The organism is Streptomyces spinoverrucosus, from assembly GCF_015712165.1.
Classification (GTDB): Bacteria; Actinomycetota; Actinomycetes; order Streptomycetales; family Streptomycetaceae; genus Streptomyces; species Streptomyces spinoverrucosus_A.
Genome location: NZ_JADPZX010000001.1, coordinates 3,960,788 through 4,018,458, shown reverse-complemented (window position 1 = coordinate 4,018,458; position 57,671 = coordinate 3,960,788). Strand labels below are relative to the sequence as shown.

Below are 57,671 nucleotides of genomic sequence, written 5' to 3'. Positions count from 1 at the left end.
CACGCGCCGATCAGACGCGCACAGCCAAGCCGAGGCAAGCGGTGTCAAGCATCAGGTGAAGCCGCAGTGTCAACCATCAACCGAGACAGGACACGCATCACAGAGGGCTCCTGAGTAACAACCTTCTTCACGGGTTCAAGGCCCGCGCACGGCGCGGGCGCACGCCGCCTCTGCGGCGCGGCCTGCCTCCTGTCTTCGCCCCGGCTGGCCGCGCCAGGCGGCGCGCTGCGTGCATGCGGGCGAGGAGGGAAACCCGCTGTGGCTGGGGCCGGTCGGCTCCACGGCTTTAGCCACCTCCCCGGTCCGGGTCCCGCGTCGAGCAAGACCAGGGGGCCACTCGTGCACATTGCGGGCAGGTCCAAAGCCTGCCCGAGTTGCCAACCAGCGTACGGCCCCCTGGTCATGCTCGACCCCAGACCGGGCAGGCCACCGGCCAAACCCGTTCCGCCGACCTCCGAGTATCGGAGGCGAACAGCTCATCGCGCCGGTAATCTAGCCCTCTCTTGGGGAGGCACACGTGAGTTCCGAAAAAAGCAACGCAAATAACCCCATCGATCTTGCACGGCAGCGCCTGCTACCCGACGACCCTCGGGTTTTGCTAGCGGATGACGCCGCCAAGTCCGGCATTCCGCATGATTGGTTCCTCCTTAAGGAAGAAGATCTGTACCTCACCCTAGAAATGCCCAACGGGAGGGAAAAAAGACGGAGGGTCCTAGACAAGAACAGTTGCCAAAGATTTCTAAATCACTCTTACGCCTCGGTTAAATACCTGGCTTCATGGGATGCTTGTTATTTCGACGATGAAAACAGGGTCGAGGCAGGGATCGTTGCCCTTTCCACCGAAGCAGGGCTACGGCGAGTGCAACAGCTCCCTGGAGTAAGGCTCGCATCCAGTGCCACCTTGGACATCAACGAGGAGGAGCTAGACGAAGTCGCCCTATTCCAAGTAGAGCGGAGCACGAGAAACGAAAATGCCTGGTTTCTAAGATTCCCGGACGATCTCTCGAATGGCTGCTCAATCGAGATCGGAACCGCTAGCGACCGGTTCGGCATCTTCTGCCGTAGCCCGCGAGGAGTCGGATCCATCACCCTGAACATTGCGAATGTTTCGATCAACCGACACGACGACCTTGTCCGTCTGCTTCAGAAGGTATCCGATTCAGTCTTCTTTGAACTGGACACGAGGTATGACATTGGCCTGCGTATCGCCGATTATGGACGCGGAATCAATCGCCGCCGCTTTCTCAACACCCGCTCAGCATCCCAGAGCCAACCAGCCGTTCGCACACCGAAGGCTCAGTACGACGAAAAGGCGATGAGCCTCTACTGGTACGGCAGATCATCCGCAAGACTCCCGCTTCTTGAGTATCTGGCCTATTATCAAGTGTTGGAGTTTTATTTTCCTGCATATAGCCGCCGAGACGCGCTGGACAGGCTTCGGCAAGAGCTAAGGGATCCACGTTTTGAGCCGGATGACGATGTCCAACTTGCCAGGATTCTTGCACTCGCCAGTCGATCCGGAAAGGGGTTCGGGACTGAGCGCGAGCAACTGAAAGCAGCGCTCCGTGCATGCGTGCCTGAGGACCACCTACGAGAATTCATTGAGTCTAACGAAAAACTTCATGCGCACGTGACAGATAAGAAGGCAATTCGAGATGTCGCATGCGTCCACCTAACGGACAAGAATAGTGACCTGATAAGCCAGGTGGCTAACCGGGTTTATGACATCCGATGCCGCATCGTTCACACGAAGGAGGAGATCGGCGAGACTACAAAGGACCTCTTGATGCCCTTCTCCAAGGAGGCCGAGCAACTCGTGTGGGACATTGAGCTCGTGAAGTACCTGGCACAGAAACTACTTGTTGCTGGCGCAACCAAAATGACTTGGTAGCTCACGATCGGGCTTCACGGCGGCCGAGGCGCCTAACTACTCCGACGCGGAGGCTAGTAGCCGTGCCGCGCGCGGGACCAGGGCCAAGTTAGTGGGTCCGTGTGACGCCGCTTAGGACACCCGCTGATCGAACTCCTAACGCGGATGTCGGCGCACTATGGACTATCTGTGGACAGGACCAACCCTGCCCCGCTCCCATAGGGCCCTGATCAGCTTCTTCACCTCGTACCGAAGCGCCCTCCGGAGCCGTTGTCTGCACGGCAGCGAGGAAGCCGGTGCCTACGACCAACGACGACCACCAGGCGCACCGCCCCTGGACAGGTGACGCGCAGGTCACCGAGATCCCCGGTAAACCCAAGGGCAAAAAGAAGCCGAGGCCAGAACAGTAATCAGGTGGCCAGGATGGCTCGTTGCTCTCACGATGGGCGTATGGACCGGTTGCAGCACAGCGCTTGGCGGTATGTGGCGGAGGTACTCCCACCCGAGGAGCTCCCGATGCTCGCTGCTCATGCGCTCGTCGACGGGCGTGATTCCCCCGCCCTGCGCGAACTGGCCGGCCTGCCACGCAGGAGCGACGAGACCGAGATCCGTGAACTGTACGTCCAAGCCCTGAACGAACTCGGCATACCCCTTCCCGACGAGGAGACAGCCGGCCGCTGGCTCCTCGTGAACCTCGCGTTCGGTCTCGCGAAAAGCGAGCTGGGCCCCATGGACGTAGCCAACCGGCTGTCGATGACGGTCGCAGCCCTCACACCGGAGGAGACACAGTTCCTCTCCGTCGCAGCGGACTACAGCGAATGGATGGAACCGGACGAACTCCCGGGATGGGAGAACGACCTCAGGGCCGCGGCCCACTCGTTGACCGCCTCCACCGATCTCGGATCCGTTATCGGCGTGCCGGGTTCGCGGCGCGACTGACCAACCCGCCTGAACGCGCCCCGTGCCAGACCCGTGCCAGATACTGCAGGGAACCACGGGGAACAGCGGTCACCACCCAGAGGCGCCCTCAGGTCATGACGCGGCTCGACAGCAGGTCAGCGGGGCTATCGAGCCCGTAGAACCCAAGCTTCCCAAGCTGAGAGCGCGAGTTCGATTCTCGTCACCCGCTCCATGATGAAACCCCAGGTCAGTGGCCTGGGGTTTGTTTTCCTGGGCCTGCCGACCCGGGATGCGCCACGGCAAAACCGAGCTCATCCGCCTTCCCGATATCCGCGTACGGCACGAGTGCCTGGTCACTATCAAGTAAGCGGACGGAACATCGTCATCACCTGGCGGTGATCGCGCCATCACCCGCCCCTCTGCGGAACCCCGTCTGAAAGAAGGGGCGTAACCGACTCCGGCTGCCGAGGTGCGGCGGCACGGGCTCAGGGGGCCATACCTCCGCCGCGCCCTACGTCCTTCCCCGCACTTGCGTGCCGCCTTCACCGGCGCACCGGCGCGCAGGCAGCCGACTGCAATCTTCCTGCGGTGAGTCGGGAACCTCCGGGCGCCCGACGGCGTTCGTGTCACTGATGGCCGGACGAGCCGAGCGTCGGCTCGCAGTGCCCAACTGCTGATTTGGTACGACGACTTGACCGGGGGCAAGAGGCGTGCAGCAGCACCGCGCACACCCCACGCGTCCGGCCACCGTCGTGCTCTCCGCGCTGCTCGCGGTCCTGACCTTCCTCCTGCCGGTGTCGGCCAAGTCGTCGTCCCGCCTGTCCTCGACGGGCACGGCCGCGACGGCGACCGCGCAGGCGTCCGCGACCGCCGACGTGCAGCGACCCGTCACCGTGGCGCACCCCGCGCCCGCCCACGCCCCCGCCGTGCCGTACCCGATCCACGGCTTCCTGGGCCCTGGCGCCGGGGAGGCAGCCCCGCACCGCGCTGTCGGCGGTCCTGCCGTGGCCGTGGTGGTCTCGGCCGCGGGAGCGGGCCGGGGCGGGCACGTGTGTCGGCCGCGCGGGCCGCCGTCGCGGTGGAGCACTGAAGTCCGTATCGACGCCTGACCGTTCGCCTCCGCGCCCGGCGCAGACGTCGGTTCCGTCTGCCTGCCCATCGTGGAGAACTCATGTCTCGCGCGCCCATGTGGCGGGCGATCGTCGCCCTAGGTGTGATCGCCGCCGCGCTCTTCTTCGCTCTCACTCAGTCCGCCCGCCTCGGCCTCGACCTGCGCGGCGGCACCCAGATCGTCCTGGAGACCAAGGACTCACCCATCGTCGAGGCCGATCCCGAATCGACCCAGCGGGCCCTGGAGGTGCTCCGCCAGCGGATCGACGCGCTCGGTGTGTCCGAGCCGAGCCTGTACCGGTCGGGACAGCAGCGGATCTTCGTCGAGCTGCCCGGCGTTCAGGACCCGCGCGAGGCCGCCGAAGTCATCGGCCGTACCGCGCAGTTGACCGTCCACCCGGTGCAGGGCGTGACGGACAAGCAGGACGAGAACAAGGGGAAGCCGGCCGGGGACGGCTCGCGCACCCTGGCCGACCCCGACCAGAAGGGGGCGTTCCTCAAGCTCGGGCCCACCGCCCTCACCGGCGAGGGCGTCAAGGACGCCGAGGCGGTGCTCGACCAGCAGACGATGTCGGGCTGGATGGTCAACCTCGCCTTCCACGGGCAGGCAGGCAAGGACTGGGCACGGATCACCGGGGCGGCTGCCTGTGCCCCGCAGGGCGCCCCCGAGCGGCGCGTCGCCATCGTCCTGGACGGCAAGGTCCTTTCGGCGCCCGGCGTCAACGCGGACGTTGCGTGCAAGGTCGGCATCTCCGGCGGCTCCACGCAGATCACCGGCGGCTTCGGCCGGGAAGAGGCTCGCGAGCTGGCAGCGCTCGTCAAGGGCGGTGCGCTGCCGGTGCCCGTAGAGGTCGTGGAGCAGCGCACCGTCGGCCCCACGCTCGGTGCCGACGCCATCGCCGCCAGCACCCAGGCCGCGATCATCGGGCTCGCCCTGACGGGGCTGTTCATCCTCGTCGTCTACCGGTTGCTCGGCGCCATGGCCACCATCGCGCTCGCGCTGTACTCGCTGATCTCCTACGCCGCACTGGTCGCCCTGGGCGCGACCCTGACACTGCCCGGACTCGCCGGTTTCGTCCTGGCGATCGGCATGGCAGTGGACGCGAACGTGCTGGTCTTCGAGCGTGCCCGCGAGGAGTATCTGGGAGTCCGCGCTCTGAAGTCGGCCTCGGCGCATCTGGACAAGTCGCTGCGCACCGGCTTCGGAAAGACCTGGAGCGCGGTCGTCGACTCGAATGTGACCACGCTGCTCGCGTCCGGGCTGCTCTTCTTCTTCGCGACCGGACCCGTCAAGGGTTTCGGCGTCACGCTCTCCATCGGTGTCCTGGTCTCGATGATCTCGGCCCTGGTGATCACCCGGGTCATCGCCGACTTCGCGATCCGGCGCCGCTTCGTGCGTAACCGGCCCGGTCTGACCGGGATCACCTCCACCGGCCGGGTGCGTGCCTGGCTCGCGCACCGCAAACCCCGCCTGGTGCACCACCGGCGCCGCTGGCTCGGCCTCAGCGCGCTGCTGATCGTGGTCGCCGTCGCCGGAATCGGCCTGCGCGGCCTGGACTTCGGGGTGGAGTTCACCGGCGGGCGCCTGGTGGAGTACAGCACCAGCAGGCCCGTCGACGTGGACACGGCACGGGCGGCGGTCACGGACGCCGGGTTCCCCCGCGCAGTGGTGCAGGAGTCGGGGAACGGGGACATCTCGGTACGCACCGGTGAGCTGAGCAACGACCAGCAGCACACGATCAGAACGGCGCTGGCGAATGAGGGCGGGGAGGTGACCGTCGAGCGGGACGAGCTGATCGGCCCGAGCCTCGGCGACGAACTGCGCCGGCACGCGCTCATCGCGCTCGGCATCGCCGTCGCGGCCCAGCTGATCTACCTCAGCGTGCGGTTCCGGTGGACGTTCGCCGCCGCGGCGGTCTCGGCCATGGTGCACGACGTGCTGCTTGTGGTGGGCCTGTTCGCCTGGCTCGGCAAGCCCGTCGACAGCGTCTTCCTGGCGGCCCTGCTCACGGTCATCGGGTACTCCGTCAATGACACCGTCGTCGTCTTCGACCGAGTGCGCGAGGCGCGCCACCGCGAACCGGCGGCGGACCTGGAAGCCACCGCGAACAAGGCCGTCATCCAGACTCTGCCGCGCACGGTGAACACCGGTATGGGCGCGCTGTTCATCCTGGCAGCCCTGGCCGTGCTCGGCGGTGACTCGCTCGCGGACTTCTCAGTGGCGCTGATCGCCGGCGTGGTGATCGGTATGGCGTCGACGGTCTTCACTGCCGTGCCGATCGCCGTGCAGCTCGAAGGCAGCCACCCGGCGCCGCCGGCGCGCCCCGGGCGCAGCGAGGACAACGGGGCGCGCAGTCCGCTGGAGCGACGCGGGCGGGCGCGGGATTCAGGCGCTGTGGTGTGAGGACGCGCGGAGGCTCGTGGGGATGACGCGGATGGCCGAGCGCATCCCCACCGGCCGCCTGGGCAACCCCCGCAGAGGCCGGATCAGGGAAGACGGTACTGGTGGAGCGCCTCCTGGTGGGTGACGCCTCGCGGAAGAGCCGGACCTGCGGGGTGGCTGGGAGACGGACGGCCGCGTGGGCACCGGGCAGATATCCTGCTGCGCTTCTGACTCCCGCAGGTCGGCCATGGCCCGCGTGGACCGCCCTTCTCCAGGAGTGCGAGGCTGCGCGACGGCGCGTGAAGGAATGGAAAGACCTCGGCGAAGCCGCGATCCGGTACCGCGCGGGGACGACCCGGGCTTGCCCTCAGCCCGGAGCACGTACTGCCGTGGATCCGTTTCCGACCGACCACCGACTCCGCGAGGAAGTACCGGCTCGCGGAACGGCTGAGCAGTGGGACCACCCGTCTCGCCGACGTCGGGCAGGCAATCACCGTCAGCCCGCCCGAAGTGCGTACCGCACACAGCGGCCGAGGCGACGACGCTCGATATAATCGGTAGCATCAATGATATCCATGGAGGTGCATTCATGAGTCGAACTGTGATCGACCTCGACGACCAGCTGGTCGCGGACGTGGCCAAGGCCCTCGGCACCAGCACCAAGAAGGAGACGGTGAACACCGCCCTGCGCGAGGTGCTGGAGAACCGGCGGCGAGCCCTGGCACTCACCCGCCTGCGGGCGTCGGCGGAAGAAGGCGCCTTCGACCTCGATCTCTTCGAGGACAAAGGAAACTACCGCCGGTGAACGCCGCGCAATACCTGATCGACACCAGCGCGCTCGCCCGTATGCTGCGCGGCGACGCCGAGCAGTTCGGATGGGACCAGGCGGCCGCTGCCGGGCTCATCGCCACCTGCCCCGTCACCGAGTTGGAATTCTTCTACAGCGCGCGTTCCGCCGCCGACCGGGCACAAGGCATCGAGGACATGCGCCTGCTCTTCGGGTGGGTGCCGGTCGACGACCGTGCCTACGACCGCGCCTGGCGGGTCCAGGAGGTCCTCACCCAGCGCGGACAGCACCGCAGTGCCGGAGCCGTCGATCTCGTGGTGGCCGCCACGGCCGAGTTGCAGGGACTGACGCTGCTGCACCGCGACCGGGACTTCGAGTGCATCGCCGCCGTCACCGGTCAGGCGCTCCAGTGGTACGGCCCCGAAGCCGGGAAATGAACCAACGGCCGGCGTCGACCGTTTCCGAGGAAGCGGTGACCGTCGGCCTTGCAACGTAAAACGGGCTTCACCCATCCCTGTGCACGTGCGAAGGCGTTATCCAACTGGACGTCCGACCGAGCCCCGTCCAACACAGCACCCCTCCGTGCACGCGCCCTGCCCACCGGTCTTCACGCCACGTGCCCATAGCGTGCCCGTAAGAGCGGACAACCACGGTCAATAGCGGTGTGATCAGGCCGCACGCAATGGTGCCAGCACGACGAATCAGCGCAGGTCAGCGGCCATCCGGCCGTGCAAGCGCCGTCGCTTCCCAAGCTGAGAGCGCGGGGTCTAGTCCAATTTGAGGGCTTCGCGTCCTCTGCGTGCCCTAAGTTGCGCGAAGGCACCCACGGGAGGGGCTCAGGAGGCCACTCCCTGGCGAGGTATCAGCCGATCGTCTCGAATAGTGAGACGCATTTCATGTGACCTGCGCCATCTCCTGTCCTGCCCGGCGCGAACTTCCCCGTCGACTGGCGGCTGTTCCTTCCCCCGGAGTGGACCGACGACCCCGAACTGCGCCGACGCGCCCGCATACCTCAGACGGAGAGCTTCCAGCCGCAGTGGAAGCACATGCTCGACCTGATGGACAGTATGGCCAGACGTACGTCCTCACCGGCCGTGCCCGTCGTGGCCGACATGAGCGACGCGACCGACTTCAGCGAGCTGACATCCCAATCGGGCAGCGTCCGGAGGGACTTCGTTGTCGCCGTCCACCCCCAACAGCTGTTTTCCGGCGCCGGGCGCGTACGGGAGCGGACATTCCCCGCCGGTGCTCGGATCGGGCAACGGGTGGGTGTCGGCGTCGCGACCGCCGGGTCTCCGGGCGCGCCCGGTACGCAGCCGAGGTGGAGCCGGCACACAGCCGCTGTGACGGGGGCCGACGGGAGGTTCCGGCAGGCGCAGACCCTGTCCACCCTCATGTGGCAGCAGACCGGTGGTGAGCAGCGGGCATACCGGCTGTTCACCGAGCTCGGCCCAGGGGGGCAGCCCAGCTCCCAGCTCTGGCTCACCAACCTCGTGCACCACCGGCTGGACGAACTTCTCGAGCTGACCCGCCTCCATATCAGCTCCACCGTCACCGCGGACTGCATGGACGGCAGCTACGGGCTGCTGGACTTCGCCGGGCGCTCCTTCCCCGCCTGGCACCACCACATGACCATGGCCTCGGCGGCGTACACCCACATGCGCCTCGCCCACGCCTGGCATCCGATGGCGCCTCTGCTCGCCGGACAGCGCAGCGCCTGAGCGGTGCCGCCACCGCCGAACCGCCGACACGGCAGTGGTTCAGCGCCGTACCGCTGTCGTGTCCTGCGCCACCGGAGCCGTCGCGATGCCCAGCAGCCGCAGTGCCGCTTCCGACGGCGAACCGGGCTCGGCGGTGTAGGCGATCAGACGTTGGCCCGAGGTGCCGGGGATGACGAGATTCTCGAAGCTGAGGTCCATCGCACCGACCAGCGGATGATGCAGGTGCTTCACTCCGGAGGTGCAGGTGCGCACCGGGTGCCGGGCCCAGCGGGAGGCGAACTCGCCACAGTTCATGGTCAGTTGACCGACGAGCTCGGCCAGGGAGCGGTCGTCGGGGTGGCGCCCGGCGACCAGGCGCAGGGAGGCTACGGCGAGTTGGGCCTCCTCGTTCCAGTTCGTGTACAACTCCCGGTACTGCTCGTCCAGGAAGAGCATCCGGGTCAGGTTGGGACGGGTGGCGGGTGTGTCGGGGCTCTCGGGCGCCAGATGTCCGGCGAGCAGCGCGTGGCCCAGTTGGTTCCATGCGAGGACGTCGTTGCGTCGGTCCAGGACGAGGGCCGGTACGTCGGTCATGGCCGCCAGCAGCTGCCGGGCCGAGGCGCTGGCGTGCTCCACCCGGGGCGGTGCGGGACGGGACGACGCGGTGGCGGGGCGGGCGAGATCTTTCAGGTGGGCCGTCTCGTCGTCGGTGAGGCGCAGGGTGCGCGCGATCGCCTCGAGCACGCCGTCGGAGGCGCTGGTGGCGCGGCCCTGTTCCAGGCGGGTGTAGTGGGTGATGCTGACGCCGGCGAGCATCGCCAACTCCTCGCGGCGCAGCCCGGTGACGCGGCGGCGGGTCGGGTGCGGCGTGATGCCGACGTCCTCGGGGCGCAGCGCGGCGCGGCGGGACTTGAGGAAGTCTCCCAACTCGGACGGGGCGTCCATCGATGCCTCCAGGTCGGCGGATTGCGACAGGCTGTGGCCACTGACTTCCCATGATGCCTGCCGGTCCCGGTGGCCGGGGGCCGTAAGGGTGGTCCTGTGATGACTACCCTCGCAGTGGCTGTGCGAGGCAGGGGTCTGGCTGGGAATCCGGGCGCCGACGAGCCTTTTCTCCGTACCGCGCGTGACGCGACCGAGCGCGCCGCGTGTCAGGAACCGTGAGGAAAAGGACTCGACGTATGTCTGTCACTGATTCAGAGGCGGCCGGTACCGCGTCCGGCACCGCCGTCGGCACGGCCCCGGCCGCGCTCACCCCCCGGCTCCGGCTGGTGCTGGTGCTGCTGCTCGCTGCGCAGTTCATGCTGGCCGTGGACTTCTCCATCCTGAACGTGGCGCTGCCGGTGATCGGTGAGGGCCTGGGCTTCTCGCTGGCCCACCTGCAGTGGATCGCCACCGCGTTCGCGCTGTGCGCGGCGGGGTTCACCCTGCTCTTCGGCCGCGTCGCGGACCTGTTCGGCCGGCGCAGGCTGTTCCTGGGCGGCCTCGTCGTGCTGGGTGTGTCCTCGCTGGTCGGCGGCTTGGCGCAGAACCCGGAGGTGCTGATTGCGGCCCGTGTCTTCCAGGGCCTGGCCACCGCCGCCGTGACCCCTGCCGGACTGTCGCTGCTGACGACGTCGTTCCCGGAGGGGCCACTGCGCGCGAAGGCGCTCGGCCTGAACGGGGCGCTGATGTCGGCCGGGTTCACCACCGGCGCCATCCTTGGCGGCCTGCTGACCGACCTGCTGTCGTGGCGCTGGGCGTTCTTCATCAATGTGCCCGTCGCCCTGGCTGTGCTGCTCATCGCCCCGACGGTCATCAAGGAGTCCCGGCCCGACGAACGCCCCAAGCTGGATGTGCCCGGCGCCGTCAGCGTCACGCTCGGCCTGCTGGCCATCGTCTTCGGGCTCACCCAGGCGGGAGAGAAGGGCTGGGGCTCCGCGCACGCCCTGTTGTCGCCGGCGGCGGGCGTGGTACTGCTGCTGGTGTTCTACGCCGTCGAGCGGAAGGTGTCCGCGCCGCTCGTGCCGATCGGCGTGCTCGGCAAGCGATCGGTGGCCTGGGGCAATGTCGCCGGCCTGATCGCGTTCCTCACCGAGACCTCCCTGGTCTTCCTGCTGACCCTCTACCTCCAGGAAGTGCTCGGCTTCTCCCCGCTCGCCGCCGGCCTGTCCTTCGGGGTGCTCGGCATCGGTACGGTCGTAGGTGGCTCCACTGCCCCGAAGGTCATCGGGAAGATCGGCAGCAAGCAGACCCTGATCGTCGGCGGCATCCTCCAGACCGTGTTCACCGCGGCCCTGCTCGGCCTCGGCGACGACCGCTCGTGGATGTGGCTGCTGCTGGTCGCCACCTTCGCCGGCGGCGTGGGCAACATGCTCGTCATCGTGGGCTTCATGGTCACCGCCACCTCGGGGCTCGCCGACCACGAACAGGGCCTGGCCACCGGCCTCGCCACCATGACCCAGCAGATCGGCATCACCATGGGAACGCCGATCATGAGCGCCATCGCCACCGCCGCCATGACCGGCACCGGAGCCTCGGCCATCCTCGGCGGTCTGAAGGTCGCGATCGCGGTGAACGCCGCGATCGTGCTCCTCGGCACCCTCACCAGCGCCCTGTTCCTGCGCGGTGCCCGGTCGAGTGCGCAGTAACGGCGGGCGGCATGAGCTGCCGGGCGCCGGTCGGCGGCCCTCAACCGCCAGGCGCTTCGACGACCGGCAGCGCGAGGAGGCCGGCTGGGAGCCCCGGCTGCTCGACGCCGGGACGCATCACATCCCCGTACGCATCTACCGGCCCGGCTCGGACCCGTACGGCTGGCTGGTGCGGGCCCACGGCGGCAGTTGGCAGGCGGGGTCCGTGGAGTACTGGCACGGGCCGGTCATGGACCCCGCCCGGGTGTCGGGCTGCACCGTGGTCAGCACCGGGTACCGCCTGGCACCCCGCCACCAGCACCCGGCGCAGCTCGACGACGTGCTGACCGTGCTGGGCCGAAGCCCAGGAGGCACTGCGAAGCCCTGCCATCCCGGTGCCCACACTGCGAAAGGTGCTGGATGTACTCGCCACCGGCTGACCCCATGGACCAGCAGCGTATGCGCCGCGCCTTCACGCAGTCCGCGCGAGAACTGGGCACCACGATCGCAGGCCCGGAAGTCTGGGGTTGGCACGGTCGGACCCTCAGCAGCCGAGTCCACCACCCGGACCGGGGATCCTGCCGGCTACGGCTGCTCTCCGCGCCGCAGGACAAGGCTTTCGGCAAGATCTGGGAAGGCAACCGCCAGGCAGCAGTGCTATTTGACGGACGCGTCCGCAAGCCGCTGCTCTACGACACCACGGAGTCCGTCGGCGACGGCTGTGCGTACCAGGCCGAGCTGCACCAGTACGTTGCCGAACCGGTCTGCTCCTCCAGTCCGGTCCTGAGCGACGAACTGGATCTACCGGCGCAGTGGTGGGAATCGCTTCGCGCGGACGTGGAAAGTGTGAGCAGCACGGCCACGGACCGTGTGGCCGCGCGGCAGGAGTGGGTGAACCGCACCGTCCCATCCTTCCTCGACATGCCCGGCCCCCGGATCACCGACTGGGCGACCGCCCACGGAGACCTGCACCCCGCCAACCTCACCATCCGAACCCCCTATGTCCTCGACTGGGAGGGATTCGGGATGGCACCGGCCGGTTACGACGCCGCCATGTTGCTCGCGTACTCCCTGTACGCCACCGGATTCGCCGACCGCGTCCGTGACACCTTTCCCGTCCTCGAGACGGAGCCCGGACGCGTCGCCCAGATCATCGTCATGACCGAACTGCTGCAGTCGGCTTCGCGCGGAGACCACCCGGAATTCGTTCCCGCGCTGCACGCCCTCGCCGCCGAGATGAGGAGTGCCTGACGCCTGGGGGGACGGCCTACGGGCGGGCGGCCGTCCACGAGCGGGGTTGTCATCAGGCCGCTTGCGGCTGCAGGAAGCGGGCCAGCAGGTCGTCCAGGCTCACCATGCCGGTGAGCCGGCCCGACGCGTCACGGACCACTGCGAGCGAGGCCCGGCGTCGGCGCAGCAGTTCGATCGCGTCGGCGACCGTGGCGTCCTCCGTCAGCTCAGGTACCGGGCGGGCCAGCGCGCGGGCGTCGGCGGGGCGTCCCTGGACGCGGGCGACCATGGCGTCGCGGGCGTGTACCGAGCCGACGACGGTGCCGTGATCGCGAACCAGGAGCCGCGTGCGGTCGCTGTCGGCGGCCAACCGCAGGATCTCGTCGGCGTCGGCGTCCGCGTCGACCGAGGAGATGTCGGCGTCCGGCACCTGGAGGTCGCGGACCGGAGTCTCGGGCTCGGTCAGTGAGCGGGTCAGCAGCTCCGAGTCCGTCTCGCTGATCAGGCCGAGCCGCTCGGACTCCTCGACCAGGTGGGCGAGCTGCTCGCGGTTGTGGACCGAGGCCAGCTCGTCGCGCGGGGTGACCCGGCACAGCCGTACCAGACCGTTGCTCAGCTTGTTGAGCACCCAGATCAGCGGACGCACCGCCTTCACCACGCCCCGGAAGGCCGGCGCGAGCAGCATCGCGGAACGCTCGGGATGGGCGATGGCCCAGGACTTGGGTGCCATCTCGCCGAGCACCATGTGCAGGAACACGACCACGATCATGGCGACGGCGAACGCGACGCCGTAGCTGAGGGCGCTGGGCAGGCCCAGGTCGTGCAGCAGCGGGTCGAGTTCGTGCGAGATCGCGGGCTTGGACACCGAGCCCAGGCCCAGGGTGCACACGGTGATACCGAGCTGGGCGCCGGCCAGCATCAGCGACAGCTCGCGCATGCCGGCCACGGCCGCCTTGGCGCCGCGCTGCCCCTCGGCGGCAGCCTTCTCCATGCGGTGTCGCTTCGCCGCGACCAGCGCGAACTCGGCGGCCACGAAGAACCCACTGCCGATCAGCAGCAGCACGGTGACGAAGAGCGCCATCGGGAAACTCATGCCTGCTCCTCCGTCTTACCGGCCACCAGCCGCTGGATCCGGACCCGCTCCGGCACGTGCCGGTCGAGGGTGCGTACGTCGATCACCGCGCTGTCGGCGTCGGACAGCGCGACCGTCAGCCGGTCGCCGATGGCCGGGAAGCGGCCGAGCCGGTCCACGATCAGGCCGGCCACGGTGTCGTAGTCCTCCTCCTCGGGCAGATCGATGCCGGTGGCCTCGGCCACCTCGTCGAGGCGGCGTCCGGCGTCCACCAGCCAGCCCTCGCCGTCCGCGACCGCGATCTCCGTGACGGTGTCGGACTCGTCGGCGATGTCACCGACGAGTTCCTCGGCGATGTCCTCGTAGGTGACGATGCCCGCCACACCGCCGTGCTCGTCCAGGACCACGGCGAACTCGTCGTCCCGCTCGCGCATCTGCTCCACAGCATCCGGCAGCGCCAGCGTGTCGGGCAGCAGCAGCGGGCGGCGGGCGGCCGAACCGGCCGTGGTGGCCGTCAGCAGGTCGGCGGAGAGGCCCATCAGCTCCCGAACGCCGAGCACACCCGCGATGTCGTCCGGGTGATCGCCGAGAACCGGGTAGTTGGAGTGCCCGTGCTTGGCGATCAGGTCGACCGCCTCGGCGGCCGTGGCGTCCTTGCGGACGAAGACCGCGTCGACGCGCGGCACCATCACCTCGTCCAGCGTGCGGTCGGAGAACTCCAGGGCATGGTCGAGCAGCTCGGCGGTCTCACGCGGCAGCCGCCCCTGTTCGTGGGACTCACCGATCAGATGGCCCAGCTCCTCCAGGGTCGCGCCGTGGTGCAGCTCCTCCACCGGCTCGATGCCGACTCGGCGCAGCAGCTTGTTCGCGGCGCCGTCGAAGATCCGCACCACCGGTCCGACGACCTTCAGGTACGCCAGCGTGGACGCGGCCAGCGACTTCGCCAGCCGCTCCGGCACGGCGATGGCGAGGTTCTTCGGCGCCAGCTCACCCAGCACCATCTGCACGACCGTGGCCAGCACGAAAGCGAGCACGACGGAGATGCCGGAGACCGCAGCGTCGGGGATGCCGAAGCCCGACAGGGCGGGCCTGAGCAGCGCCGACACCGACGGCTCGGCGATGAAGCCGACGACCAGACCGGTCACGGTGATGCCGAGCTGGGCGCCCGAGAGCATGAAGGACAGTCGCTCCAGCACCTTCAGGGCGCGAGCGGCCCTCTTGTCACCGGCCTCGGCCTCACGGGCCAGGGCGAGCCGGTCCGCAGAGACGTACGCGAATTCCTGGGCGACGAAATAGCCGGTGCCGGCGGTCAGGACGAAGACGGCCAGCAGGCCGAGTACGGCACTCACCGAACACCACCCCGCCGCGTGCCGTGCTCAGGAATGACCTGGCGGGATGGTCGGGGACTGTGCCCCGAGGGGTCCGTCGATCTGGCGGACACGTAGTGGCTCCTTGTCTTGCTGTTCTCCCGGTCAACGATTCTGGCCGAAGCAGTGTTCCCGGTCGCGTTCATGCGGTGGGGCAGCCGGGTCACGCGGCGGCCGGAGCCGGTCCCACCAGCTCCGAGAGGACGTCCTCCATCGTCACGAAGCCGATGACCTTGCCGCCCTCGCCGAGGACGCCCGCCAGATGGCTGCCCTCGGCCCGCAGGGCGGTGAGGGTGTCGTCGAGCGGGGTGTCGATGCGGACCCGGGTGACCGGATGCAGGGCAGTGGCCGGGAAGGGCCGGTCGCGGTCGGCGACGCCGAGGGTGTCCTTGATGTGCAGGTAGCCGAGGAGCGTGTCGTCGGGGCCGGTGACCGGGAAGCGGGAGTAGCCCGCGTCGGCGGCGACGCGTTCCAGCCGGGCCGGGGTGATGGTGTGGTCGACGGTGCGCATGCGCTGCGCCGGGACGAGGATCTCGCCCACCGGACGGGTGCCCAGCTCCAGCGCGTCCCGCAGCCGCTCGCCGTCGGCGGGGGTGAGCAGCCCGGCCTCGCCGGCCTCGACGACCATGCGGGCGAGCTGGTCATCGGTGAAGACGGCCTCGACCTCGTCCTTGGGCTCGACGCGGAGCAGCCTCAGTAGGGCGTTGGCGAAGGCATTGATCCCGAACACGAACGGCCGCAGGGCCCGGGTGAGGGCCACCAGGGGCGGGCCGAGCAGCAGGGCACTGGGGACCGGGGCGGCGAGCGCGATGTTCTTCGGCACCATCTCGCCGATCAGCATGTGCAGATACGTCGCCACGGTCAGCGCGATCACGAATGCGACCGGGTGGACCAGGGCGTGCGGCAGACGGGCCGCCTCGAAGCCGGGCTCCAGCAGGTGCGCGATGGCCGGTTCGGCGACCGCGCCGAGGACCAGCGAGGAGACGGTGATGCCGAGCTGGGCGGTGGCCATCATCGCGGAGAGGTGTTCCAGGGCCCACAGGGTCATCTTCGCCCGCTTGTGGCCCGCCTGGGCGCGGGGTTCGATCTGGCTGCGGCGCACGGAGACGAGGGCGAACTCGGCGCCGACGAAGAAGGCGTTGGTCAGCAGCGTCAGGGCGCCGATGGCGAGCTGCAGCGCGGTCATCGGGCGTCCTCCGCGAGCTGGGCCGGACGGGCGGTGGCCGGTTCGGTGATGCGGACCCGGTCGGCACGGTGGTGGTCGACCTCCAGGACCTCCAGCTGCCAGCCGTCGAGGTCGACGGTGTCGCCCTTGGACGGGATGCGGGCAAGCTCGGTGGCGATGAGGCCGGCCACGGTCTCGTACGGCCCCTCGGGTGCGGTGAGCCCCAGCTCGGCGGCGAGCTGGTCGAGGCGCACGCCGCCGTCCGCCTCCCAGACACCACGGCCGTCCCCGGTACGGGGAGCGGGCAGCAGGTCGGGGACCTCGACGGGGTCGTGCTCGTCGCGGACCTCGCCGACGACCTCCTCGACGATGTCCTCCATCGTCGCCACGCCCGCCGTGCCGCCGTACTCGTCGATGACGACGGCCATGGTGCGATGGGCCCGCAGGCGCTCCAGCAGCCGGTCGGCGGTGAGGCTGTCGGGGACCAGCAGGGGCTCGGTTGCCAGGTCGGTGACCGGGGTGACGAGCCGCTTCTCCGGTTCCAGGGCGAGGACGTCGCGGATGTGGACGGTGCCGATGACCTGGTCGAGGCTGTCGCGGTAGACCGGGAAGCGGGACAGACCGGTGGCGTGCGTGAGATTGGCCGCGTCGGCGGCCGTCGCGTGCGCTTCGAGTGCCTTGACGTCGACCCGCGGGGTCATCACGTTCTCCGCGGTCAGCTCGCTCAGATGCAGGGTACGCACGAACAGCTCGGCGGAGTCGGGCTCCAGGGCGCCCCGGGCCGCCGAGTGCCGGGCGAGCGCGACGAGCTCCTCGGGGCTGCGGACGGAGGCCAGCTCCTCGGCGGGCTCCAGGCCGAAGCGGCGTACGAAACGGTTCGCGGTGTCGTTGAGATGCCGAATGAACGGGCCGAAGGCGGCCGTGAAGCCGCGCTGCGGGCCGGCGACCACCTTCGCGACGGCCAGCGCCCGGGAGATCGCCCAGTTCTTCGGCACCAGCTCACCGACCACCATCAGTACGACGGTGGAGACGACCACGCCCAGCACGGTCGCCACGGGCGAGGCGGCACCGCCCAGGCCGACCGCCTGAAGCGGGCCCCGCAGCAGCGCGGCAAGCGACGGCTCGGCGAGCATGCCGATCACCAGGGAGGTGACGGTGATGCCGAGCTGGGCGCCGGAGAGCTGGAGGGTCAGCCGGCGTACGGCCTTCAGCGCGCCCTCGGCGCCGCGCTCGCCGGACTCGGCGGCGCGCTCCAGTTCACCGCGCTCGACGGTGGTCAGCGAGAACTCGGCCGCGACGAACACCGCGCAGGCCAGGGTGAGGAGGAGGGCCAGCAGGAGCAGCAGGACCTCGGTCACCGTGCCACCCCCGTTCCCTCATGCGCGTGGGACGACGTGCGGGGCATGGCACGGCTGGTACTGGGAGGCTCACCCATCGCGGGCTCGTGTCTCCTTCTCGCGTCGGTGGGTTTCGAGGGCGTCGGCACCCTCACCTCATGGTAAAGGGCAAGCAAAGCATCCCGGTCAAGTCCTCTGCAGCGGTCAAGTCGCGACCGTTTTCGGACTTTCCCGCACCGAGGGCCGCGACACCGGCTACGGCGGATCCAACCACCCTATGCTTCTACTCGCTTGTAGAGAACGACCCGGCACCCCCGGTTGTTCCCACGGATACGCACGTACGCACGTGAAGGAGTGAACGCCACGATGGTGTTCAAACGACTGCTCGGTTCGCTCGGCGTGGGCGGCCCCACGGTGGACACGGTCCTCGACCCGGGCCCGGTCCGTCCCGGCGGCGCACTCACCGGCCAGGTGCACCTCAAGGGCGGCACCGCCGACTTCGACATCGAGCACATCACTCTGGAGCTGGTGGCCCGGGTCGAGGCCGAGCACGACGAGGGTGAGAGCGAGGGCGCCGTCGCCTTCGACCGGTTCACCGTCGGCGGCGGCTTCCGGCTCACCGAGGGCGAGGAGCGCTCGGTGCCGTTCAGCGTGACACTGCCCTGGGAGACACCGATCACGGAGTTGTACGGCCAGCCGCTGGGCGTCGTCCTCGGTGTGCGCACCGAGTTGTCAGTGGCGGGCGCGAAGGACAAGGGCGACCTCGACCCGCTGACCGTTGGACCGCTGCCCGCCCAGGAGGCGGTCCTGGAGGCGTTCGGCCGGCTCGGCTTCGGTTTCCGGTCCGCCGACCTGGAGTACGGCCGCATTGGCGGCACCGGGCAGCAGCTGCCCTTTTACCAGGAGATCGAGATCACCCCGTCGCCGCAGTACGCGCACCAGGTGAACGAGATCGAGGTGAGCTTCCTCGCCGGCCCGGCCGGCATGGAGGTGGTCCTGGAGGCCGACAAGCGCGGCGGCCTCTTCTCCTCCGGCCACGACGCGCTCACCCGGTTCACCGTGGGCCACCACGACTCCCGCGACTGGAACGCCGAAGTCGAGGGCTGGATCCGGCAGTTGCTGGAGCACCGGGCGTCGCACGGCTCACACGCCCCGTACGGCCGCGAGGACCACCACGGGCACGGACACGGGCACGGGCACGACAAGCACCACCACGACGGACACCACTCCGGCCCGGGCATGGGCACGGCCGTCGCCGCGGGCGCGGCCGGGCTCGCGGTCGGTGTCGTCGGCGGCATGGTCGCGGCCGAAGTCGTGGACGAGATCGGTGACTTCTTCGAGGGCGAGGAGGAGGAAGAGGAGGGTTGACCTCACCCCTGGTAACTTCTACAGCACTGTAGAAGTAAGCAACGACCGTACTGGAGTCCTCATGGCCCTGTGGGACCGCCTCAAGGAGTCCGCATCGACGATGCAGACCCAGCTGATGGCGAAGAAGAACGACCTCAAGAGCGGCGCCTTCCGCGACGCGAGCATGGCGATGTGCGCGCTCGTCGCCGCTGCCGACGGCACCGTCGACCCCTCCGAGCGGCAGCGGGTGGCCCAACTGATCGCCACGAACGAGGTGTTGCAGAACTTCCCCGCCGACGACCTGCGCCGACGCTTCGAGGACAACCTGAACCGCCTCACCACCGACTTCGACTTCGGCAAGGTGAGCGTGATGCAGGAGATCGCAAAGGCGAAGAAGAAGCCGGCCGAGGCACGGGCAGTCATTCAGATCGGCATCGTCATCGGCGGCGCCGACGGCGACTTCGACAAGGATGAGCAGGCCGTGGTGCGGGAGGCGTGCTACGCGCTCGACCTGCCGCCGCACGAGTTCGACCTCTGACCGACGGCAGTCCGGTGCCGGGGTGGACGCGAGCAGCGTCCGCCCTGGCACAACTGCTCGGAGACGCTCTACGTTCAGAGAGGTGTCGCCGCGTGCAGGATGAGGACCATCGTCACCGCCGCGTTCGCGGACGACATGGCCGAGACGGCCGTCCCGGCGGCCGCACACCACGCCGCCAGGCCCACCGACGTGAACAGCGACGGCCAGCGGCGCACCATCGGAGCCGGCCCGAGCAGCGCGGCCACCCGGCGCGGCACCGGCCCCGGTGCGGCAAAGCCGGCCAGCGTCGCGACCGGAGTGCCTCGGGACACCAGAGCCGCCTTGCCGATCGCATGCGCCACCGTCCGACGGCTGCCGACCACTTGTGCCGCTTCCTCGTCGGCCCAGCGTTCCGCCGTGTACGAGACCGCTGTACGCAGCGGGCGCAGGAACGGGTTGGCGCGCGCGGCCAGTTGGACGGCGAGCAGGAAACGGTGGTGCCCGGCGGCGAGATGGGCGCGCTCGTGGGCGAACAGGGCCCGGCGTTCGGCGGGTTCGAGGTGGTCCAGGAGGCCGGTGGTGACGACCACGCGGTCGCGTCGGCCGCCGGGCAGCGCGTACGCGTACGGCAACGTGTCGGGGAGTACGGCGACGTCTGTCCCCGGCAGCCCGGCCAGCGCCCGGTGAGCGTGGCGGCGTACCCGACCGTGCCGCCACAGGGTGCGGGCGCAGGCCACGACCACCGCGCACAGCGCCGGGATCGCCGCCTTGCCGACGACCTCGTCGTACGGCACCGCCGCCCGCACTTCCGGGTCCGACCAGCCGTCGGGCAGCGGGTTGCCGGGGAGTTGGGCTGTGCCGACCACCATCACCAGGCCCAGGCACACCGTGCTGCACATCGCCATCACCGCCGTGACTCCGGTCAGCAGCCTCGTCGCGGTGCGGGGATGCAGGTGCTGCTCGGCCAGGCGCGCGATCGGCCATGCCGTGAGGGGCAGGACCAGCGGCAGAAAGACGAAGACGCCCATGAGGTGTCAGTCTTCCCCTTTCCGGGACTGACCCAGCAGCTCGCGCAGAAGCCGCTCGTCGTCGGGCCCGAGGCTCGTGACGAAGCTGGCGAGCACGGCCTCCCGGTCACTCTCGGCGTCCAGCACCTTGCGCATCCGGTGCGCGGCGAGGCCCGCCTCGTCCGACGCGGGCGTCCACGCGAAGGAACGGCCCGCGCGTTCCCGAGTCACGACCCCCTTGGCCAACAGCCGGGTCAGGATCGTGATCACCGTCGTATATGCGAGGTCCCCGCCGACCCGCTCCTGCACCCAGCCGGCCGTCGCCGGACCGTCCGCCTCCCGCAGCGCCGACAGGACCAGCGCCTCCAGCTCGCCCTGTCCCCGGCGCCGGGAACGCTGCCGGTCATCCGCCATGCCCTGTCTCCCTTCCGCTGGCCTGCACGTAATGTGCGATACATCGAGCGGTACATCGTAAGGAAAAGGAAAGCAGAGGCAACCTTTCCTCACTTCTACAGTGCTGTAGTTTTAAGGGCTCCCGCAACATGCGTGAACATGCCACCCACCTCTCCAGAAGGACAGGACCCTGATGTTCGGACTGAGCGAGCTCGCGATCATCCTCATCGTCGTCATAGCCGTCCTGTGCGCGAAGAAGCTTCCCGAACTGGCCCGCTCGGCGGGCAAGTCGGCCCGCATTCTCAAGGCGGAGGCCAGGGCGATGAAGGACGAGGACGATCCGTCGGTGCCCCGGGTGATCCAGGGGGAGACCGCCCCGGACGACTCAAAGCCCCAGGGAACGCAGCAGCATCGGCAGTGACCGGCACACTCCGGGGCCCAGTAGAGGTGAGCTGTGGCGCACGGCATCCCCCGCGTTCGCCCTACGAGTCGAGGCCGCGGGCCGGTCGCTGGTGTAACTCCGGGGACACGGCCCCCTGCCCTGGCCTGACGAATCTGGCCGAGGGGTGCGATGTCCTGCTCTGCGCGGCCGAGAGCGCCGAGGCCGCGAGTGCGGGGGAGCATGGATACCCCGTCATACACACGCTTCGGCGTGGCAGTGCACAAGCCCCTTGCGGGAGCGGGTACTTGACCGCCGAGGGTCCTGCGTCAGAGCGGGAGATCGTCGGGGAGTACCCGGAACGCCTTGTAGCGGCCCAACGGGCGTACGGCCCGGAAGTCCCGTCGGTCGAGGGTGAGAATCGCGTCCGTGTCGTACTCGGCGGCAAGCGCCACGTTCACCGCGTCGGCTAGGCCGAGGTCCAGCGCGCGGTAGCGGACACGGACAGACTGGGCGGCGCCCAGGTGGTCCTCCGTGATCTCCGGCATGACGACACGACCCCGGCTCATCCAGCGCCGCAGGTCGTCGACCGCACTGAGGGCAGCCTCCCTGCCGAGCTCACGCGTCGCCACATGATCCAGTTCGGCCAGCAGGAGCGGGGACATGACCAGCAGGCCCGCCGCCATGATCGCCTCGCTCGCCGCCGCGTGCTCCGGATGAGCCGAGTCCAGGGCCGCCAGGAGGCCGGACGTATCGGTGATGACAATGATCATGCGGTGGATCCGGAACCCGAGCCGGTCTCGCGCCGGACGGCCTCGGCGACCGTGTCCCGAACCTCCGACTTGGGCAGCGAGCGCCCCGGCCCCTCGAAGGTGCGTGAGAACAGCGGCTCGTCCCAGACCCGGTTCGCCATGGCTGCAAGGTGGATGCCCTGGCGGATGATCTCGGCCTCGCTTATACCTCGGCGCTTGGCGGCCTCTTTGATGATGGCCAGGTCCTCGGGGTCGGCGTAGACATTGGTGCGCTTCATGGACATGTACCAAGAGTAGTCCATGTGCCGGATTGATGTATCCGGCGCAGTTCCCCATGCCCCGTTGCCGAGGAGACGGAGGCGTTCGACGCGGTTGCCTAGGGGGCTCGCGCCGGGACGTACCCGTGCAGGCCGAAGCGAGCGCGAGCGGCGCGGACCAGGTCCTCGGCGGCCTCGCCTCCAGGGGCGTCGGTCTGTCGGAGGGCTGGGACAGGGCCGCCGTCGGCGTGACATCGAGGCTCGGCTCGGCGTAGCTCTTCAGACGCCGGCGGAGCTCCCGGTGGAGGAACGCGGGAAGAATCACAGTCCGGGTTCCGGCCTCGGACTTGGTGTCGTCCTGTAGGCGCCGCCCGTTCATCCGCTCCGGCTCGGCGAGGCGGACCCGGATGCGCAGGTTGTCGACGTCGACGTCCCGGCGGCGGAGGCCGGCCAGCTCCGGTGCTGGGTGATGCGTTCGGACAGGTCCTGGCCGACGGTGGGCCAGGCGACGTGGGACCAGGAGTCCGCTGGTTCGATCGGGCCGGCGGTGCCCGAGCGGTGAGCCCGGAGAGATACACGGTGTCGCCGGCCCGCAGACAGTTCGACCAGAGCTGCGGCCGGTCCGCCCCTGAGCTCGAAGCGGTGGCCCTCCAGGGCGAGTTCGGTGCCCGACCTCTGGCTCACCATTGGCCCTACGACGGCTCCGCCTTTGGTTCTTCGCGCGCTCGGCACGCGCCATCTCGTCGAGCCCGGCGGCCATCTCGTGCTGCCGCTCCTCAAACCCCTGACGTTCGCCACCGTGCCCCGGTCCGCACGCAGGCGGACGCATGTCCCGCGAATGAGAAACATGAGAACCGCACATTCATGACTTCCCCCTGACTTCCGCTGAGGTTCGTCCCGGCTGCCCAGCATGGCGAGCGTCGGCCTCCACCGGTCGGCCGAAGTCCGCTCACCACTCCGCTCGGGAGACGAGATGCCGCTGAACCGCAGGGAAATGCTGAGCCGATCGGCGCTGGCCGGCGCCGGGGTCATGCTCATCGGCAGTGTGGAGGCGCTGCTCACGGCGCCCGGCGCCGTGGCCGACACGGCCGCGACCGGTGGCGCTGTCGGCTACGGCCCGCTGGTCCCGGACCCCAAGGGCATCCTCGCCCTGCCCGAGGGCTTCTCCTACCGGATCCTGACCCGCACCGGTGTCACCACCCTGGAGTCCGGCCAGACCACCCCGAGCAACCACGACGGCACGGGCGCGTTCTCCGCCGGCGGAGACGACGATGACGACGACGCCGTGACCCTGCTGGTGAACAACCACGAGATCGACGACCCACTGAGCGAGGCCGACGACCCGGTGCCGCACCTGGACGGTCTGGTCTACGACCCGGCTGCGGCCGGCGGCTGCACGGTCGTCGAGGTGGCCGATGATTCCGTGCGCGAGTGGGTCGGCATCGCCGGCACCTCCACCAACTGCGCGGGCGGCGTCACCCCCTGGGGCACCTGGCTCACCTGCGAGGAGACCGAGGACAAGGCCGGCGAGGCCGGCATGACCAAGGACCACGGCTACGTCTTCGAGGTCGACCCCGAGCACGGTAGCGCAGCCAACCTCGACCCCAAGCCGATCAAGTGCCTCGGCCGCTACGCCCACGAGGCGGTCGTCGTCGACAAGAACCGCGGCCACCTCTACCTCACCGAGGACGCCTCCAAGCCCAACGGCCTCCTCTACCGCTGGACCCCGCCGGTCCGCTTCACCCACGGCCCCGGCAAGCTGCGCGCCCTGGCCGACAACGCGGGCGTGCTGGAGGCGTTCAAGTGCTTCGACGCCGGCGGCCAGTACGTCGACGACCTCTCGCGCGCCACGAAGGTCGGCACCGTCTACCGCGTGGACTGGGTCAAGGTGCCCGACCGTGACGCCGTCACCACTTCCGTGCGCAAGCAGTTCCTGGCCGGTGAGATCACCCGCTCCCGCAAGCTCGAGGGCATGTGGTGGGGCGACGGCGGCGCCTACTTCGTCTCCAGCTACGCGCGCACCGAGAGCCCCGGCGCCCCGCACGACGGCCAGGTGTGGTTCTACGACCCGCGCACCAGCACCATCACCCTCAAGGTCCTGCTGGCCGTCAACACCGACCCGTCGCAGGACGGCGCCTACGACGGCCCCGACAACATCACCGTCTCTCCTTTCGGCGGCCTGGTGATCGCCGAGGACGGCGAGGGCGTGTCCCACCTTTTCGGTGCCACCGCCGACGGCCGGACCTACCCCATCGCCCGCAACGAGCTGAACGTCGGCACCGCCGAGGCCCCGGAGTACAGCGAGTTCGCCGGCGTCACCTTCTCCGCCGACGGCAGGACGCTGTTCGCCAACATCCAGGACCCCGGCATCCTCCTCGCCATCACCGGCCCGTGGACGGGCGACGACGACGGCGACGACGACTAGTTCCGCCGGTTCCACTTCCCCTTGATTCCGCCCCCCACGGTTCCACCAGTTCGACGGCGGTGGCTCAACGGCGAGCCATTGCCGGTCCCTTGCCAGTGACACCTCTCCTCACGAGGAAACTGACATGCAAACCCTCATCGCACACGCACGCACCTTCGCCCACTCCCAGGGCGCCGAACTGGGCGAACTGGCCGCAGGGCAGTCGCCGTACGCACTCTTCATCACCTGCTCCGACTCCCGTGTCATCCCCTCACTCATCACCGGTGCCCGCCCCGGTGAGCTCTTCGAGCTGCGTACGGCGGGGAACATCGTCCCGCCGTACGACGTGGGTCCCACCTCCGAGGCCGCGACGATCGAGTACGCCGTCAAGGTGCTCGGTGTCACCGACATCGTGGTCTGCGGGCACTCGCACTGCGGCGCGGTCGGCGCGCTGGTGCGCGGCGACGATCTCTCGGCCGTTCCGGCGGTGCGCGAGTGGCTCGGTCACGCCGCCGCACTGCCGTCCGGCGCACCGGACGACCCACTGGTCGCCGAGGCGGTCCAGCACCACGTCTTGGGGCAGGTGGTCCGGCTGATGTCGTACCCGTGCGTCGAGACGCGCCTGAGGGACGAGCGGCTGCGGGTCCACGCCTGGTTCTACGAGGTCCACACCGGCGCCGTGCTGGCGTACCAGAACGAATCCGACTCCTTCCAGGCGCTGTGAGGCATCCGATGAACACCGCTTACTTCAAGCAGGACTTCGCTGCCTCCGTCGTCGTGTTCCTGGTCGCCCTGCCGCTGTGCGTGGGCGTGGCTGTCGCCTCGGGTGTGCCGGCCGAACTCGGCATCGTCACCGGTATCGTCGGCGGTCTCGTCACGGGCATGCTGCCGGGCAGCAGCCTTCAGGTGTCGGGCCCGGCCGCCGGAATGACCGTGCTGGTCTTCGAGGCCGTGCACACGCACGGGCTCGGCGCGCTCGGCGTGATCGTGCTGGCCACGGGGCTGCTGCAACTCGGCATGGGCGCGCTGCGCTGGGGCCGCTGGTTCCGGGCCATCTCCGTCGCCGTGGTCGAGGGCATGCTCGCCGGAATCGGCCTGGTGCTGATCGCCGGCCAGCTGTACGCGATGACGCAGAGCAAGGCACCGGCCTCCGGGATCGACAAGATCGCCGGACTGCCGGGCATGTTCGCCGACTCGCTGGGCTCCGCCCCGGCCGTGACCTCGCTGCTGCTGGGCGTGGGCACCATCGCCGTACTCGTGCTGTGGCCGAAGCTGCCGAAGAAGGTACGGGTCGTGCCGGGCCCGCTGGCGGCTGTCGCGCTCGCGACCGTCGCCTCGCTGGCGTTCAGCCTGCCCGTGACCAAGGTGACGGTCGAGGGGCTGGTGTCGGTGATCCAGCCGCCCGCGCCCTCCGCCTTCGCCGATCTGGTGGATGTCGGGGTGCTGAGCACAGTCCTGGCGTTCACGCTCATCGCCTCGGCGGAAAGCCTGTTCAGCGCGGCCGCTGTGGACCGGCTGCACGACGGTCCGCGCACCCACTACGACAAGGAGCTGATGGCCCAGGGCGTCGGCAACACGGTCTGCGGCCTGCTCGGCGCGCTGCCGATGACCGCGGTGATCGTGCGCAGCGCGGCCAACGTCCAGGCGGGGGCGCGGACCAAGGCGTCCCGGGTCATGCACGGAGCCTGGCTGCTGCTGTTCGCCGCCCTGCTCCCGGCCGCGCTGGGCGTCATCCCCATCCCGGCACTCGCGGCCGTCCTGGTGTACTCCGGCTTCAAGCTGATCCCGGTGAAGGGGCTCGCCATCCTGTGGCGTGGCCACCGCGGCGAGGCCGTGATCCTCGTCGTCACCGCGGTGTCGATCGTCGCGATCAGCATGTTCGAGGGCGTTCTGATCGGTCTCGCGCTCGCCGTGGTCAAGACGGCCTGGGAGGCGTCCCACGTCAAGCTGGAGATCGTCGACAAGGGGGCGGGTCCCGTGCAGGCCCACCTGAGCGGCAACGCGACCTTCCTGCGGCTGCCGAAGATCCTCGACGCCCTGGAGGCCATCCCGCAGGACCGCACCGTCGAGCTGAACCTCACCCGGGTGCACCACCTCGACCATGCCTGCCGTACCGCCCTGGAGAACTGGGCCGACCGGCACGGAGTGGCCGACTCCGCGTCGGCCAAGGTCATCACTGCCGTCTGAACGGAACGCGGGGGCGGCACCCCGTACGGACATCAACAGCGTCCGTGCGGGGTGCCGCCCCCGCACACAGTCCGCGCATCGCCCACACACAAAGTTCAAGAGCAGGCAATGCGTCCAGCAGGCCGCTGCCGGACCTCGCTGGTACCTCTTCGGGCTGGGTCCGATGACGCACCCCGCCCCAGCACCCCGAGGAGGTCGTACCCCCGTGACCCGCAGCCAGCGTCTCGCCGCTCTCGCGGTCGGCGCGCTTCTGCTCGTCGGAATCCCCGTCGCCGGTGCCCAGCAGGCACCGCCTCCGGATCTCGGTGAGCCCGTCGTCGTCGGCCGCACCGGCCCCGGTGCCACGAGTAGTTCCGTACCGGCCCCGGAGAGCCGGGCGTCGGAAGGGACCCGAACCCGGTCGCCGTCACCCGGCGCGACGACATGGACCCCCGACGAGTACGGCGACGAGGACACCGTCGCCCCCGCCACCACCGAGGCGGAGCAGCCTGAGGACACGGACCCCGACCGGACCCGTACGGCGCAGCCCGTGGCGCCGAAGCCCCCTGTGCCCGCAGGGAGGTCGGCCGATGACGATACGACGGCGTCGGCTCCGGCCACCTCGGCCACCCCGAGTCCGTCCGAGTCCGACGACGGAGACGATGACGGGGACGACTCCGGTGAGGACGGCTGAGCCCGAACCGCCGAAGCGGCCCGTCGGCACGGCCGGGCGCCACCCGCTCCGGTCGATCCGAGTGCGTCTGCTGGGGCGGATGCTGGTGCTCGTGGGGCTGACGCTGGCGAGCCTCACCGGCGCGGAATCGTTCATCCTCACGGCTCGCCTGAACGAACGCGTCGACCGCGAACTCGCCCACGACGTCGAGGCGTTCCGTTCCTTCGCGACCGCGACCGCGACCGCGACGTCGGGCGGTGCGGGGTCGGCTAACGGCGGCATCCGCGCACTCTTCGTCTCCTACCTGGAGGGCTACATACCGGAGCACGGCCAGACCCTGATCACCCTGGTCGACTCAGAGCCGTACCGCCGCTCCGCCGAGAAGCCACTGGCTCGCCTGGACACCGACCGCGCGCTCATGGCCAGGGCCGCCACGGTCCGCTCACCCTCCTACGGGGACGCGACGAGCGCTGCGGGCTCCGTGCGGTTCGTGGCCGTGCCCGTCACCGTGGTGGGCGACCCGGCGCGAGGCGTGCTCGTCATCGCCGTCTTCACCCATCAGGAACGCGACCACATCCGCGAGTCGATCCGCATCCAGATCTCTCTCGGTCTCGGCGCGATGCTGCTGTCCGCCTGCGTCGGCTGGATCTTCGCCAGCCGTATCGTCGCGCCGTTGCGGCTCCTGCGGGACACCGCCCGGTCGATCCACGAGTCGGACATCACCCGCCGTATCCCCGTCCAGGACCGGGACGAGATCGGCCAACTGGCAGGCACCTTCAACGACATGCTCGACCGCCTGGACGACGCGTTCACCACGAAACGGCAGTTCATGAACGACGTGGGCCACGAACTGCGCACCCCCATCACCATCGTGCTCAGCCGACTGGAGACACTCCCCGACGACGCGGCGGACCGCGCCCGGACGGTGGCGGTGGTCACCGACGAACTGCACCGCATGCACCGCATGGCGGAGGAACTCCTCATGCTGGCCAAGGCCCGCCGCCCGGACGCCCTGCGCCCCGAGGACCTCAGCCTCTCCGAACTGATCGAAGAGGTGTACGTCAAGGCCGCCGCGCTGGCCGAACGCCGCTGGCTCCTCGACTTCGCGGAGAACCCGAACCGCGACACCCTCCACGCCGACCGCCAGCTCCTCACCCAGGCCATGATCCAACTCGCCCAGAACGCCGCTCAGCACACCGAGCAGCACGGCCGTATCTGGATCGGCGGCCGGGCCGGAGCCGACCGGGTCGAACTGTGGGTCAAGGACAGCGGCCCCGGCATCCGGCAGGGCGACCAGCAACGCATCTTCGAGCGGTTCACGAGGGCGCAGGAGAGCCGGGGCAGAACCGGGGCCGGGCTCGGACTCGCCATCGTCAAGGCCATAGCCGAGGCGCACCACGGCGAGGTCCAGGTGGACAGCGCTCCGGGCCGCGGAGCGACCTTCACCCTGGGCATCCCCTACGTCACCCACGCCCTGAACGGCGGCACCCACGAACCATGAGCCATACCGGACGGCCCCGCCACCACCTCCTCATCGCCGAGGACGAGACCCACATAGCCTCCTACCTCTCGGAACGCTTCACCGCTCAGGGTTTTCGCACCACCGTCGTCACCGACGGCGAGGCAGCCCGGCGCGCGGCCATGTCGGGCACCTTCGACCTGATGGTCCTGGACATCGGCCTGCCCGGCGAGAACGGCTTCACCGTCATCGCCCGCCTGCGCACGGCGCACAGTGCCCTCCCGGTCATCATCCTCACCGCCCGGGACACCGTCGCCGACACGGTGCACGGCCTGGAGGGCGGAGCCGACGACTACATGACCAAACCCTTCAGCTTCGAGGAACTCCTCGCCAGGGTCCGCCTGCGCCTGCGGCTGCGCGAGAGCGACAGCTCCGTCCTGCGCCGCGCCGGAATCGCCCTGGAGACCCGAACCCGCCAGGCGTACGTCGACGGCCGGATCATCCCGCTCAGCGCCCGAGAGGCAGCCCTGCTGCAACACCTCATGCGCAACGCCGGCGAGGTGCTCAGCCGGGAGGACCTGCTCTCCGACGTCTGGGGGTACGAGGCGTCGGAAGGCTCCAACGTCGTCGATGTGTACGTCCGATACCTCCGCCGCAAGGTGGGGGCGTCCAGAATCACCACGGTGCGCGGACAGGGCTACCGTCTGGAGGGGGACGAACTCGCGTAACGCCCGCCGATCTTCACTACGACGTCCGGTCGAGGGCCCCGGAACCGTGACGCCGGACCTGCCGATCCCCCTCAGCCAATCTCACGCACACCTTCAACAACGGTGACCCGGAGGTCACGGTCCCCGCGGGCACCGACCACACCGCCGGCATCGACTGGCTGACGCATGAGCCCTGGGTAAACTCCAGGCAGATCCGATGGGCCGATGTGCCGATGGGGCGCCGACGTTGGGGGCCTGGTGAACCCGATAGCGTTGTATTACCCGCACATTCATGTGCGGGATGACACCTGGCTGAAGTACGCCGCGCTGTACTGGCCCAAGATGGGCAGGCTTTGCCCGCCGGACTACCCCCTCCTGGATTCCGTGGTGTCCACGCGGTTGCACGAGGAGCGGTGGCTGGTGGACATCGAGCCGCCGAAGTGGGCATGGGCCGAGGTGGGGCAGCCGTTCCTGACGTTGATCAACGATCACGCCCAGGCGCTGCGTGATCGCTTCGGGGTCCACCGGATCGACACCTGGGGCATTCCCGCCGACGAGGCCGGATTCGGGTACGCCGGAGACCTGCGTTCGACGGGGAGGACCGACGATCCGGCGGCGCGCGACGCGGTGACGTGGCTCAATCCCCGGTTCGGATTCGTGCACGCCAGCAAGATCGGACCCGAGGTCGTGGCCGCCTCTGTGGAGGCCGGGCTTGCGATCACCGGGCCGGGCAGAGGCGGGACCTGGGTGGGGATGCATCCGGAACTCGCGTCCGTCTACACCTGCGCGTTGACCGAACGCGTCGCCCTCGACAACCAGCTGCAGCCGGTCACCGATCAGGAGCTGTCCCACACCGCGTTGTCCGGTTGGACCCTCGACCGCCTGGTGCGCCTGCTGGTCGACCCTCCCGCGCCTCATGACGACCGGTCCCAGCCCGGTCCGGACCTGGTGGACGCGTTCGTGTTCCTGGCATTCGCGACCGTGGTGCCGGCGAACCTGGACGCCGTACCGGTCGAGAAGATCATCGAGGTCCGGTCGAAGTTCGGCGCCGAGTTGGACGCCTTCCGGACGTACGTCACCGAGCAGGTGCAAAGCTTTGCCGCACTGGAGCACGTACGCGACCTGGCCGTCTTTCAGGAGTACCTGCACAGCGAAGTCCAGCGGACCGTGTCCGCGCAGCTGGGCGAGTTGCGGGAGCGGCTGCGGAGTGTGGGCCTTGAGTCGGTTTGGGCCCTGGCCAACGTCAAGTCGGTGGCGTTGCCGCCGCTGGCCGCGCTGGCGGCCCAGACGGCCGGGGTACCCGCGGCGTTCACTGTGCCCGCCGCGGTGGCCGCCTGCGTGGTCAGCGCGCCCGTCCAGTGGCGCCGACAGCGCCGGGCGGCTCTCGAGGAGTCGCCCGTCAGCTACCTGTTCCAGCTCGAGCAGGAAATCAGTCCCCCCACCCTGATCGACCGGCTGCGAAGGGTCTGGCCGGCGTGACACCCGAAGGAGGCCCGCGTGGCGCGGGAACGGACGACACGTTCGCGGTCGTGCTGCGCGAAGTGTTCCAAGGGCTCGCTCAGCAGCACGCGTCGAACGTCGACCTGGCCCTGCTGATGGATCCGGCGCCGGATCCGGAAACGCAGGCGCGGGTGCACGCGCTCGAGGATCGCATCGTCCATGAACTCGCCGTCGACGCGCCGAAGGGCTGGCTGCGGCTCGACGCTGTGTTCGCGCTGACCGGACAGACCGAAAGAGCACGCCTGGTCTACGACATCGACGCCCGGTCACTGGACATCGGGCCCAGTGCCTCGGTGATGGACCTGGTACGCGCACACCGGGAACTGGCCGCGCTGATGCCCACCGGACCGTGGTGGCGCTTGGAGATCCGGTTGACGGCCGACGGCGTCCCCGAAGTCGACTACGACCACGGCGAAGCGCCGTTCCCGGACGAGTACCTGCTTCCGCCGGACGCGTACCGCGCCGACCTGGCACGCTTCGGGTTTCCGCACGAGAAGCTGCCTACCTGGCTCGCGGCCTACGTAGGCCATGAGGACCGGCAGTCGCGCAGCCCGCGGGTGGCCGCGGCACGGGCACGGGCCGACGCGGAGGCCGAGGTACGGGGGGTGGCGCTGGGCGACGCGATGCCCGAACTCCCGGTGGTGTGGGCGTGGTGGGCGACGCTGTCGGCCGCGTTCGTCGCGGCGGGATCCCTGAGGGGTCCCCGAGTGCGGCCCTCGCACGCCTGGTTCGAGAACTCCTCCCGAGGAGGTTCGACACTCCGGCTGCTCCCCGGGGAGCGCGCGGTGCTGTCGGGGGGCGTGCGGGATGCGCCCGAACTGGCTGCCGCATACCGGGGGGACGCGCCGTTCCCCGACCTGTTCGCCGGAGCGCCGGACTGGGTGACGGACGACGTCCTCGACGCACGCGGATCGAACGGCCTGATGTCCTTCTGTTACTGGTACGAGGGGCAACGCTGGTGCCGTGGCGAGTCGCAGGAGCCCGAGGACGTCGCCGTGGCCCTGCCGGGCATCCGGACGGCGGCCACCGTGAGCGACACCGTCGCGCGTCTGACCGGGCGGGGCGGGGAGCCGGCCGTGCGGAGGGCGGCGGCGCGGCTGGTGGCCGCGGCCGAGGCAGGAGCGGTCACCCGCGACATGGTGGTCCACCTGTTCGGTGGCGGGGACGCCGACATCGACGGTGCGTTCCAGCAACTGTGGATGGCCGACGTGGTGAGACGCACGGATTTGCCGCCGATCCCCGAAGACCGGGCGATCGCCATCGTGCGCGAGTACATGCTCGCCAACGGTCTGGAGGGCCCGGACTATTCGGTCCGTGATCTCACGGCGTCGCGGCTCGGCGTCGGCTGGATGGTCTACGTTCCCGTGCCCCGGGGAGAGACGAGGATCTGGCGGGCGATCTTCTACGTGGCCGATGACGGCGTGCTGGAACGGTCGTCGTCGGCCGAGGCACCCTCCCGCTACGAGGCCGGATTCGAGCAGCGGTTTCACGAGCGTCGCCGAAGCCGGTGAGCCGATCCCGCCTCACCCCACGTCCAGCTCCCAGTCGAGTGCCCACAGCCGGACGACGCCGTCGCTTCCCCCGGACACGACGAAGTGTCCGTCGCCCGTCAGCGCGACGGACTCGACGCCACCGGGGTGCGCCTCGACCGCGCGTACGCATCGGCCCGATGCGATGTCCCAGATCCGCAGTGTCGTGTCCTCGGCGCCGGAGACCACGTAGCGTCCGTCCGGGGTGAAGCGGATCCCCTTCGCGTTGCCGAGGTGTTCGTCGAGTACGGCGACGCAGTCGCCGGTGGCGACGTCCCAGACCCGGATGGTCCGGTCCTCGTAGCCGCCGGCGGACACGGCGAGACGACCGTCGCCGCTCAGTGCCGTCGCCATCGTCCAATGGGTGTGTCCGAGGAGGACGCGCGTGCAATGACCGGTGAAGAGGTCCCACAGCCGTACGGCCGCGTCCGCTCCCGCGGTGGCGGCCAGTCGTCCGTCGCTGCCGATCCACGCGGATTGCACGGGGCCCCGGTGCCCGGTCAGCGTCCGCAGGCAGGTTCCGCGTTCCAGGTCCCAGAGCCGAAACGATCGGTCGGCACCGCCGATCAGTGCGCGCCGTCCATCGGCACTGAACCGGGCCGATCTCGCCCCCCGGCTCATCGGTCCGATCATGCGCATCAGGGGATCACTGGTGTCGACCGCGATCAGGCGCTCCCCGTCCACGGAGTACAGCAGTTGTCCCGTGTCGACGGACCAGGCGTGCGCCGAACCGTCTCGGCCGGACGCCATGACGCGCGTTCCGTCCGCGCTCAGTTGCACCACGTCGACCGCGCGATGGGCGCCGGTCCGCTTCGGGTTGGCGATGGTCCGCAGGCAACGGCCGCTCTCCACGTCCCACAGACGCAGCGTCCCGTCGATCCCGCCCGAGACCGCGATCCGTCCGTCGGCGGTCACGTCGACCGACATGATCGCGGATTCGTGTCCTGCCAGGCTCCGTACGGTCCACACGGCACGCAGGCCGATGCGGGCGGCGGACCGGCTCAGTGAGCGCCAGGCCGCCATCACCTTCGGCGCCCGCTCATGGCCGGGGACCTTCCGGGCCTCACGGAGCCGCACGAGCGCGGTGGTGCGGTCCCCGGCCGCCGCCAGCCGCGCCGCCTCGTCGACCAGTGCCTCGACCTTCTCGTCCCGCTCGCTCAGCTCCCGGTGCTCACGGGGCCGGCTCAGCTGGGGCGGCGCGGTGTGGGCGCTGGGCGTCCGCCACAGCCGGATCGCGTTGTCCTGCCCGGCGGACAGGGCGTACTGGTCGTTCAGTCCCCATTGCACGTGGCATACGTCGCCGTCGTGGCCACGGAACGTTCGCAGGCACTGGCCGGTGTCCACGTCCCACAACCGCACGGTGCCGTCCACCGCTCCGGAAAGGAGCCGTTTGCCGTCCGAGGCCAGGGCCAGCGACTTGACGATGCGGGTGTGCCCGGTCAGCGTCCGGGTCTGGCGGCCGGTCGGCAGATGCCAGATGTCGATGGTCGAGTCCCAGTTCCCGATGGCCGCGACTCCCGCGTCGAGGTCGAAGCCGAGCGCCGACTGGTTGACACCATCGCTGCCGAAGACATGTCGGGACCGCCCGGTCCGCAGATCCCACACGCGAGCGACGCAGTCCTTGTATCCGGCGACGAGCACCCAGCGGCCGTCAGGACTGAGTTCGGCCCTGACGAACTGCTCGACCTCCTGGTCGAGCCGCCACCGCACCTGTCTGCTGCGCAGGTCCCAGACGACGAGAGCGGCACCCGGCCTCCCGTCGTGCCTCGTGTACTCCAGGCCGACCGCGACCCCCGTGCGGGCACTCAGCGCGGCCCACGCCAAGCTGCCCGCCGTCCGGATGGCGCGCAGGCACGTGCCGTCGGACAGGTCCCACAACCGCGCCGTGTTGTCGCCGCCGGTGGACGCCGCGTACCGACCGTCGGGGGTGATCCGGACGGAGTGGATTCCTTTGGAATGGCCTCCCAGGGTGTGCAGGCACCGCCCGGTGAGCACATCCCACACCCGGACCTCGTCGTCGACGCCACCGGTCACCGCGCGCCGCCCGTCGGCGGAGACATCGACTTTGAGCATCGGGTCGGCCCACCCGGGGCGAGTCCACACCCAGCGGATCTCCCGCATAGCAAGGCACTGGGCATCGACGACACCGGAATCAAGGGATTCCAGCGCCGCACGGACATCGGGTCGGCCGGACACCTCGGGGTCCGCGCGTTCGAGGAGCGGACGGGCGGCCCTGAGGTCACCGCGTTCCAGGTGGGCGAGGCCCAGCACATGCCGGGCCGACCAGGAGTCCTCGGTGTCGCGGCGGACGGCCTGAAGGTCGGTGATGACGTCCTCGTCGGTGATCTCGCCACGGCGCCAGCGCATCAGCCCGACGTTGTACGTGGCCTCCGCGTGCTGCGGATCGGCGGACAGCGCTGACGCGAACGCGGCCTCGGCGTCGTCCGGCCGAGCGAGGTCGAGGAACGACAGAGCCCGGTTGTTGAGTTCGTCGCCCCGCAGATCCGCTTCCTGCGGCTCCAGACGTGGATAGGTCCGGCCGGTCACCGACCGGTAGATGCCGGCGATCTCGGCGGCGACATCGGTCATCGACCCGGGCCGGGCCGAAGCGTCGATCGTTAAGCAGCGTTCCAGGAGATCCGCCAGGCGGGGCGGAATCGGGGGGAGGGTGGCGTCCGCGAAGGCGCCGGCCCGGTACCTCGCGAGGAACGAGCCCGCTTCGGGGCCGAGCCCCCAGCGCACCCCGCCGGCAAACATCTCCAGCACCGATGCCGCGAAGCTGAAGATGTCGGTGCGCCGGTCGAGGTGACGACGCGCCATCTGCTCGGGGGAGGCGTACGCCTTCGTCATCCCGCCGAACGACACCGTGTTGCTCGTCTCGGGCGACGCGTCCCCGGTCGCGGTACTCGGGTCGGCGACTCGACGGGCACGGGCCAGGCCGAAATCGGTGACCTTGGCGGTGACCATGCTGTCGTCGTGGTCGCCGAGCAGGACGTTCTCGGGCTTCACGTCCTGGTGGACCAGGTTCCTGCTGTGGGCATGGCCGAGCCCCCAGGCGATCTGGACGGCCACGTCGAGGACGCGTGCGACGGCCACATCCCGGTCATCCGCGTACAGGCGCCGATCGGCGATCCAGTCGTGCAGGCTGCCGCCGCTCACGTACTCCGCGAACACGCGCGGGACATCGTCGAACGAGCGCACATAGTGGCAGCCGCAGATGTTCGGGTGCAGCCCCAGCGAAACCCATGCCTCGGCCTCCGCGACGAACAGGGCTTTCTGAGCGTCGGTTTCGAACCAGTCGGCGTTCGGGCATTTCACCGCCAGGTCGATCTCCCACTGCTTGTGCCAGACCCGCAGCACCTGGCCCATCGTGCCCTTCCCGGCGACCTCCCGCACGTGATAGCGGCCGTCCACCGTCCGGCCGACCGTCCACTGCGTCGGAGCGCCCGCCGCGCTCTCGGCCCCACTCATCCGGTGCCCGCTTCTCGTCCGCGCCGCCCCGGGAAACGCGCTGCGCCTGAGATCATGCCTACGAACCGCGGTACGGCACCCACCCGACTCGGCCAGTCTCTACGAAGGATCCACACACCCGAGATGCGCGGCGCCACCGCACCGTTGCTCAACCGCCGGACGTGTGCTCCCGGCGCGGCATCTGGGGCGACTTCGCAGCCGCGGCCTCGGCCTCGGCCTTGGCGTCGCTCACCGCGGCGGCGGCCTGCTTCTCGGCCTCGTCGGCGGCCGCGGCCGCGTCGAGCGAGGCCGACCAGCCCGCATCGAGCTCCGGAGTCCGGCCTTCGTCCGACGTGTCGTCGGCGCCGGCGGTGGCCGCTTCCTCGGGTGGCGCGGTTTTGTGCGGACCCGGCGTCGACTGATCACCGAACGCACGGGTGACGGTCCGAACTGCCTCGGTCAGCTCCCCCGGGATCACCCAGAACGTGTTGTTGTCGCTGCTCGCCAGGTGCGGCAGCGTCTCGAGGTACTTGTAGGCCAGGATCTTCGGGTCGGCATTGTTGCGATGGACGGCCTGGAAGACGAGTTCCACCGCCTTCGCCTCGCCGTCCGCCCGCAGGATCATGGCCTGCTGCGTGCCCTGCGCCTCCAGGATGTCCTTCTGCTTCGTGCCTTCCGCGGTGAGGATCTTGGCCTGGCGCTCCCCTTCGGCGTGCAGGATGGCCGCGCGCTTGTCACGCTCGGCCCGCATCTGCTTCTCCATCGCTTCCTTGATGGTGTGCGGTGGATCGATGGCCTTGATCTCGACACGGTTGACCCGGATGCCCCACTTGCCGGTGGCGTCGTCGAGGACGGCGCGCAGCCGGGAGTTGATCTCCTCACGCGAGGTGAGCGTCTCCTCCAGGTCCATGCTGCCGATGACGTTCCGCAGCGTGGTCACGGTGAGCTGATCGATCGCCTGTAGGTAGTCGGCGACCTCGTAGGCCGCCGCCCGCGGGTCGGTGATCTGGTAGTAGAGCACGGTGTCGATGTTCACCACGAGGTTGTCCTCGGTGATCACCGGCCTGGGGTCGGACGAGTAGACCTGCTCGCGCACGTCGAGTTTGGTGTTGATGCGGTCCGCCACCGGCACGACCAGGTTCAGGCCGGGTTGCAGCGTCCGGTGGTATCGGCCGAACCGCTCGATGTTGTAGCGGCGCGCCTGCGGGACGATCCGCACAGTGGAGGCCACGAGGAAGACGACGACAATGGCCGCCACAAGAGTGAGGATGACAACCGGATCCACAGTGCCTCCGTTGCTGTGTGTTCAGCCGTTCAGCCGTTCAGCTGTGTGTTCAGCCGTTCATGGGAGGAGTTCGCGGGGGTAGACGATGGCCGTGGCGCCTTCGATCTCCATGACGTCCACCAGCGCTCCCACCGGGATCACCAGGCTCTCGTCGAAGGCGCGGGCGGACCACTCCTCGCCGGACAGTTTGATCAGGCCGCGGGTAGCGGTGACCTCCTGCACGACCTCGGCCCGCTTGCCGATCAGCGCATCACTGCCCTCCCGTGTGAGGGGTCGCTGTGCCATGTTCCGCAGCGCGATGGGACGGACGATGAAGAGGCCCGCTGCCGCTGCTGCCCCCAGGGCCAGGAGCTGGCCGAGAAGGCCGACACCCAGACCGGCGACTACGGCGGCAACCAACGCGGCGCCCGCCAGCAACCCGAAGACCAGCGTCAGGGTGAAGAACTCCGCAGCACCCAATGCCGCGGCGGCGAGCAGCCATACGAACCACGGCATCGAATCGCCCTCCTTCAGGGGCCTTGTCCACCAAGCTACCTCCCGGACCGCCGGGTAGAAACAGACACGGCAGCTGTGGTTCTTTGAGACGTCCACATGTGCCTGTACTTCGCGCTCACCCGACTTGCCGAGGCTGCGCCCCGGACGGGTCCGTCCACGGCTCGGTCCGCCGTCCGAACCAGTCGGAGAGAGCCGCGCCGCCCTGCAGCCCCAGGCTCAGGAACACCAGGTGGGGTGTGGTCGCGGACTGCAGGATGTCGGCGGCTTCGCTGGGCATGCCCGCCAAGTCGGCCACCGCCGGCACCAGGCCCCCCACGTACAGCACGAGTGCGGCGACCCCCTGCACCCGGATCCGCGCCCGGGACCACCGTGCGCGGGCCCTCTTCGGTGCCCAGCCGCGGAGCATGGCGATGCCGAGAGGCAGTAGTACCGCAGTGAACAGGCCGATCCAGCACCACAGGAAAACCGCCACGTCCCACTCCCTTTCCGTGCTTCCTCGGCGCGAAGTCTGCCCGCACGCACGGTCCGCCGTCACTGCCGGAATCCGGAACTCTCCAGGCGGCCGGATTGCGCGGGTACCGCAGCTCGGGGAGGTCTCGCGATGCGGTTCGATCGGTGCAGGGGGCGTGCGCACCCAGGGCCCGGCTGCCGGCGGCAGCCGGGCCCACAGCGTGCCCGTGAGACCGGACAAGCGCGGTCAAAGGCGGTGCCGGTTCAGCTCCCGTTGACCGCCGAGGCCCAGTCGAGGTTCACGCCCATGTCGGAGTACATCTTCGTGTAACCGACGAAACAGTCGAACTTCTCGACCTTGCCGTTGCGCAGGTACCAGAAGTCGGCGGTCGGGACGTCGATCTTCGAGCCGTTCGGCTTGAGGGTGCCCGCGGGCGTCTCCAGCGGCCCCTCGAACGTGCCCTGGATCGCCAGCTCGATGCTGACCACATCGCCGTTCACGGTGATGCGCTGAAGATCGCGGTGGACGTCCGGGAAGAGGCCGGCCATGTAGTTCGGAACGTCAACGAGCCCCTTGCCCGTGTAGCTGGCGCCGGCGACCTTGTCGTTGAAGACGCCGTCCTTGGTGAAGCTCTTGGCGAAGGCGTCGGCGTCCAGGGTCTTGCCCTCCGCCACGTAGTACGCCTTCAGGACGACCGCGAGGTTGGCTATCTCGTGCCTGGTCAGGTGGCGGTCCGTGAGGGGCAGTGCCGCCAGCTGGCGAGGCGTCAGGGCCGGGCGGGCCTCCGAGCTGCCGGCCGGCTGGACGTGAGCGGTGCCGGCGGCGGGGCTCGCGGCCTGCGTCGGCCCAGCCGCGATGGCGAGGCCGGCCAGGCTCGCTGCCGCGGCCGTGGCAGTGATCGTCTTCCATCCGAGCGACTTCATGTTCGTGTTCCTCCACGTTGGGGTTCCGGTGCGGCACGTTCAAATCAAACGATCGCTTGACTGTATGGAGAGCGGCTCGAACCTGTCAAGCGAATGATTGATTTAACTACCCGAGGGCGTCGCGCCTCGTCGGCTTGACAGCGAAATCAAGCAGCTGTTTGAGTTCTGTTCATGGCGACAGAACGGGCAGATCAGCGCCGCGAGGCCGGCCGGCGGACGCGGGACGGCCTGCTGGCCGCCGCGCAGGAGTTGCTCGCGCAACGCGGCCAGGAGGGTGTGACCCTCCGTGAGATCACAGGTCACGCCGGAGCCAACGTCTCCGCGGTGAGCTACCACTTCGGGTCGCTGAAGGCGCTGTGCGATTCAGCGATCGAGCAGGCGCTGGAGCGGTATCTGGACGCACAGATCGACGCGGTCGCCTCGCTCGACGCCACGTCCGGCGTCGAGGACCTGGCCGCGGCGTTCGCCCGGCCGATGATGCGCGCACTGGCCGCCGGCGGACCGGATCTGGCGGTCATGCGGACGGTGGCACGAGTCGGGATCGACCCCCCTGACGGCTGGGGCCGACTGACCCCGAAGTTCCAGCAGTCCCGGCAGGACATCGTCCGGGCGCTCTCGGCGAGCCTTCCCGGAGTCGACGAGCAGGAGTTGGACTTCCGCATACGCTGCGCGGCCGGCCTGCTGAACTGGCTCGCGTTGGCACCCATAGGCACCGAACTGGCCGGCAAACCCTCTGAGCAGATCGAGCGGTGGCTGGTCCCCGTGTTGGCCGGGGCGTTCCGCGGCTCCCCGAACGTCCGCTGAACCGGGCAGAGCGGACTCAAGGACTCGATCCCAGCCGCAGTCGGCGTTCTGCTGGCTAATCTTCGGGGGTGACCACCGAGTTGGCCCTGCTGTCCCGAGTCGCCTGTCGTGGGCGGGAGATCACCGCGCCCCGCTTGCGCGGGCTGTTGGCGTTGCTTGCCGAGGATCTGCGCACCGGCTGCAGCACCGGTCGGCTGGTGGAGGGGCTGTGGCGGGAGGAGTTGCCGGAGCGGCCGGCCAAGGCGGTGCAGATCCTGGTGTCGCGGCTCAGGTCCCAGCTGGGCGCCGATCTGATCGTGAGCACACCGACGGGCTATCGCATCGCGCTCGACGACGTGCAGGTCGACAGTTCCGCGGTGCTGATGTATGAGGCCGCGAGCGCCGAGCGTGCCAGGGCGGGGGATCACAAGGGCGCCTTGGAGCAGGCCGAGGCGGGCCTGGCTCTGTGGGACGGGAGCGTGGGCGCCGGCGCGGGCGAGGACCTGCATGATCCGGTGGTCGCACTGCGCGTCGATCGTGTCCGGGCGTTCCGTTCGCTGGTCCGGTCGCGGGCACTCGCGCTCGCCCGGCTGGGACGACGGGAGGAGGCCGCGGCGCCGCTGGCCGAGCTGGCCCGCGAACTGCCGCGCGACGAGGAGGTGCTGGCTCAGCTGCTGCGCTGCGAGGCCGCGGCGGCGGGGCGGGCCGCGGCGCTGACCCGGTACGACGCCTATCGCCGTCGACTGCGGGACGAGCTGGGCACCGACCCCGGTCCTGAACTGCGGTCCGTGTACCAGCAGTTGCTGAGCGCCGACGTGGCGCCGGTCCGGCACGGTGTGCCGCACGAGCCGAACCCGTTGCTGGGCCGGGACGCCGACGTCGCCGCCGTGGTGGGGCTGCTGCGCGACGTCCGCGTCGTCACCGTCGTGGGGCCCGGCGGGCTGGGCAAGACCCGCCTCGCTCATGCGGTGAGCCGTGCGGCCGAGCAACCGGTGGTCCATTTCGTCACCCTGGCCGGTGTCATCGCCGACGACGACGTGGCCGGTGAGGTGGCCTCGGCCGTCGGCGCGGGGGAAGGGCGGCAGTTCGCCGGCGGCGCGGATGCGGTGTCCGGCATCGTCGCAGCGCTGGGTTCGGGGCCCGTGCTGCTCGTGCTGGACAACTGCGAGCAGGTGATCCGGGGCGCGGCCGATCTCGTACAGGCGCTGGTGTCGCGGTCGAAGGGGCTGCGGATCCTGGCCACCAGCCGGGCCCCGCTGGGGCTGACCTCGGAGTCCGTGTACGCGCTGCCGGAGCTTTCCCTGGCGACCTCCGTCGAGCTCTTCGAGCAGCGGGCGCGGGCGGCGAGGCCCGGTGTGGAACTGCCCGCCGACCGGGTGGCCGAGATCTGCCGGCACCTGGACGGGCTGCCGCTGGCCGTGGAACTCGCCGCGGCCCGGGTGCGGGTGCTGTCCGTGGCCGACATCTCGCGTCGGCTCAAGAACCGCTTCACGCTGCTGCGGGGCGGCGCCCGCGACGCTCCCGAGCGGCATCGCACGCTGCGGGCGGTCGTCGAGTGGAGCTGGAATCTGCTGGAGCCCGACGGCAGGGCGGCCATGCGGGCGTTGTCGGTGTTCCCGGGCGGCTTCACCGAGGAGTCGGCACAGTACGTGCTCGGCGAGACCGGGGACGCGCTGACCCTGCTGGAGCAGCTGGCCGACCAGTCCCTGATCAAGGTGGACGACAGTCCGTCCGGGGTGCGCTTCCGCATGCTGGAGACGCTGCGGGAGTTCAGCGCCGATCAGCGGGCGGAGGCGGGCGAGGAGGAGGCGGTGACCGACCGTTTCCTCGCCTGGGCCCGCGATTTCGGCCGCGCCCACCACGATGTGCTGTTCAGCGGCGACCCGTTGTCCGCCTGGCGCCGGATGCGGGCCGAGCAGGACAACCTCGTCCTGGCGCTGCGGCACGCGCTGAACCGTGGCGACGCGCCGGCCATCGCCGCCGTCACCGCGGTGCTGTCCTCGCTGTGGGCCACCGACTCCAACTTCGCCCGGCTCGCCGCCCTCGCCGCCGAGACCGCCGGGCCGCTGTCCCATTTCCGCCCCGGACCCGAGAACCCCGAGGACGTGGAGCCGGCCCGCAGCGCGGCGGCCGTGTGCGCGGCCAGCCTGTTCATGGGCTTCGGCCCGCACGCCATACGTCAGCTCGTCACGCTGCGCCGGCTGCCGCCCGCCCGGCCGGACACCCTGTCGCGGGCGATGGCCGTCGTGCTGTGTGCCGTCCCGGACATACGCCCTCCGCAGTACGCGCGACTGCAGGAGCTCTGCGACGCCGACGAGCCCATGCTGGCGGGCGTCGCGGCCGGCGTCGCCAGCTACGTATGGGAGTCCGAGCACCAGCCGGAGCGTGCGCTGGAGTGCGCCCGGCGGATGGTCGACGCGCTGGAGCCGCTCGGCAATCCGGCCATGCGGCTGCTCGGTCACGGACGGGTCAGCGAGTTGTGCCTGCAGTCCGGGCGGGGCGCGGAGGCGTACGACCATCTGCGGGCCGCGCGGGACGAGCTCAGCGAGTTCGGCGACTGGTTCGACCTGGTCGGCGTCGGCTGGGGGCTGGTACTGGCCTGTCTGCACCGGGGGGAGATCGACGAGGCGGAGTACTGGCTGGGGCTCACGACCCTGGACCAGCAGCCGGAGGCCGCCCAGATCTACACGCCCGATCATCCGGCCCGGGCGGAGATCGCGCTGGCCCGGGGGCTGACCGAGGTCGGGCTCGGGCTGTGGCGGCAGGCCGTGGAGGGGATGCGGGAGGCCAGCCTGCTCTACGCCGACGATCCGTTCATGGAGCCGTGGTTGCTTCAGATGCAGTCGGCCGCGGTGGCGGCGCACGCCCAGCACGGCCGGCTGGAGCCGGTGGCGGGGCTGGCCGGGGAACTGCGGGAGCGGCTGCTTCAGATGCTGTCCGGCCCGTCGGGCTCCTCCGGTGACCGGGCTCCGGTGGAACTGCCGGTGTACGGCACGGTCCTGCTCGCCCTCGGTTTCGCCGGGCTCGCCCGGGGCGAGGCGTCGGCCGTGCGGCTGGTGGCGCTGGCGGAACGGATGCCGGTGGTACGGGAGTTCCCCACCCTCTCCCTGGCCCGGTCCCGGCAGGCGGCCGAGAAGGCCGACAGGGCGGCGTACGCCGACGCGGAGTCGGAGTACGCCGCCCTGGGACGGGACGAGCTGCGGGCAGCGGCGCTGCGCGAACTCAATTCCGCGGCTCGCGGTTGAACAGGGACCTGGACCACCAGTGGCCCAGCAGGCTCAGACCCAGGCACCAGGCCACGGTGAGGACGGCGTTGGTGGTGCCGATCCCGGTGCCCATGAGGAGGCCGCGCAGGGTCTCGATCGCGGGCGAGAAGGGCTGGTACTCGGCGAACCAGCGCAACCAGCCCGGCATGGCGTCCACCGGCACGAACGCGCTGCCCAGCAGCGGCAGGATCATCAGGGGCTGGGCGAGGTTGCTGGCGCCCTCGGCGTTGGGGGACGCCAGGCCCATGCCGACCGCGAGCCAGATCAGCGACACGCTGACCAGTGCCAGCAGCCCCGCCGCCGCGAGCCACTCCAGCGGTGTCGCGTTGGGCCGGAAGCCGATGGCCACACCGACGCCCAGCACCACGGCCAGGGCCATCAGTGACTGGATCACACTGCCGGCCACATGGCCGATCAGCACGGAGGTGCGGGAGATGGCCATGGTGCGGAACCGGGCGATGATGCCCTCGGTCATGTCCATGGCCACGGACACCGCGGTGCCGATCGCGATCCCGCCGATGGTCATCATCAGGATGCCGGGGACCAGGTAGGCGATGTACTCGGAGCGGTCCGCGGTGCCGCCGTTGAGGCCGGCGCTCATCACGTTGCCGAAGACGTACACGAACAGCAGCAGCAGGATGACCGGGGTGAGGAGGAGGTTGAGGGTGAGGGAGGGATAGCGGCGGGCGTGCAGGAGGTTGCGCCGCAGCATGGTGAGGTTGTCGCGGACGGCGTGGGTGGCGGCGCTCATCGGACGGTCTCCTTGGCGGTGGTCTGCGTGGACTGGGCGGGTACGGGGCTGCCGGTCAGGGCGAAGAACACGTCGTCGAGGTCGGGGGTGTGCACGGACAGCTCGTCGGCCTCGATGCCGGCGGCGTCGAGCCAGTCGAGGATGGCGCGCAGCTCGCGCTGACTTCCGCCGCTGGGGATCTGCAGGGTGAGCGTCTCGTCGTGGCGGGTCGTCTCGCGCAGTGCGGTGGTCGCCTGTTCGTACGCCGCCGGGTCGGAGAAGCGCAGCCGCACATGGCCGCCGGGGACGAGCCGCTTGAGCTCCTCGGCGCTGCCCTGCGCGACGAGCCTGCCGCCGTTGAGCACCGCGATGCGGTCGGCGAGCTGGTCGGCCTCCTCCAGGTACTGGGTGGTGAGGAAGACGGTGACGCCGCCCGTGACCAGCTCGCGGATGATCTGCCACATGTTGTGCCGGGAGCGCGGGTCGAGGCCGGTGGTCGGCTCGTCGAGGAAGATGATCCGCGGGTCGCCCACCAGGGTCATGGCGATGTCGAGGCGGCGCTTCATGCCGCCGGAGTAGGTGGACGCGGGCTTCTTCGCGGCCTCGACGAGATCGAAGCGCTCCAGCAGCTCGGCGGTGACCCGCCGTCCCTCGCGCTTGGAGAGATGGTGCAGGTCCGCCATGAGGAGCATGTTCTCCTCGCCGGTGATCAGACCGTCGACGGCGGAGAACTGGCCGGTGACGCCGATGGCGGCGCGTACCGACTGGGCCTCGGCGACGAGGTCGTGCCCGGCGATCCGGGCCTGCCCGCCGTCGGCGGAGATCAGCGTGGACAGGATGTTGACCGCCGTGGTCTTGCCGGCGCCGTTCGGGCCGAGGAGGGAGAAGACCGTGCCGGCGGGCACCTGGATGTCGATGCCGTCGAGGACGGTCTTGTCCCCGTAGGACTTGCGCAACCCGGTGGCCGCGATCGCGAGTTCGTGCTCTGTCGTCGTCATGCCGCAGAGCTTGCGGCCGCGGCGGTTCAGAACGGCCTCAACGCGGTTTCAGCTTCCGGCGAGGACGGAAACCGACGCCGGTCAGACGGTGCCGAGTGCCTTCCGCAGGACGTGAACGGCCTGCTCGACGGCTGCCGTTGATGCCGCGGAGGAGCGGACGGGGTTGAGCATCATGAAGTCGTGGATGATGCCGTTGTAGCGAACGCTCGTGGTCGGGACGCCTGCCTGAGTGAGCTTGGCGGCGTAGGCCTCGCCCTCGTCGCGGAGGACGTCGTTCTCGTCGACGATCACGAAGGCCGGGGGGAGACCCGCGAGGTCCTCAAGGGTGGCGCGGAGCGGCGACGCCGTGATCTCGTCGCGCTTCTCGGGGGCGTTCGGGATGTACGCGTCCCAGAACCAGGCCATGGAACGGGCCAGGAGGAACGGGCCGTCGGCGAACTCCCGATAGCTCTCGGTGTCCTGACCGGCGTCGGTGACCGGGTAGTAGAGCGATTGGTGCACGAAGTGCACGTCCCCGCGCTGTTTGGCCATGATCGCCACCGCCGCGGCCATGTTGCCGCCGACCGAGTCGCCCGCGACGGCCATCCGGCCGGCGTCGAGGCCCTCGCTGCTCCCGTTCTTGGTGACCCACTGAGCGGTCGCGTACGCCTGCTCGATGGCGGTGGGGTACTGCGCCTCCGGTGAGCGGTCGTACTCGACGAAGGCGAGGGCCGCCCGGGTGCCGTCGGCCAGCTCCCGAACGAGCCTGTCGTGCGTGCCGGAGTTGCCCAGGATCCACCCGCCGCCGTGGATGTAGAGGATCACCGGCAGTGGCCCGGTGGCGTCCACCGGCTTGATGAGCCGGACCCGCACGTCTCCGACCTGGGCCGGGACAGTGATCCACTTGTCCTCGCCGACCTCGGCCTTGTCGATGGGGGCTGCCTGGATGTCATCGAGCACCTTGCGGGCGCCCTCCGGACCGAGTTCGTAGAGGAAGGGAGGATTCGCGGTCGCGTCCGCGATTTCCTGCGCCTCCGGCTCGAGGACGTGGTTGACCACGAGTCGGCTCCTTTCGGTGGAGGAAGTCGATGCGAGTTCGGGGGATACCTCAACGCTAAGTCCGGGCGCACCGGTCGGCGACTCGTGGCGATGGAAGAGACCTGACGGCTCCGGTCAGGTGCCCGGACGGGGAGCTCGCAGGTGTTGACGTCGGGCCAGTTCTTCGTCGTCGACCAGGGTGAGCATGGGCTGACCCGGCGCGCACATCATGGTGACGACGAAGCGGCTCCAGGAGTCCGTCCGGTTGTTCCCGTCCTGGTAGTGGATGACGTCGCCGCCCGGTTCCCAGAAGGTCTCCCCGGCTTTGATCACCCGCTCGGGCTCGCCCTCCAGCTCGAAGAGCATCTCCCCCTCCAGCATGTAGCCGAAAGCGGGTCCCGCGTGCCGGTGCGGTGGGGCGCCGGGGTCGCCGGGAGGGTACTGGACGAGGACCGTCATCGCCTCCGCGCCCTCCGGGACGGACGGCGGTTTCACCGACTGCAGCACGGTGAACGCCGTCTTCCATGTTTCCGAGCGCGGTTGGCTCTCGGTGCGGTCCGCTGCCGGCTCGTCGTTCGCCATGGTGAGGCCTCCAGTGGTGGGCCGGCCGGTTCAGGAGAGCCAGTCGGTGTAGCGGGTGGGGGCGATGCGGGCGTCGCCCTTGGCGGTGAGGACGTCGCCCTCGACGACGGCGAACATGCCGGCGGTGTCGTCGGTGACGACGGTGCGGCCGTCGGGACGGGCGTCCAGGGTGATCCGGCCGAGTTCGTCGAGGGGGAAGACGTCGGGCCCGGCGATGTTGAGGGTCCCGTTCAGAGGGGGTCCGGCAGCGACTTCGGCGACGATGTCGGAGATGTCCTGGGCGGCGATCGGCTGGAGCGGGGTGGTGGGCAGGCGGACGGTGTCGCCCTCCGTGGTCCAGGACAGGATCGCGTCGACGAACTCCATGAACTGGGTGGCGCGGACGATCGAGTAGGGGATCGGCCCGGCCTTGAGGATGTCTTCCTGGAGGACCTTGGCCCGGTAGTAGTCGAGCTGGGCCACGTGTTCCACGCCGACGATCGAGAGGATGACGACGTGGCCCACCCCGCCCTCCCGGGCGGCGGCCAGGATGTTGTCCATCGAGGTCTGGAAGAACGCCAAGGACGCGTCGTCGAAGGTCGGGGAATTCGTCAGGTTGACAACCACCTCGGCGCCGGCCACGGCCTCCGCCACGCCCTGGCCCGTGATCACGTCGACACCTGTGGACAGCGAGTGCGGCACGGCCTCGTGCCCGGCCGCTTCCAGCTTCTTCACGACCTGCGACCCGATCAGGCCGGTACCGCCGATGACCGCGATATTCATAGGGCACCTTTCGTCGCGCATCGATGGGTCATACGTCCAGATTGCGACGGCCCGGTGCGCGGCGCACCCGGTCGCTGCTCACCCGGCGTCGGCCGTCACCGAGAGGGTGTCGCCGAGGTCGATCCGGGTGTAGAACCACTGGGCGTCCTTGGCGCCGAGGCCGATCCAGTCGCCTCTGACCCTGAAGTCGCTCAGGCCCTTGAGCCGAGGGGCGAAGAGGCCGACGTAGTGCGGTCCGCCCTCCTCGTCGCGCAGCTCGACCACATACGGGAAGCTCACCACGGCGGAGGCCTTGGAGGGCACGTCGATGGTCAGGTCCGTCGGGTTCTGTTTCGCGACCACCGTCAGCGAGCTCGTGGACCCGAGTGAGGCGTCGGATGCCGAGACGATCGGCAACGCGCGGCCGTCGAGCGTGAGGGTGCGTCCGGGCAGGTCGAGCGTGCCGGAGACGGGCACCGGGCTGGTCACGGACGGTGTGGCGTCATCGGGAGACGCCAAGGCCGGGGACCGGTGGCCGGGCGGCTGGTCCGGGTTCCCGGCCGGGAGCAGCGTCAGCGCGAGGCCCAGCAGCGCCAGCGCCGCGGTCCCCGCGCCGAGGGTGTACGCGGTACGGCGGCGGCGTCTGCGGCGCATCGCCCGGGCACGGATCCCGGGGCCGGGGACGACCGGTGGGGTCGCCCGGGTGGCGGCCAACTCATGGAGCGCGGCGGAGAGTTCATCGGGCATGGCCGCTCCCCTCCCGGACCGGCCAGTCGGCCTCGTCCTCCGCAAGACGCCGCGCCAGCGCCGCCCGCCCCCGCGACAGCCTCGCCTTGACCGTGCCCACGGGCGCACCGGTCTCGGAGGCTACCTGCTCGACGCTCAGGTCGCACAAATGGTGCAGGACGATCGCCATCCGCTGAGCCTCGGGCAGTTCGCGCAGGGCGGCCACGAGCGCGGTGTGCTCGGGGCCCGGCCCCGGGGTGGATTCCGGCGGCGGAGTGCGCCGCACCAGTTCCAGCCAGCGCTTCGCCCGCCGCCAGCGGCTCACCGCCAGCCGCATGGCCACCGTGCGGATCCACGCCTCGGGCGCGCTGTCCGCGAGGAACCGCTGTCGCCGGTCCCAGGCCCGTACGAACGCTTCCTGGACGACGTCCTGGGCCTCGCCGTGGTCTCCGGTGAAGGCGTAGAGCTGTCCGGTCAGCCGGGGGAACGCGGTCGCGTAGAAGGCGTCGAACTCGTCCTCGGTCATGCCTCCACCGGAATCCGTGCCCTTTCCTTGCAACCCGGCCACCTCCGCCGTGCGTACAGGTCCCGTGGGTCGCGCAGATCGCATCCAGCGACGCGCGACCCCACCGGGAAGACGGCGCACACGGGTTTTGGGCTCCCTCTTTCCTCAACGGTGTTGGCTCGTCGGCCGTTCAGCCTGTCTGCGCGCGGAATGAGCCCACCGACCGGGCCGGACGCCCACTTGTCCGGCCACGACCGAGTTCCCGAACCGAAGGACCGCCCCACGTGCCCCCCACCCACGAACCGCCCCCCGCCGGCCACGACTTCGCCACCTACGCCCGGACGCACTGGTCCCGGCTGGTCGTGACCGCGCGGCTGCTCACCGACGACCCCGGGGCGGCGGAGGAACTGGTGCGGAGAACGCTGGTGCGGATGTGCGCGCGGTGGCGCCGCGTTCCGCGCAACGACGTGGATTTCCACGTGCGGCGCTGTCTGGTGCGGGTCCACTTGCGCCGGCCGCGTGGACGGCGGGCCGCGCGGCGGCGGACCGTGCTGGTGCTGCGGGTCTGGGAGGGGTTGGCGGACGCGGAGATCGCCCAGTTGCTGGGCTGTTCGGTGGGCGCGGTACGTGCCCACGCCCGGCACGCACTGCGGGCGTCCGGCGCCGACACCGGGCGACTGCGCGAGGCGTACGCCCGTACCGTCGAGGACCTCACCCCGTCCGAGGTGCCACTGGCCGACCTCCAGGCCCGGGGCGGCGTACGGCGGCGGCGCCGTGTCGCCGTGGCCTCGGCCGTCTGCGCGGCGCTGCTCACGCCTGTCGCCCTGCTCGCCGCCGACCAACTCGGGGGCGGCGGGGAGCGGGACGGGACGTCGGGGGCCGGGGCGGAGGGCGGCGCCTGTTCGACGACGAGCCCGATCCGGGTCGTCGCTCCGGGCGAGCGGGTGACCGCCGGGCCGGGAGTGCGGGTGTGGCTCACGGCCGACGGAGGGCACTGGTCGGTGCCCGTGGCCGTCCCGAGGGACGACAGCCACCTCCCGCTCGACGAACCGGGCGTCTCCGTGCGGGCGGACACCGTGGAGGGCGGGTTCTTCCTGTCCGGCCTCTTCCGCGGCCTGCGCGGCGATCCGTGCCGCGTCGAGGTCGGAACCGGCGACGGCAGGGTCACCGCGAGGGTCCTCGTCCTGGCGGGCAGCCCGGGCTGGGGCCTCTGGTACGCGAGCGCGCCGCTGCCCAAGGAGGACGTGCGGACGCTCCTCTTCGGGGGCGGGGACGAGCGGATCGTCACCGTGTACGACGCGTCGGGCAAGGTCGCCGCACAGTCGGCCCGGGAGTGGTGGCGGATATGAACTGGCACAGGACGTACGGGCGGCTCCTCGCGCGCGCCACACGCCGGCTCAGGAAGCGGATCCCGGCGGCGGCGCCCCGGCACCGCGACCGCGCGCCGCTGCGGATCCGGTTCCGACGCACCCGGGCCCGGCGACTTCGCCGACTGCTCTACGCCTTCCTCACCCTGATCGCGATGCTGTGCGCGACGGCCGTCATGGCCTACCACTTGACGGCCATTCCGAAGCCGCACCCCGAGACCGTCACCCAGAGCACCGTGTTCCTCGACTCGGGCGGCGCCTATCTGGGCCGGCGCGGACCGGTCGACCGGCAGGACGTCCCGTTGTCCGCCGTTCCCCGGCATGTGCAGGACGCGGTGATCGCCGCGGAGAACCGCTCCTTCCGCACGGACAGCGGGATCTCGCCCCGGGCCATCGCGCGGGCCACGCTGGCGACGCTGACCGGCGGCGACCCGCAGGGCGGCTCCACCATCACCCAGCAGTACGTGAAGAACGCGCTGCTGACCCCGGAACGGTCGCTGTCCCGCAAGGCGCGCGAGGCACTCGTCGCGATCAAGCTCGACCGCACCCGCGGCAAGGACGAGATCCTTGAGGGCTATCTCAACACCGTGTACTTCGGCCGGGGCGCCGCCGGGATCCAGTCCGCCGCGCGCAACTACTTCGGCGTCGACGTGAAGAGCCTGACGGTCGCGCAGGGCGCCGCGCTGGCGTCCGTCATCAACATCCCCTCGTACTACGAGAAGGCGGGCTCCGATCCGAAGGTGACCGCGACCCTGGAGAACCGCTGGGAGTGGGTGCTCGACGCGATGGCGGCGAGCGGGAGCATCACGGCGCGGCAGCGGGCGGCGGCGCGTTTCCCGGCGTTCCGGTTCTATCCGCCGGGCGAGACCGAGGGGCAGCGGCAGTACCTGATCGACGTCGCCGCGAAGGAGGCCGCCGACCGGCTCGGCATCACCGAGGACCAGCTCGCGAGCGGCGGCTACACCGTGACGACCACCTTCGACCTGGCGCTGCAGGACAGGGCAACGCAACTGGTCCAGGGCCATCCCGGGGGTGCGGGCGTCCGGGTGCACACCGCTGTGGTGGGGATGGTGCCCGGCGACGGAGCGGTGCGGGTGCTGTACGGCGGGTCGGACTACGCGCGGCAGCCGTTCAACGACGCGGTGAGCGGGGCGGTGGAGGGGGGAACCGCCCTGGAGCCGTTCACCAAAGTGAGGGCGGACGAGCCGCTGCGCGGACTGCTGAGGACGGCGGCGCCGACCCCGCTGAACCTGGTGTCGGCGTACGCGACGGTGGCGGCACACGGCAGGTACGCCGCCCCGTACACCGTCGCCCGCATCGCACGAGAGGGCCGCACCGTCCACCAGGCGCGTCCCGACGTGCGGCGCGTGCTGGACGAGAAGGAGGCGTTCCTGGCGGGCGCGGGCGCGGGCGCGGGCGCGGGGACGGGGGCCGGGCCGGTGCCCGTCGGCGGCGGCTCGGCGGGGGCGAAGGTGTTCGCCACCGGCGGGGCGGGTGGCGGGACCACCCGGCGGACCGTGTGGACCACCGGGTACGACGACCGACTCGCCCTGACGGTCGCGCTGTTCGCCGACCGGCCGGGCGCCAAGAAGGGCACCACGGCGCCCGCACAGCTGCCGAACGAGCCGTCGCCGACCGAGTTCGCACAGAACGTGGCGGCGGGGATCTGGGAGGCGGCGACGAAGGGCGAGCCGGGAGATGCCGCGGAGGGCGGCGCCGAGTAAACGGCCGTGCCCATGAGTTCATGCCGTACGACGACCGGCCTCCGCCGAGCCCGGGGCCGCGTCGAACACCCTCAGCGTGCCCTCCGTCGGTTCCAGCACGTTCGCGGCGACACCCAGAGGGGGTGAGGGATCTTGTCAACGCGCCTCGGCTCAGGCCGTCGCCCCCGCCCGCGCCGGCTCGCGCAGCACGCGGCGGCGTCGGGTCGGCAGCCCGAGGGTCGGGTTGGCGACGCCCCAGGCCGCGCCCTTGCAGATCAGTTCCTTGTAGACGGCGGCGAGTCGGCCGGTCAGGGCCGCGTCGACAGCGCGGTCGTCGGCGGTGACGTACTGGATCAGGCCTTCCCTGCGGCCCAGCGAGATGCACTGGTTGAAGTAGCGCAGCGGCACGTTCGGGAGTTTGCCGCCGGTCAGGCGCGCCGCGATGGCGTCGGCGGCCTGCCACGCGGTGGGGGTGCCCGAGGCGCACGACATCCGCAGCGGCTTGTCGCCGGGGCCCCTCACCATGGCCGCGTCGCCGACGGCGTACACGTCCGGGTGGGAGAGCGAGCGCATCGTCCCGTCGACCACGATCTGGCCGGTGTCGGTGACCTCCAGGGTGGTGGCCCTCGCGATCGGGTGGACGGCGAAGCCGGTGGTCCACACGGTGACCGCGGCGGGGATCGTCCTGCCGTCGGCGGTGGTGACACGGTCGGCCTCGACCGCGGTGACGGCGGTGTGCTCGTGCACGGTGACGCCGAGCCTGCCGAGGACCTGCCGGAGATGGCGGCGGCCCTTGGGGGAGAGCCAGTCGCCGAGTCCGGCGCGGGCCGCGAGGGTGACGTCGAGGTCCGGGCGGGCCTCGGCGATCTCGGTCACGGCCTCCAGGCCGGTGAGGCCGCCGCCGACCACGACCACGGGCCGTCCCGCGTCCAGGCCGGCCAGGCGCTCGCGCAGCCGCAGCGCGCCGGGGCGACTGGCGATCTCGTGGGCGTGCTCGGCGGTGCCGGGGACGCCCTGGTCGTTCCAGCCGCTGCCGAGGGCGTAGACGAGGGTGTCGTACGCCACCCGCTCCTCGGTGCCGTTCGCGTCGACGACGCCCACGGTGCCGCGGTCGACGTCGACGCCGGTGACCTCCGCGAGCCTCAGCTCGACGCCGCTGCCCGCGAACATCTCGTGCAAGGGCCTGGGCCTGAGGTCCTGGCCGGTCGCGAGCTGGTGCATCCGGACGCGCTCGACGAAGTCGGGCTCGGCGTTCACAAGGGTGATGGCGGCGTCTTCGCGGCGCAGCCGCCTGGCGAGGCGTCCGGCGGCGGCGGCTCCGGTGTATCCGGCTCCGAGGACGACGATGCGGTGCTGCATGTCCGTACTCCTGTCCTGAGCGGGGCTTGCGGGTTCGCCCCTTGAACCGGGCGCCCCGCCGATTCCTGACAGGTGTGCGGTGTGAAGCAGCTCACATCATGATCAGAAGGCGATGAGCAGGGGTTCTCCGTGGTCGGCGGCCGCCCACCGCCGGGTCGCGCGTTCGAGCTTGTCGGGGTTGGCCTGGCTGCGGAACGCGGCGATGCCCCCGGCGGTGACCTCCAGGCACATGACGCCGACGACCCGGCCGTCGACGACCGCCACGACGGCGGGGTCGCCGTTGGCGGTCGTGGCGTAGATCTCGGCGGAGCCGCCGATCAGGTCGCGCTTGGCCTTGCCGGGCTTGAACAGGCCCCGCATGAACTTCGCGACCGCGAGGGCGCCCTCGAACGCCTTGGCGCGGGCCGGGACCTTCCCGCCGCCGTCGCCGATCGCGACGGCGTCCTGGGTGAGCAGCCGTACGAGCGGCTCGGTCCGGCCACTGGTGGCGGCCGCGAGGAACTCCTCGACGACCCGCCGGGCGGCGGCCTCGTCGATCTCGGTGCGGGCCTTGCCGGCCGCGACGCGCTTCTTGGCGCGGTGGAAGATCTGCTGGCTGGCGGCCTCGGTGAGGTCGAGGATCTCGGCGATCTCCCGGTGCGGGTAGGCGAAGGCCTCCCGCAGCACGTACACCGCCCGCTCGCCCGGGGACAGCCGCTCCAGTACGGCGAGGACCGCGTACGAGACCGACTCGCGCTGCTCGGCGGTGTCGGCCGGGCCGAGCATCGGGTCCCCGGCGAGCAGCGGCTCGGGGAGCCACTGGCCCACATAGGTCTCGCGCCGGGCGCGGGCCGAGGTGAGCTGGTTGAGGCACAGGTTGGTGAGAACCTTCGTCAGCCAGGCCTCGGGCACCTCGATGCGGTCGACGTCGGCGGCCTGCCAGCGCAGGAACGTCTCCTGCACGGCGTCCTCGGCCTCGCTCGTCGAGCCGAGGAGGCGGTAGGCGATGGCCTCCAGACGGGGCCTGGAGGCTTCGAACCGGTCCACGTCCTGCGCGGTGAGGGCCATGGCCCGGATCCTAGCCCGCGCGGCATGCGACACGGCTGTGGAATGCCACCCCCTCAATGCGGGCGTATCGTCCGTTTAAGGGTGCCTGGGACTTACGCAGGGCGCCCGGGTGCGTGCCCGTGGACCGGCAGGGGGTGAGGGTGTGCGTGACGTCGCCCGCGCCGCGGCCGGGACGGGCTTCGGTTCGGACCTGCTGGCGGCCGCCCTGGTGCAGGGCATGCGGGACACCGGTGCCTGCGTGGGCGCCGTGTATCTGCCGGAACCGGGCGAGCAGGTGCTGCGGATGGCGGTGGTGAGCGGAGTCCCCCGGGAGATCTCCGCGCCCTGGGAGCGGGCCGCTCTCGGCGCTCCGACCCCGGTGGCCGACGCCGTCCGGGGACAGCGCCTGGTGTGGGTCGGCGGTCAGGAGGAGCTGGCGCGTCGTTACCCCCAGCTGGCCATGGTGTTGCCGTATCCCTTCGCGCTGGCCGCCGCCCCGATCACCACTGACGACGCCGAGTGGGGCGGACTTGTGCTCCAGTGGCCCGGCTCGCACTCCGCACAGCTGTGTCCGCGGGAACGCGATGCGATCGGCGACCTCTGCGACCGCCTGGGCCTGCTGCTGCGGGCGGCCGCCGACAGTGGCCACTCCGTGGTGCACGGCACCGAACCGCGCCTCGTGCCCGGGCCGGGAACCGGCACGTCCGGGCCGCCCGAGGCCCAGTCCGCGGTGGCCTTCGCCGAGCGCCTTCCCGGTGGGTCCTGCGCACTGGACATGGACGGCCGGATCGCCTTCGTCACCACCACCGCCCTCGACCTCCTCGGCGCCTGCCTGCCCGATCTGCTGGGGGCCCGGCCGTGGGAGGCACTGCCGTGGCTGAACGACCCCGTCGCCCAGGACCGCTACCGGGCCGCGGTGCTCAGCCGCCGGCCGACGGCCTTCACCGCCCTGCGCCCACCGGACCGTTGGCTGTCCTTCCGCCTCTACCCGGACGCTTCGGGCATCAGCGTGCGCATCACCCCCGCCTCGGCGGCGCGAGCCCCGGACCGTCCGCCCGCGCTCCACGCCCTGCCTTCCTCCGCCACGGGCCGGACCGCCGCGCTGTACCACCTGATGCATCTGGCGGCGACCCTCACGCAGGCCGCGGGAGTGCAGGACGTGGTCGACCGGGTCGCCGACCTGGTGCTGCCCGCCACCAAAGCCCGGGCCCTCGCCCTGATGACCGCGGAAGAGGGCAGGCTGCGGATCATCGGCTACCGCGGCTACACCGCCGAACTGATGAGCCGTTTCGACGCCGCGCCCCTGACCTCCGACACCCCCGCCGTGCGCTGCCTGACCACCGGCGTCCCCAGCTTCTTCAGCACCTTCTCCGACCTGAAACGCGCCTATCCGCCGGCGGTCCTCCAGGACGACATGGCCGCCTGGGCCTTCCTGCCCCTGATCACCTCCGGGCGCCCGGTGGGCTCACTGGTCCTCGCCTACGACCGGCCCCACCCCTTCGTCCCCGAGGAGCGGGCCGTCCTCACCTCCCTCGCCGGGCTGATCGCGCAGGCCCTGGACCGCGCGCGCCTCTACGACGCCAAGCGCCGGCTCGCCCACAGCCTGCAGGCCGCCCTGCTGCCCCACGCCCTGCCGCGCGTGCCCGGGCTCGACGTCGCCGCCCGCTACCTCCCCGCCGCCCACGGCATGGGCATCGGCGGCGACTTCTACGACCTCATCCGCCTCGACGACACGACCGCCGCCGCGGCCATCGGCGACGTTCAGGGCCACAACGTCCAGGCCGCCGCTCTGATGGGCCAGGTCCGCACCGCGGTCCACGCCACGGCCGGCTCAAGCCCCGGCGAGGTCCTCGCGCGTACCAACCGCCTGCTCACCGACCTGGACCCCGGCCTGTTCACCAGCTGCCTCTACGCCCATCTCGACCTCGCCCGCCACCGCGCGTGCCTGGCCACCGCCGGTCACCCGCCGCCCGTCCTGCGCCACCCCGACGGACGTACCGAGGTCCTGCGCCTGTCGGCCGGCCTCCTGCTGGGCATCGACGCGACCGCCACCTACCCGGCCACCGAGATCGCCCTGCCGCCGGGCTCCGTGCTCGTGCTGTACACCGACGGCCTGGTCGAAGTCCCCGGCGTCGATCTCGACGAGGTCACCGACGCCTTCGCCGACCGGCTCGCCCGGGCCGGCGATCCGACGGTGGAAGCCCTCGCCGACACCCTCGTCCATGACGCCCAGGAGTGCGCGCATCGCAGCGATGACGTCGCCCTGCTCCTGGTCCGGCCGCGACAGCTCACCCGCCCCCCTCCCGCGAGGCCGGCCTGATGTTCTGGTTGGCGTGGAAGACGTTGTCCGGGTCGTAGGTCCGCTTGACCTGCGCGAGACGGTCGTAGTGGTCGCGGTACGTGGCCCGGACCCGCCCCGGGGCCTCGTCCTGGCCGAGGAAGTTCACATAGGAGCCGCCCATGGAGTACGGGTGCATCTCCTCGTGGTAGTCGACACACCACCGCCTGATGGTCCCGGCCTGCGCGGGATCGGGGTCGACCCCGGCGAAGACGCCGGACCAGACGGCGTCCCGGTACCCCCAGGCGGTGTCCTCGGGAGCCACCCGGTGGGCGGCGGCGTCCACCGGATACAGGTGCATCAGCGACAGCGGGGTCGGCAGGTTCTCGCCGTACTTGAGATGCACGTCGACGGCGGCGTCCGGGATGCTGTCGAAGAAGTCGCCGCGCCAGTACCACTGGTACCCGGTGGGGATCAGTTCGTCGAAGGCGCCCTGCACCATCGGATACGGCATCGGTGACGTGAAGTGGAAGACGGGCGGGCCCGGCTCCCGCACGGCCTCGAAGTCCCGCTCGAAGCCGTCTAGGTCACCGGTGTGACACCACACGACGCCGCACACCTTCCGGCCGTGGATCTCCTCCGGGAACGGCGGGCCCGGCGGGATGGTGAACAGGGTGAAGAAGCCGTAGACCTCCTCCGGCGCCCGCGGAAGGAAGTCCCGGTACCACGTCAGCACCTCGCGGGTACGGTCGACCGGCCACACCGTGACCCCGAACCCGACCGTGTCCACCGGGTGGAGGCGATAGGTGAACGAGGTCACGACCCCGAAGTTGCCGCCGCCACCGCGCAGGGCCCAGAACAGGTCCGGGTGTTCGTTCTCGTTCGCGGTGACGAAGCTGCCGTCGGCCAGCACGACGTCCGCCGCGAGCAGGTTGTCCACCGTCAGGCCGTACTTGCGCGTGAGGTAGCCGTGGCCGCCGCCCAGCGTCAGGCCCCCGACGCCGGTCATCGAGATGATGCCCGAGGGCGTCGCGAGTCCGAAGGCGTGGGTGGCGTGATCGAGGTCGCCGAGCTGGCTGCCACCGCCGACCTGGGCGGTCCCGGCGGCGGGGTCGACCCGCACCCACCGCATCGGGGACAGGTCGACGGTGACCCCACCGTCCACCAGACACAGACCGGGGCCGCTGTGCCCCCCGCCCCGCACGGCCAGGTCCAGCCCCTGCTCGCGGACGAGGCGGATGGCGGCCATGACGTCCCCGGCGTCGACACAGCGGGCGATGGCGGCGGGACGCTTGTCGATCATCGCGTTGTAGATCTTGCGGGCCTGGTCGTAATCGGGGTCCTGGGGCCCGGTGACCGGCCCGCG

Annotated in this window: 50 protein-coding genes and 1 pseudogene (1 of these 51 cut by a window edge); 27 read left to right on the top strand and 24 right to left on the bottom strand. The window is 70.4% G+C overall.

The genetic code is table 11. The annotated features are described in order from the left end of the window. Positions 1-517 precede the first annotated feature (517 nt). The 7 genes from I2W78_RS18055 (at position 518) to I2W78_RS18025 (ending at position 8,771) form a co-directional block, all read left to right on the top strand. Positions 518-1,891: a hypothetical protein gene (locus I2W78_RS18055; RefSeq protein WP_196461261.1), complete on the top strand. Its 1,374-nt coding sequence runs from the start codon at positions 518-520 to the stop codon at positions 1,889-1,891. Between the two features lie 429 nt (positions 1,892-2,320). Next, positions 2,321-2,809 (top strand): hypothetical protein, encoded by a 489-nt coding sequence (locus I2W78_RS18050; protein WP_196461259.1) that lies wholly within the window; start codon positions 2,321-2,323, stop codon positions 2,807-2,809. Positions 2,810-3,480: 671 nt separating this feature from the next. After that, positions 3,481-3,879: a hypothetical protein gene (locus tag I2W78_RS18045; protein ID WP_196461257.1), complete on the top strand. Its 399-nt coding sequence runs from the start codon at positions 3,481-3,483 to the stop codon at positions 3,877-3,879. 62 nt (positions 3,880-3,941) lie between these two features. Continuing rightward, positions 3,942-6,284, top strand: coding sequence for a protein translocase subunit SecD (gene secD / locus I2W78_RS18040; RefSeq protein WP_196461255.1), 2,343 nt, complete (start codon positions 3,942-3,944; stop codon positions 6,282-6,284). A gap of 568 nt (positions 6,285-6,852) precedes the next feature. Then, on the top strand, positions 6,853-7,068 hold the full coding sequence (locus I2W78_RS18035) for a type II toxin-antitoxin system VapB family antitoxin (protein ID WP_020113663.1): 216 nt from the start codon (positions 6,853-6,855) through the stop codon (positions 7,066-7,068). After that, positions 7,065-7,487 (top strand): PIN domain nuclease, encoded by a 423-nt coding sequence (locus I2W78_RS18030; RefSeq protein ID WP_196461253.1) that lies wholly within the window; start codon positions 7,065-7,067, stop codon positions 7,485-7,487. Before I2W78_RS18035 ends, I2W78_RS18030 begins: the two co-directional genes overlap by 4 nt. A 483-nt stretch (positions 7,488-7,970) precedes the next feature. After that, positions 7,971-8,771 carry a transposase gene (locus I2W78_RS18025; RefSeq protein WP_196464606.1) on the top strand — a complete coding sequence of 267 codons (801 nt, stop codon included), beginning with the start codon at positions 7,971-7,973 and terminating at the stop codon, positions 8,769-8,771. Positions 8,772-8,810: 39 nt separating this feature from the next. Here I2W78_RS18025 and I2W78_RS18020 read toward each other — a convergent pair whose 3' ends face one another. Continuing rightward, a complete protein-coding gene (locus tag I2W78_RS18020) occupies positions 8,811-9,695 on the bottom strand; it encodes a helix-turn-helix transcriptional regulator (RefSeq protein ID WP_196461251.1) in 885 nt (294 codons plus the stop codon). Between the two features lie 236 nt (positions 9,696-9,931). Here I2W78_RS18020 and I2W78_RS18015 point away from each other — a divergent pair, with 236 nt between their 5' ends. The 3 genes and pseudogenes from I2W78_RS18015 (at position 9,932) to I2W78_RS40520 (ending at position 12,610) form a co-directional block, all read left to right on the top strand. Then, positions 9,932-11,380 (top strand): MFS transporter, encoded by a 1,449-nt coding sequence (locus tag I2W78_RS18015; protein WP_196461249.1) that lies wholly within the window; start codon positions 9,932-9,934, stop codon positions 11,378-11,380. Beyond that, positions 11,358-11,702: pseudogene (locus I2W78_RS41415) on the top strand (alpha/beta hydrolase); the annotation flags it as partial. The gene I2W78_RS18015 and the pseudogene I2W78_RS41415, both read left to right, overlap by 23 nt. 101 nt (positions 11,703-11,803) lie before the next feature. After that, positions 11,804-12,610: a phosphotransferase gene (locus tag I2W78_RS40520; protein ID WP_230885494.1), complete on the top strand. Its 807-nt coding sequence runs from the start codon at positions 11,804-11,806 to the stop codon at positions 12,608-12,610. 52 nt (positions 12,611-12,662) lie between these two features. Here the strand turns inward: I2W78_RS40520 and I2W78_RS18005 are convergent, their stop codons facing one another. From I2W78_RS18005 to I2W78_RS17990, 4 genes are all read right to left on the bottom strand, one after another. Continuing rightward, a complete protein-coding gene (locus I2W78_RS18005) occupies positions 12,663-13,682 on the bottom strand; it encodes a hemolysin family protein (protein ID WP_196461245.1) in 1,020 nt (339 codons plus the stop codon). Further along, complete coding sequence (locus tag I2W78_RS18000; protein WP_196461243.1) at positions 13,679-15,010, bottom strand: hemolysin family protein; 1,332 nt, start codon at positions 15,008-15,010, stop codon at positions 13,679-13,681. Before I2W78_RS18000 ends, I2W78_RS18005 begins: the two co-directional genes overlap by 4 nt. A 181-nt stretch (positions 15,011-15,191) precedes the next feature. Further along, positions 15,192-16,214 carry a hemolysin family protein gene (locus I2W78_RS17995; RefSeq protein WP_196461240.1) on the bottom strand — a complete coding sequence of 341 codons (1,023 nt, stop codon included), beginning with the start codon at positions 16,212-16,214 and terminating at the stop codon, positions 15,192-15,194. Continuing rightward, positions 16,211-17,551, bottom strand: a complete 1,341-nt coding sequence (locus tag I2W78_RS17990; RefSeq protein ID WP_196461238.1) for a hemolysin family protein — start codon at positions 17,549-17,551, stop codon at positions 16,211-16,213. Before I2W78_RS17990 ends, I2W78_RS17995 begins: the two co-directional genes overlap by 4 nt. Before the next feature lie 345 nt (positions 17,552-17,896). Here I2W78_RS17990 and I2W78_RS17985 point away from each other — a divergent pair, with 345 nt between their 5' ends. Both I2W78_RS17985 and I2W78_RS17980 read left to right on the top strand, forming a co-directional pair. After that, positions 17,897-18,898: a sporulation protein gene (locus tag I2W78_RS17985; protein WP_196461236.1), complete on the top strand. Its 1,002-nt coding sequence runs from the start codon at positions 17,897-17,899 to the stop codon at positions 18,896-18,898. 61 nt (positions 18,899-18,959) lie between these two features. Further along, complete coding sequence (locus I2W78_RS17980; RefSeq protein ID WP_196461234.1) at positions 18,960-19,415, top strand: tellurite resistance TerB family protein; 456 nt, start codon at positions 18,960-18,962, stop codon at positions 19,413-19,415. Between the two features lie 74 nt (positions 19,416-19,489). Here the strand turns inward: I2W78_RS17980 and I2W78_RS17975 are convergent, their stop codons facing one another. Then, complete coding sequence (locus I2W78_RS17975; RefSeq protein ID WP_196461232.1) at positions 19,490-20,422, bottom strand: M56 family metallopeptidase; 933 nt, start codon at positions 20,420-20,422, stop codon at positions 19,490-19,492. 6 nt (positions 20,423-20,428) lie between these two features. Next, positions 20,429-20,815 (bottom strand): BlaI/MecI/CopY family transcriptional regulator, encoded by a 387-nt coding sequence (locus tag I2W78_RS17970; protein ID WP_196461230.1) that lies wholly within the window; start codon positions 20,813-20,815, stop codon positions 20,429-20,431. Positions 20,816-20,987: 172 nt separating this feature from the next. On the opposite strand from I2W78_RS17970, the gene I2W78_RS17965 reads away from it, so the two are divergent. Then, positions 20,988-21,215 carry a twin-arginine translocase TatA/TatE family subunit gene (locus I2W78_RS17965; RefSeq protein ID WP_196461228.1) on the top strand — a complete coding sequence of 76 codons (228 nt, stop codon included), beginning with the start codon at positions 20,988-20,990 and terminating at the stop codon, positions 21,213-21,215. Between the two features lie 287 nt (positions 21,216-21,502). Here the strand turns inward: I2W78_RS17965 and I2W78_RS17960 are convergent, their stop codons facing one another. Further along, entirely contained in the window at positions 21,503-21,946 is a 444-nt protein-coding gene (locus I2W78_RS17960) for a PIN domain-containing protein (RefSeq protein WP_196461226.1), read from the bottom strand. Continuing rightward, positions 21,943-22,209 carry a ribbon-helix-helix domain-containing protein gene (locus I2W78_RS17955; RefSeq protein WP_196461224.1) on the bottom strand — a complete coding sequence of 89 codons (267 nt, stop codon included), beginning with the start codon at positions 22,207-22,209 and terminating at the stop codon, positions 21,943-21,945. Before I2W78_RS17955 ends, I2W78_RS17960 begins: the two co-directional genes overlap by 4 nt. A gap of 119 nt (positions 22,210-22,328) precedes the next feature. Here I2W78_RS17955 and I2W78_RS41155 point away from each other — a divergent pair, with 119 nt between their 5' ends. From I2W78_RS41155 to I2W78_RS17915, 9 genes are all read left to right on the top strand, one after another. After that, positions 22,329-22,457, top strand: coding sequence for a hypothetical protein (locus tag I2W78_RS41155; RefSeq protein WP_269066525.1), 129 nt, complete (start codon positions 22,329-22,331; stop codon positions 22,455-22,457). A 698-nt stretch (positions 22,458-23,155) separates the two neighbouring features. Continuing rightward, entirely contained in the window at positions 23,156-24,607 is a 1,452-nt protein-coding gene (locus I2W78_RS17950) for an alkaline phosphatase PhoX (RefSeq protein ID WP_196461223.1), read from the top strand. Positions 24,608-24,731: 124 nt separating this feature from the next. Then, positions 24,732-25,310 carry a carbonic anhydrase gene (locus I2W78_RS17945; protein ID WP_196461221.1) on the top strand — a complete coding sequence of 193 codons (579 nt, stop codon included), beginning with the start codon at positions 24,732-24,734 and terminating at the stop codon, positions 25,308-25,310. A gap of 8 nt (positions 25,311-25,318) precedes the next feature. After that, complete coding sequence (locus I2W78_RS17940; protein ID WP_196461219.1) at positions 25,319-26,773, top strand: SulP family inorganic anion transporter; 1,455 nt, start codon at positions 25,319-25,321, stop codon at positions 26,771-26,773. Between the two features lie 205 nt (positions 26,774-26,978). Next, the gene (locus tag I2W78_RS17935; protein WP_196461217.1) at positions 26,979-27,446 is read left to right on the top strand and encodes a hypothetical protein; all 468 of its coding nucleotides are present in this window, start codon (positions 26,979-26,981) and stop codon (positions 27,444-27,446) included. Beyond that, complete coding sequence (locus I2W78_RS41410) at positions 27,433-28,926, top strand: sensor histidine kinase (RefSeq protein WP_196461216.1); 1,494 nt, start codon at positions 27,433-27,435, stop codon at positions 28,924-28,926. The genes I2W78_RS17935 and I2W78_RS41410 overlap by 14 nt, the downstream gene beginning before the upstream one ends. Further along, the gene (locus tag I2W78_RS17925) at positions 28,923-29,612 is read left to right on the top strand and encodes a response regulator transcription factor (RefSeq protein WP_196461214.1); all 690 of its coding nucleotides are present in this window, start codon (positions 28,923-28,925) and stop codon (positions 29,610-29,612) included. The genes I2W78_RS41410 and I2W78_RS17925 overlap by 4 nt, the downstream gene beginning before the upstream one ends. 273 nt (positions 29,613-29,885) lie before the next feature. Continuing rightward, the gene (locus I2W78_RS17920) at positions 29,886-31,070 is read left to right on the top strand and encodes a DUF6236 family protein (RefSeq protein ID WP_196461212.1); all 1,185 of its coding nucleotides are present in this window, start codon (positions 29,886-29,888) and stop codon (positions 31,068-31,070) included. After that, positions 31,067-32,602, top strand: a complete 1,536-nt coding sequence (locus tag I2W78_RS17915; RefSeq protein ID WP_196461210.1) for a hypothetical protein — start codon at positions 31,067-31,069, stop codon at positions 32,600-32,602. The genes I2W78_RS17920 and I2W78_RS17915 overlap by 4 nt, the downstream gene beginning before the upstream one ends. Positions 32,603-32,614: 12 nt before the next feature. Here I2W78_RS17915 and I2W78_RS17910 read toward each other — a convergent pair whose 3' ends face one another. The 5 genes from I2W78_RS17910 to I2W78_RS17890 form a co-directional block, all read right to left on the bottom strand. Further along, a complete protein-coding gene (locus I2W78_RS17910) occupies positions 32,615-36,091 on the bottom strand; it encodes a WD40 repeat domain-containing serine/threonine protein kinase (RefSeq protein ID WP_196461208.1) in 3,477 nt (1,158 codons plus the stop codon). Between the two features lie 148 nt (positions 36,092-36,239). Beyond that, complete coding sequence (locus tag I2W78_RS17905; RefSeq protein ID WP_196461206.1) at positions 36,240-37,355, bottom strand: SPFH domain-containing protein; 1,116 nt, start codon at positions 37,353-37,355, stop codon at positions 36,240-36,242. Between the two features lie 57 nt (positions 37,356-37,412). Next, a complete protein-coding gene (locus I2W78_RS17900) occupies positions 37,413-37,850 on the bottom strand; it encodes an NfeD family protein (RefSeq protein WP_196461185.1) in 438 nt (145 codons plus the stop codon). Between the two features lie 115 nt (positions 37,851-37,965). Next, the gene (locus tag I2W78_RS17895; RefSeq protein ID WP_196461183.1) at positions 37,966-38,322 is read right to left on the bottom strand and encodes a hypothetical protein; all 357 of its coding nucleotides are present in this window, start codon (positions 38,320-38,322) and stop codon (positions 37,966-37,968) included. A 242-nt stretch (positions 38,323-38,564) separates the two neighbouring features. After that, positions 38,565-39,224 carry a nuclear transport factor 2 family protein gene (locus I2W78_RS17890; RefSeq protein WP_196461181.1) on the bottom strand — a complete coding sequence of 220 codons (660 nt, stop codon included), beginning with the start codon at positions 39,222-39,224 and terminating at the stop codon, positions 38,565-38,567. A gap of 171 nt (positions 39,225-39,395) precedes the next feature. On the opposite strand from I2W78_RS17890, the gene I2W78_RS17885 reads away from it, so the two are divergent. Beyond that, entirely contained in the window at positions 39,396-40,028 is a 633-nt protein-coding gene (locus I2W78_RS17885; RefSeq protein ID WP_196461179.1) for a TetR/AcrR family transcriptional regulator, read from the top strand. Between the two features lie 68 nt (positions 40,029-40,096). Beyond that, positions 40,097-43,252 carry an ATP-binding protein gene (locus tag I2W78_RS17880; RefSeq protein WP_196461177.1) on the top strand — a complete coding sequence of 1,052 codons (3,156 nt, stop codon included), beginning with the start codon at positions 40,097-40,099 and terminating at the stop codon, positions 43,250-43,252. Here the strand turns inward: I2W78_RS17880 and I2W78_RS17875 are convergent. The 7 genes from I2W78_RS17875 to I2W78_RS17845 all read right to left on the bottom strand — a co-directional run bounded on the left by I2W78_RS17875 (position 43,230) and on the right by I2W78_RS17845 (position 48,593). Continuing rightward, positions 43,230-44,024 carry an ABC transporter permease gene (locus I2W78_RS17875; protein WP_196461175.1) on the bottom strand — a complete coding sequence of 265 codons (795 nt, stop codon included), beginning with the start codon at positions 44,022-44,024 and terminating at the stop codon, positions 43,230-43,232. The two genes, I2W78_RS17880 and I2W78_RS17875, sit on opposite strands and share 23 nt — an antisense overlap. Further along, entirely contained in the window at positions 44,021-45,001 is a 981-nt protein-coding gene (locus I2W78_RS17870) for an ATP-binding cassette domain-containing protein (RefSeq protein WP_196461173.1), read from the bottom strand. The genes I2W78_RS17875 and I2W78_RS17870 overlap by 4 nt, the downstream gene beginning before the upstream one ends. A gap of 81 nt (positions 45,002-45,082) precedes the next feature. Continuing rightward, positions 45,083-46,039: an alpha/beta hydrolase gene (locus tag I2W78_RS17865; RefSeq protein ID WP_196461171.1), complete on the bottom strand. Its 957-nt coding sequence runs from the start codon at positions 46,037-46,039 to the stop codon at positions 45,083-45,085. Positions 46,040-46,153: 114 nt separating this feature from the next. Continuing rightward, positions 46,154-46,600 (bottom strand): cupin domain-containing protein, encoded by a 447-nt coding sequence (locus tag I2W78_RS17860; protein ID WP_196461169.1) that lies wholly within the window; start codon positions 46,598-46,600, stop codon positions 46,154-46,156. 30 nt (positions 46,601-46,630) lie between these two features. Beyond that, positions 46,631-47,362: an SDR family oxidoreductase gene (locus I2W78_RS17855; protein ID WP_196461167.1), complete on the bottom strand. Its 732-nt coding sequence runs from the start codon at positions 47,360-47,362 to the stop codon at positions 46,631-46,633. A 78-nt stretch (positions 47,363-47,440) separates the two neighbouring features. Continuing rightward, positions 47,441-48,088 (bottom strand): hypothetical protein, encoded by a 648-nt coding sequence (locus I2W78_RS17850; RefSeq protein ID WP_196461165.1) that lies wholly within the window; start codon positions 48,086-48,088, stop codon positions 47,441-47,443. Further along, positions 48,078-48,593: a SigE family RNA polymerase sigma factor gene (locus I2W78_RS17845; RefSeq protein WP_196461163.1), complete on the bottom strand. Its 516-nt coding sequence runs from the start codon at positions 48,591-48,593 to the stop codon at positions 48,078-48,080. The genes I2W78_RS17850 and I2W78_RS17845 overlap by 11 nt, the downstream gene beginning before the upstream one ends. 263 nt (positions 48,594-48,856) lie before the next feature. Between I2W78_RS17845 and I2W78_RS17840 the strand changes: the two genes are divergently transcribed. Further along, complete coding sequence (locus I2W78_RS17840; protein WP_196461161.1) at positions 48,857-49,921, top strand: sigma factor-like helix-turn-helix DNA-binding protein; 1,065 nt, start codon at positions 48,857-48,859, stop codon at positions 49,919-49,921. Beyond that, a complete protein-coding gene (locus I2W78_RS17835) occupies positions 49,918-51,663 on the top strand; it encodes a transglycosylase domain-containing protein (protein WP_196461159.1) in 1,746 nt (581 codons plus the stop codon). The genes I2W78_RS17840 and I2W78_RS17835 overlap by 4 nt, the downstream gene beginning before the upstream one ends. A gap of 150 nt (positions 51,664-51,813) precedes the next feature. On the opposite strand, the gene I2W78_RS17830 is transcribed toward I2W78_RS17835, so the two are convergent. Together I2W78_RS17830 and I2W78_RS17825 are read right to left on the bottom strand one after the other, a co-directional pair. Then, complete coding sequence (locus I2W78_RS17830; RefSeq protein WP_196461157.1) at positions 51,814-53,001, bottom strand: NAD(P)/FAD-dependent oxidoreductase; 1,188 nt, start codon at positions 52,999-53,001, stop codon at positions 51,814-51,816. A 102-nt stretch (positions 53,002-53,103) separates the two neighbouring features. Next, positions 53,104-54,048, bottom strand: coding sequence for an RNA polymerase sigma-70 factor (locus I2W78_RS17825; protein WP_196461155.1), 945 nt, complete (start codon positions 54,046-54,048; stop codon positions 53,104-53,106). Between the two features lie 142 nt (positions 54,049-54,190). Between I2W78_RS17825 and I2W78_RS17820 the strand changes: the two genes are divergently transcribed. Next, entirely contained in the window at positions 54,191-56,347 is a 2,157-nt protein-coding gene (locus tag I2W78_RS17820; protein WP_307783710.1) for a SpoIIE family protein phosphatase, read from the top strand. Here I2W78_RS17820 and I2W78_RS17815 read toward each other — a convergent pair. Next, positions 56,316-57,671, bottom strand: partial view of an FAD-binding oxidoreductase gene (locus I2W78_RS17815; protein WP_196461153.1) — the 3' portion only. It continues 39 nt past the right edge of the window; only the last 1,356 of its 1,395 coding nucleotides appear in the window; its start codon lies off the right edge, out of view; the stop codon is at positions 56,316-56,318. The two genes, I2W78_RS17820 and I2W78_RS17815, sit on opposite strands and share 32 nt — an antisense overlap.

Bases quoted from the DNA above. Each gene is read 5' to 3' on its own strand.
- I2W78_RS18050 (WP_196461259.1), top strand. From the start codon at position 2,321: ATGGACCGGTTGCAGCACAGCGCTTGGCGGTATGTGGCGGAGGTACTC.
- secD (WP_196461255.1), top strand. From the start codon at position 3,942: ATGTCTCGCGCGCCCATGTGGCGGGCGATCGTCGCCCTAGGTGTGATC.
- I2W78_RS18035 (WP_020113663.1), top strand. From the start codon at position 6,853: ATGAGTCGAACTGTGATCGACCTCGACGACCAGCTGGTCGCGGACGTG.
- I2W78_RS18020 (WP_196461251.1), bottom strand. From the start codon at position 9,695: ATGGACGCCCCGTCCGAGTTGGGAGACTTCCTCAAGTCCCGCCGCGCC.
- I2W78_RS18015 (WP_196461249.1), top strand. From the start codon at position 9,932: ATGTCTGTCACTGATTCAGAGGCGGCCGGTACCGCGTCCGGCACCGCC.
- I2W78_RS40520 (WP_230885494.1), top strand. From the start codon at position 11,804: ATGGACCAGCAGCGTATGCGCCGCGCCTTCACGCAGTCCGCGCGAGAA.
- I2W78_RS18005 (WP_196461245.1), bottom strand. From the start codon at position 13,682: ATGAGTTTCCCGATGGCGCTCTTCGTCACCGTGCTGCTGCTGATCGGC.
- I2W78_RS17995 (WP_196461240.1), bottom strand. From the start codon at position 16,214: ATGACCGCGCTGCAGCTCGCCATCGGCGCCCTGACGCTGCTGACCAAC.
- I2W78_RS17985 (WP_196461236.1), top strand. From the start codon at position 17,897: ATGGTGTTCAAACGACTGCTCGGTTCGCTCGGCGTGGGCGGCCCCACG.
- I2W78_RS17980 (WP_196461234.1), top strand. From the start codon at position 18,960: ATGGCCCTGTGGGACCGCCTCAAGGAGTCCGCATCGACGATGCAGACC.
- I2W78_RS17975 (WP_196461232.1), bottom strand. From the start codon at position 20,422: ATGGGCGTCTTCGTCTTTCTGCCGCTGGTCCTGCCCCTCACGGCATGG.
- I2W78_RS17970 (WP_196461230.1), bottom strand. From the start codon at position 20,815: ATGGCGGATGACCGGCAGCGTTCCCGGCGCCGGGGACAGGGCGAGCTG.
- I2W78_RS17965 (WP_196461228.1), top strand. From the start codon at position 20,988: ATGTTCGGACTGAGCGAGCTCGCGATCATCCTCATCGTCGTCATAGCC.
- I2W78_RS17960 (WP_196461226.1), bottom strand. From the start codon at position 21,946: ATGATCATTGTCATCACCGATACGTCCGGCCTCCTGGCGGCCCTGGAC.
- I2W78_RS17955 (WP_196461224.1), bottom strand. From the start codon at position 22,209: ATGTCCATGAAGCGCACCAATGTCTACGCCGACCCCGAGGACCTGGCC.
- I2W78_RS17950 (WP_196461223.1), top strand. From the start codon at position 23,156: ATGCCGCTGAACCGCAGGGAAATGCTGAGCCGATCGGCGCTGGCCGGC.
- I2W78_RS17945 (WP_196461221.1), top strand. From the start codon at position 24,732: ATGCAAACCCTCATCGCACACGCACGCACCTTCGCCCACTCCCAGGGC.
- I2W78_RS17940 (WP_196461219.1), top strand. From the start codon at position 25,319: ATGAACACCGCTTACTTCAAGCAGGACTTCGCTGCCTCCGTCGTCGTG.
- I2W78_RS17925 (WP_196461214.1), top strand. From the start codon at position 28,923: ATGAGCCATACCGGACGGCCCCGCCACCACCTCCTCATCGCCGAGGAC.
- I2W78_RS17910 (WP_196461208.1), bottom strand. From the start codon at position 36,091: ATGAGTGGGGCCGAGAGCGCGGCGGGCGCTCCGACGCAGTGGACGGTC.
- I2W78_RS17900 (WP_196461185.1), bottom strand. From the start codon at position 37,850: ATGCCGTGGTTCGTATGGCTGCTCGCCGCCGCGGCATTGGGTGCTGCG.
- I2W78_RS17890 (WP_196461181.1), bottom strand. From the start codon at position 39,224: ATGAAGTCGCTCGGATGGAAGACGATCACTGCCACGGCCGCGGCAGCG.
- I2W78_RS17885 (WP_196461179.1), top strand. From the start codon at position 39,396: ATGGCGACAGAACGGGCAGATCAGCGCCGCGAGGCCGGCCGGCGGACG.
- I2W78_RS17875 (WP_196461175.1), bottom strand. From the start codon at position 44,024: ATGAGCGCCGCCACCCACGCCGTCCGCGACAACCTCACCATGCTGCGG.
- I2W78_RS17870 (WP_196461173.1), bottom strand. From the start codon at position 45,001: ATGACGACGACAGAGCACGAACTCGCGATCGCGGCCACCGGGTTGCGC.
- I2W78_RS17860 (WP_196461169.1), bottom strand. From the start codon at position 46,600: ATGGCGAACGACGAGCCGGCAGCGGACCGCACCGAGAGCCAACCGCGC.
- I2W78_RS17855 (WP_196461167.1), bottom strand. From the start codon at position 47,362: ATGAATATCGCGGTCATCGGCGGTACCGGCCTGATCGGGTCGCAGGTC.
- I2W78_RS17850 (WP_196461165.1), bottom strand. From the start codon at position 48,088: ATGCCCGATGAACTCTCCGCCGCGCTCCATGAGTTGGCCGCCACCCGG.
- I2W78_RS17845 (WP_196461163.1), bottom strand. From the start codon at position 48,593: ATGACCGAGGACGAGTTCGACGCCTTCTACGCGACCGCGTTCCCCCGG.
- I2W78_RS17835 (WP_196461159.1), top strand. From the start codon at position 49,918: ATGAACTGGCACAGGACGTACGGGCGGCTCCTCGCGCGCGCCACACGC.
- I2W78_RS17830 (WP_196461157.1), bottom strand. From the start codon at position 53,001: ATGCAGCACCGCATCGTCGTCCTCGGAGCCGGATACACCGGAGCCGCC.
- I2W78_RS17825 (WP_196461155.1), bottom strand. From the start codon at position 54,048: ATGGCCCTCACCGCGCAGGACGTGGACCGGTTCGAAGCCTCCAGGCCC.